The organism is Phreatobacter sp., assembly GCF_030691135.1.
Classification (GTDB): Bacteria; Pseudomonadota; Alphaproteobacteria; order Rhizobiales; family Phreatobacteraceae; genus Phreatobacter.
Map to the genome: position 1 here is coordinate 1 of NZ_JAUYFA010000085.1, position 54,001 is coordinate 54,001.

Annotated in this window: 57 protein-coding genes and 1 tRNA gene (1 of these 58 cut by a window edge); 33 read left to right on the forward strand and 25 right to left on the reverse strand. The window is 67.9% G+C overall.

Going from position 1 to position 54,001, the window contains the following annotated elements; genetic code table 11:
• A partial coding sequence (gene infC, locus Q8O26_RS15235) for a translation initiation factor IF-3 (RefSeq protein WP_305577442.1) occupies positions 1-206 on the reverse strand: 206 nt, incomplete at its 3' end.
• Between the two features lie 233 nt (positions 207-439).
• Between infC and Q8O26_RS15240 the strand changes: the two genes are divergently transcribed.
• The 4 genes from Q8O26_RS15240 (at position 440) to Q8O26_RS15260 (ending at position 4,766) form a co-directional block, all read left to right on the forward strand.
• Positions 440-1,198: a carboxylesterase gene (locus tag Q8O26_RS15240; protein WP_305577055.1), complete on the forward strand. Its 759-nt coding sequence runs from the start codon at positions 440-442 to the stop codon at positions 1,196-1,198.
• Between the two features lie 48 nt (positions 1,199-1,246).
• Positions 1,247-1,846, forward strand: coding sequence for an XRE family transcriptional regulator (locus Q8O26_RS15245; RefSeq protein ID WP_305577058.1), 600 nt, complete (start codon positions 1,247-1,249; stop codon positions 1,844-1,846).
• Positions 1,843-2,874 (forward strand): N-acetyltransferase family protein, encoded by a 1,032-nt coding sequence (locus Q8O26_RS20770; protein ID WP_371134576.1) that lies wholly within the window; start codon positions 1,843-1,845, stop codon positions 2,872-2,874. Before Q8O26_RS15245 ends, Q8O26_RS20770 begins: the two co-directional genes overlap by 4 nt.
• Positions 2,875-2,951: 77 nt before the next feature.
• The gene (locus Q8O26_RS15260) at positions 2,952-4,766 is read left to right on the forward strand and encodes an N-acetylmuramoyl-L-alanine amidase (RefSeq protein ID WP_305577060.1); all 1,815 of its coding nucleotides are present in this window, start codon (positions 2,952-2,954) and stop codon (positions 4,764-4,766) included.
• 7 nt (positions 4,767-4,773) lie between these two features.
• Here the strand turns inward: Q8O26_RS15260 and Q8O26_RS15265 are convergent, their stop codons facing one another.
• The 5 genes from Q8O26_RS15265 to Q8O26_RS15285 form a co-directional block, all read right to left on the reverse strand.
• The gene (locus tag Q8O26_RS15265; RefSeq protein ID WP_305577062.1) at positions 4,774-5,514 is read right to left on the reverse strand and encodes a M48 family metallopeptidase; all 741 of its coding nucleotides are present in this window, start codon (positions 5,512-5,514) and stop codon (positions 4,774-4,776) included.
• A gap of 121 nt (positions 5,515-5,635) precedes the next feature.
• On the reverse strand, positions 5,636-6,985 hold the full coding sequence (locus Q8O26_RS15270; protein ID WP_305577064.1) for a polyhydroxyalkanoate depolymerase: 1,350 nt from the start codon (positions 6,983-6,985) through the stop codon (positions 5,636-5,638).
• Between the two features lie 242 nt (positions 6,986-7,227).
• On the reverse strand, positions 7,228-8,025 hold the full coding sequence (locus tag Q8O26_RS15275; protein WP_305577066.1) for an ABC transporter permease: 798 nt from the start codon (positions 8,023-8,025) through the stop codon (positions 7,228-7,230).
• On the reverse strand, positions 8,022-8,681 hold the full coding sequence (locus tag Q8O26_RS15280; protein ID WP_305577068.1) for a phosphoribosylanthranilate isomerase: 660 nt from the start codon (positions 8,679-8,681) through the stop codon (positions 8,022-8,024). Before Q8O26_RS15280 ends, Q8O26_RS15275 begins: the two co-directional genes overlap by 4 nt.
• Positions 8,678-9,427, reverse strand: a complete 750-nt coding sequence (locus Q8O26_RS15285; RefSeq protein WP_305577070.1) for an ABC transporter ATP-binding protein — start codon at positions 9,425-9,427, stop codon at positions 8,678-8,680. Before Q8O26_RS15285 ends, Q8O26_RS15280 begins: the two co-directional genes overlap by 4 nt.
• A gap of 147 nt (positions 9,428-9,574) precedes the next feature.
• Between Q8O26_RS15285 and Q8O26_RS15290 the strand changes: the two genes are divergently transcribed.
• Complete coding sequence (locus Q8O26_RS15290; protein WP_305577072.1) at positions 9,575-10,516, forward strand: ribokinase; 942 nt, start codon at positions 9,575-9,577, stop codon at positions 10,514-10,516.
• The gene (locus tag Q8O26_RS15295; protein WP_305577074.1) at positions 10,513-11,292 is read left to right on the forward strand and encodes an HpcH/HpaI aldolase/citrate lyase family protein; all 780 of its coding nucleotides are present in this window, start codon (positions 10,513-10,515) and stop codon (positions 11,290-11,292) included. Before Q8O26_RS15290 ends, Q8O26_RS15295 begins: the two co-directional genes overlap by 4 nt.
• Before the next feature lie 2 nt (positions 11,293-11,294).
• Here Q8O26_RS15295 and Q8O26_RS15300 read toward each other — a convergent pair whose 3' ends face one another.
• On the reverse strand, positions 11,295-11,837 hold the full coding sequence (locus tag Q8O26_RS15300; protein ID WP_371134577.1) for a gluconokinase: 543 nt from the start codon (positions 11,835-11,837) through the stop codon (positions 11,295-11,297).
• Entirely contained in the window at positions 11,834-12,808 is a 975-nt protein-coding gene (gene gnd / locus Q8O26_RS15305) for a phosphogluconate dehydrogenase (NAD(+)-dependent, decarboxylating) (RefSeq protein ID WP_305577076.1), read from the reverse strand. The genes Q8O26_RS15300 and gnd overlap by 4 nt, the downstream gene beginning before the upstream one ends.
• Positions 12,809-12,939: 131 nt before the next feature.
• Between gnd and Q8O26_RS15310 the strand changes: the two genes are divergently transcribed.
• Entirely contained in the window at positions 12,940-13,941 is a 1,002-nt protein-coding gene (locus Q8O26_RS15310) for an adenosine kinase (protein WP_305577078.1), read from the forward strand.
• Between the two features lie 13 nt (positions 13,942-13,954).
• Here Q8O26_RS15310 and hslU read toward each other — a convergent pair whose 3' ends face one another.
• The 3 genes from hslU to hslV form a co-directional block, all read right to left on the reverse strand.
• Positions 13,955-15,265: an ATP-dependent protease ATPase subunit HslU gene (hslU, locus tag Q8O26_RS15315; protein WP_305577080.1), complete on the reverse strand. Its 1,311-nt coding sequence runs from the start codon at positions 15,263-15,265 to the stop codon at positions 13,955-13,957.
• 71 nt (positions 15,266-15,336) lie between these two features.
• Positions 15,337-15,972, reverse strand: coding sequence for a DUF2585 domain-containing protein (locus Q8O26_RS15320; protein ID WP_371134587.1), 636 nt, complete (start codon positions 15,970-15,972; stop codon positions 15,337-15,339).
• Between the two features lie 93 nt (positions 15,973-16,065).
• On the reverse strand, positions 16,066-16,623 hold the full coding sequence (hslV, locus tag Q8O26_RS15325; RefSeq protein ID WP_305577084.1) for an ATP-dependent protease subunit HslV: 558 nt from the start codon (positions 16,621-16,623) through the stop codon (positions 16,066-16,068).
• Between the two features lie 134 nt (positions 16,624-16,757).
• On the opposite strand from hslV, the gene hisB reads away from it, so the two are divergent.
• The 6 genes from hisB to Q8O26_RS15355 all read left to right on the forward strand — a co-directional run bounded on the left by hisB (position 16,758) and on the right by Q8O26_RS15355 (position 20,851).
• Complete coding sequence (gene hisB, locus Q8O26_RS15330) at positions 16,758-17,345, forward strand: imidazoleglycerol-phosphate dehydratase HisB (protein WP_305577086.1); 588 nt, start codon at positions 16,758-16,760, stop codon at positions 17,343-17,345.
• Positions 17,345-17,848 (forward strand): DUF2628 domain-containing protein, encoded by a 504-nt coding sequence (locus tag Q8O26_RS15335; RefSeq protein WP_305577088.1) that lies wholly within the window; start codon positions 17,345-17,347, stop codon positions 17,846-17,848. The genes hisB and Q8O26_RS15335 overlap by 1 nt, the downstream gene beginning before the upstream one ends.
• Complete coding sequence (gene hisH / locus Q8O26_RS15340; RefSeq protein ID WP_305577090.1) at positions 17,845-18,495, forward strand: imidazole glycerol phosphate synthase subunit HisH; 651 nt, start codon at positions 17,845-17,847, stop codon at positions 18,493-18,495. The genes Q8O26_RS15335 and hisH overlap by 4 nt, the downstream gene beginning before the upstream one ends.
• 55 nt (positions 18,496-18,550) lie before the next feature.
• Positions 18,551-19,288, forward strand: coding sequence for a 1-(5-phosphoribosyl)-5-[(5-phosphoribosylamino)methylideneamino]imidazole-4-carboxamide isomerase (hisA, locus tag Q8O26_RS15345; protein WP_305577092.1), 738 nt, complete (start codon positions 18,551-18,553; stop codon positions 19,286-19,288).
• Positions 19,285-20,073 (forward strand): imidazole glycerol phosphate synthase subunit HisF, encoded by a 789-nt coding sequence (hisF, locus tag Q8O26_RS15350; protein ID WP_305577094.1) that lies wholly within the window; start codon positions 19,285-19,287, stop codon positions 20,071-20,073. Before hisA ends, hisF begins: the two co-directional genes overlap by 4 nt.
• A gap of 154 nt (positions 20,074-20,227) precedes the next feature.
• Entirely contained in the window at positions 20,228-20,851 is a 624-nt protein-coding gene (locus tag Q8O26_RS15355) for a LysE family translocator (RefSeq protein ID WP_305577095.1), read from the forward strand.
• On the opposite strand, the gene Q8O26_RS15360 is transcribed toward Q8O26_RS15355, so the two are convergent.
• From Q8O26_RS15360 to Q8O26_RS15370, 3 genes are all read right to left on the reverse strand, one after another.
• Complete coding sequence (locus tag Q8O26_RS15360; protein WP_305577097.1) at positions 20,848-21,618, reverse strand: M15 family metallopeptidase; 771 nt, start codon at positions 21,616-21,618, stop codon at positions 20,848-20,850. The two genes, Q8O26_RS15355 and Q8O26_RS15360, sit on opposite strands and share 4 nt — an antisense overlap.
• A gap of 5 nt (positions 21,619-21,623) precedes the next feature.
• Complete coding sequence (locus tag Q8O26_RS15365; protein ID WP_305577099.1) at positions 21,624-21,944, reverse strand: YARHG domain-containing protein; 321 nt, start codon at positions 21,942-21,944, stop codon at positions 21,624-21,626.
• Between the two features lie 86 nt (positions 21,945-22,030).
• Entirely contained in the window at positions 22,031-22,690 is a 660-nt protein-coding gene (locus tag Q8O26_RS15370; protein WP_305577101.1) for a response regulator transcription factor, read from the reverse strand.
• 189 nt (positions 22,691-22,879) lie between these two features.
• On the opposite strand from Q8O26_RS15370, the gene Q8O26_RS15375 reads away from it, so the two are divergent.
• On the forward strand, positions 22,880-24,307 hold the full coding sequence (locus Q8O26_RS15375; protein ID WP_305577103.1) for a short-chain fatty acyl-CoA regulator family protein: 1,428 nt from the start codon (positions 22,880-22,882) through the stop codon (positions 24,305-24,307).
• Between the two features lie 15 nt (positions 24,308-24,322).
• On the opposite strand, the gene glpK is transcribed toward Q8O26_RS15375, so the two are convergent.
• Complete coding sequence (glpK, locus tag Q8O26_RS15380) at positions 24,323-25,834, reverse strand: glycerol kinase GlpK (protein ID WP_305577105.1); 1,512 nt, start codon at positions 25,832-25,834, stop codon at positions 24,323-24,325.
• Positions 25,835-25,960: 126 nt separating this feature from the next.
• On the opposite strand from glpK, the gene glpD reads away from it, so the two are divergent.
• Together glpD and Q8O26_RS15390 are read left to right on the forward strand one after the other, a co-directional pair.
• Positions 25,961-27,460, forward strand: coding sequence for a glycerol-3-phosphate dehydrogenase (gene glpD / locus Q8O26_RS15385; protein WP_305577107.1), 1,500 nt, complete (start codon positions 25,961-25,963; stop codon positions 27,458-27,460).
• Positions 27,457-28,698 carry a TIGR03862 family flavoprotein gene (locus tag Q8O26_RS15390; RefSeq protein WP_305577109.1) on the forward strand — a complete coding sequence of 414 codons (1,242 nt, stop codon included), beginning with the start codon at positions 27,457-27,459 and terminating at the stop codon, positions 28,696-28,698. Before glpD ends, Q8O26_RS15390 begins: the two co-directional genes overlap by 4 nt.
• Position 28,699: 1 nt before the next feature.
• Here the strand turns inward: Q8O26_RS15390 and Q8O26_RS15395 are convergent, their stop codons facing one another.
• From Q8O26_RS15395 to Q8O26_RS15405, 3 genes are all read right to left on the reverse strand, one after another.
• Positions 28,700-29,308, reverse strand: coding sequence for a TadE/TadG family type IV pilus assembly protein (locus Q8O26_RS15395; RefSeq protein ID WP_305577111.1), 609 nt, complete (start codon positions 29,306-29,308; stop codon positions 28,700-28,702).
• Positions 29,309-29,319: 11 nt separating this feature from the next.
• A complete protein-coding gene (locus Q8O26_RS15400; RefSeq protein WP_305577113.1) occupies positions 29,320-29,913 on the reverse strand; it encodes a TadE/TadG family type IV pilus assembly protein in 594 nt (197 codons plus the stop codon).
• Positions 29,914-30,044: 131 nt separating this feature from the next.
• The gene (locus Q8O26_RS15405) at positions 30,045-30,599 is read right to left on the reverse strand and encodes a pilus assembly protein N-terminal domain-containing protein (protein WP_305577115.1); all 555 of its coding nucleotides are present in this window, start codon (positions 30,597-30,599) and stop codon (positions 30,045-30,047) included.
• Between the two features lie 532 nt (positions 30,600-31,131).
• Here Q8O26_RS15405 and Q8O26_RS15410 point away from each other — a divergent pair.
• A complete protein-coding gene (locus Q8O26_RS15410) occupies positions 31,132-31,296 on the forward strand; it encodes a Flp family type IVb pilin (RefSeq protein WP_305577117.1) in 165 nt (54 codons plus the stop codon).
• 394 nt (positions 31,297-31,690) lie between these two features.
• Positions 31,691-31,855, forward strand: a complete 165-nt coding sequence (locus tag Q8O26_RS15415) for a Flp family type IVb pilin (RefSeq protein ID WP_305577119.1) — start codon at positions 31,691-31,693, stop codon at positions 31,853-31,855.
• A gap of 103 nt (positions 31,856-31,958) precedes the next feature.
• Here the strand turns inward: Q8O26_RS15415 and Q8O26_RS15420 are convergent, their stop codons facing one another.
• Positions 31,959-32,090: a hypothetical protein gene (locus Q8O26_RS15420; protein WP_305577121.1), complete on the reverse strand. Its 132-nt coding sequence runs from the start codon at positions 32,088-32,090 to the stop codon at positions 31,959-31,961.
• 61 nt (positions 32,091-32,151) lie between these two features.
• Here Q8O26_RS15420 and Q8O26_RS15425 point away from each other — a divergent pair, with 61 nt between their 5' ends.
• From Q8O26_RS15425 to Q8O26_RS15460, 8 genes are all read left to right on the forward strand, one after another.
• Positions 32,152-32,658, forward strand: coding sequence for a prepilin peptidase (locus tag Q8O26_RS15425; RefSeq protein ID WP_305577122.1), 507 nt, complete (start codon positions 32,152-32,154; stop codon positions 32,656-32,658).
• Positions 32,659-32,796: 138 nt separating this feature from the next.
• Positions 32,797-33,642, forward strand: coding sequence for a Flp pilus assembly protein CpaB (gene cpaB / locus Q8O26_RS15430; protein WP_305577124.1), 846 nt, complete (start codon positions 32,797-32,799; stop codon positions 33,640-33,642).
• 44 nt (positions 33,643-33,686) lie between these two features.
• Positions 33,687-35,138, forward strand: a complete 1,452-nt coding sequence (locus Q8O26_RS15435; protein ID WP_305577125.1) for a type II and III secretion system protein family protein — start codon at positions 33,687-33,689, stop codon at positions 35,136-35,138.
• 28 nt (positions 35,139-35,166) lie between these two features.
• A complete protein-coding gene (locus Q8O26_RS15440; protein ID WP_305577127.1) occupies positions 35,167-35,607 on the forward strand; it encodes a CpaD family pilus assembly lipoprotein in 441 nt (146 codons plus the stop codon).
• The gene (locus Q8O26_RS15445; RefSeq protein ID WP_371134579.1) at positions 35,528-36,880 is read left to right on the forward strand and encodes a CpaE family protein; all 1,353 of its coding nucleotides are present in this window, start codon (positions 35,528-35,530) and stop codon (positions 36,878-36,880) included. Before Q8O26_RS15440 ends, Q8O26_RS15445 begins: the two co-directional genes overlap by 80 nt.
• A gap of 27 nt (positions 36,881-36,907) precedes the next feature.
• On the forward strand, positions 36,908-38,377 hold the full coding sequence (locus Q8O26_RS15450; RefSeq protein WP_305577130.1) for a CpaF family protein: 1,470 nt from the start codon (positions 36,908-36,910) through the stop codon (positions 38,375-38,377).
• 4 nt (positions 38,378-38,381) lie between these two features.
• The gene (locus tag Q8O26_RS15455; RefSeq protein ID WP_305577132.1) at positions 38,382-39,362 is read left to right on the forward strand and encodes a type II secretion system F family protein; all 981 of its coding nucleotides are present in this window, start codon (positions 38,382-38,384) and stop codon (positions 39,360-39,362) included.
• Positions 39,363-39,378: 16 nt separating this feature from the next.
• On the forward strand, positions 39,379-40,353 hold the full coding sequence (locus tag Q8O26_RS15460; RefSeq protein WP_305577134.1) for a type II secretion system F family protein: 975 nt from the start codon (positions 39,379-39,381) through the stop codon (positions 40,351-40,353).
• 4 nt (positions 40,354-40,357) lie between these two features.
• Here Q8O26_RS15460 and Q8O26_RS15465 read toward each other — a convergent pair whose 3' ends face one another.
• The 5 genes from Q8O26_RS15465 to Q8O26_RS15485 form a co-directional block, all read right to left on the reverse strand.
• On the reverse strand, positions 40,358-40,960 hold the full coding sequence (locus tag Q8O26_RS15465; RefSeq protein WP_305577136.1) for a hypothetical protein: 603 nt from the start codon (positions 40,958-40,960) through the stop codon (positions 40,358-40,360).
• Between the two features lie 64 nt (positions 40,961-41,024).
• On the reverse strand, positions 41,025-42,263 hold the full coding sequence (locus tag Q8O26_RS15470; RefSeq protein ID WP_305577138.1) for an MFS transporter: 1,239 nt from the start codon (positions 42,261-42,263) through the stop codon (positions 41,025-41,027).
• Positions 42,264-42,367: 104 nt separating this feature from the next.
• Positions 42,368-42,742 (reverse strand): DUF423 domain-containing protein, encoded by a 375-nt coding sequence (locus Q8O26_RS15475; RefSeq protein WP_305577140.1) that lies wholly within the window; start codon positions 42,740-42,742, stop codon positions 42,368-42,370.
• A gap of 89 nt (positions 42,743-42,831) precedes the next feature.
• A complete protein-coding gene (locus Q8O26_RS15480; protein ID WP_305577142.1) occupies positions 42,832-43,971 on the reverse strand; it encodes a DUF2336 domain-containing protein in 1,140 nt (379 codons plus the stop codon).
• A gap of 193 nt (positions 43,972-44,164) precedes the next feature.
• Entirely contained in the window at positions 44,165-44,749 is a 585-nt protein-coding gene (locus tag Q8O26_RS15485; protein WP_305577144.1) for a glycosyltransferase, read from the reverse strand.
• Between the two features lie 205 nt (positions 44,750-44,954).
• Between Q8O26_RS15485 and ppdK the strand changes: the two genes are divergently transcribed.
• From ppdK to Q8O26_RS15510, 5 genes are all read left to right on the forward strand, one after another.
• Complete coding sequence (gene ppdK / locus Q8O26_RS15490) at positions 44,955-47,633, forward strand: pyruvate, phosphate dikinase (RefSeq protein ID WP_305577146.1); 2,679 nt, start codon at positions 44,955-44,957, stop codon at positions 47,631-47,633.
• A gap of 86 nt (positions 47,634-47,719) precedes the next feature.
• The gene (locus Q8O26_RS15495; protein ID WP_305577148.1) at positions 47,720-48,007 is read left to right on the forward strand and encodes a hypothetical protein; all 288 of its coding nucleotides are present in this window, start codon (positions 47,720-47,722) and stop codon (positions 48,005-48,007) included.
• 5 nt (positions 48,008-48,012) lie between these two features.
• The gene (locus tag Q8O26_RS15500) at positions 48,013-48,942 is read left to right on the forward strand and encodes an ArgK/MeaB family GTPase (protein ID WP_305577150.1); all 930 of its coding nucleotides are present in this window, start codon (positions 48,013-48,015) and stop codon (positions 48,940-48,942) included.
• A gap of 149 nt (positions 48,943-49,091) precedes the next feature.
• On the forward strand, positions 49,092-50,543 hold the full coding sequence (locus Q8O26_RS15505; protein WP_305577152.1) for a cell wall hydrolase: 1,452 nt from the start codon (positions 49,092-49,094) through the stop codon (positions 50,541-50,543).
• Positions 50,544-50,692: 149 nt separating this feature from the next.
• Positions 50,693-51,934, forward strand: coding sequence for an MFS transporter (locus Q8O26_RS15510; protein WP_305577154.1), 1,242 nt, complete (start codon positions 50,693-50,695; stop codon positions 51,932-51,934).
• Positions 51,935-51,963: 29 nt separating this feature from the next.
• Here Q8O26_RS15510 and mepA read toward each other — a convergent pair whose 3' ends face one another.
• Complete coding sequence (gene mepA / locus Q8O26_RS15515) at positions 51,964-52,914, reverse strand: penicillin-insensitive murein endopeptidase (protein WP_305577155.1); 951 nt, start codon at positions 52,912-52,914, stop codon at positions 51,964-51,966.
• Between the two features lie 244 nt (positions 52,915-53,158).
• On the opposite strand from mepA, the gene Q8O26_RS15520 reads away from it, so the two are divergent.
• Complete coding sequence (locus Q8O26_RS15520) at positions 53,159-53,839, forward strand: L,D-transpeptidase (protein WP_305577157.1); 681 nt, start codon at positions 53,159-53,161, stop codon at positions 53,837-53,839.
• A gap of 148 nt (positions 53,840-53,987) precedes the next feature.
• Positions 53,988-54,001 (forward strand) — tRNA-Ser (locus tag Q8O26_RS15525); it runs 76 nt beyond the window's last position.

A 54,001-nucleotide genomic window follows, 5' to 3' on the forward strand; every position in this document is an offset into this window, starting at 1 on the left:
TTGCAGACGGGCGGCACGGCATTCGGGGCGACCTCGACAAGGTCGAGCCCGGCCTCCACGGCCATCAGGACGGCATCGCGAGTCTGGATCACGCCGCGGTTCTCGCCCTCGGCATCGATTAACTGGACTTCGCGGACACGGATCATGTCGTTGATGCGCGGCCCGTCACGCTCGACGGGGGCGGCGGCTCTCATGGGTCTGCGAATGGGGGCGTCTCCTTGACACGTTGCTGGGACCGGATCGCCGCTGGCCGCGCCCTTGCCGAGAGGGAAAGACGCACACCGACCTGCGGATCATCCGGAAGCTCGGGAAGATCGGTAGAAACGCCGCGAAAGTCAATGGTTGCCGGCATTTTGTGCGTCGGTCTTGCCCGCGGGTCGCGCGGGCGGGTAGTCAGGGGTCGCTCCCGGCTTCCCCGTTTCGGAGACCTGACACTGTGATGAACCTGCCCGAACCGGACTTCCTGACGGTTGGAACCGGCTCTGCCGCCCGCCGTATCGCCTGGCGCCGCGTTCCCGGACGGGGGCCGACCATCGTCTGGCTGGGCGGCTTCAAGTCCGACATGAAGGGCACCAAGGCCGAGGCGCTCGCCGCCTTTGCGGCGCGGACGGGCCGGGCCTTCCTGCGCTTCGACTATTCCGGTCACGGGGAATCGGAAGGCGATTTCGAAATGGGAACGATCTCCCGCTGGGCGGAGGAAGCCGCTGCCATGGTCGCATTCGCCGGGCCGCGGCCGGTCCTGGTCGGCTCCTCCATGGGCGGGTGGATCGCCCTCCTCGTCGCCCGGCTCATGGCGAGCCCGCCGACGGCGATGGTGCTGATCGCTCCGGCGCCCGATTTCACCGAGGTGCTGATGTGGCCGTCCTTTTCCGAAGAGGTCAGGCGGACGATCATGATCGAGGGCCGCTGGCTCCGCCCCTCCGCCTATGATGCGGGCGGCTACCCCATCACCAGGGCCCTGATCGAGGACGGGCGCCGCAACCTCGTTCTCGGCGGCCTGGTCGAGACCGGCTGCCCGGTCCACATCCTGCAGGGGATGGAAGACCCGGACGTGCCCTGGCGCCACGCCATGCTGCTCGCCGAAAAGATCGCCCGTGACGACGTGGTGGTGACGCTGGTCAAGGACGGTGACCACCGCCTGTCCCGCGACGCGGACATCGCGCGGCTCGAAGAGGCGGTCGCCGCCGTCGCACGATGAGTCCCGGCCGTCCTTGATTCCATTATCTGAGAATGGTACTCTCGGAACATGGACAGCGCCGCGGATCCGACCGACCAGCTTGACCAGATCGTCGCCCAGCGCGTCCGCGAGTTGCGGGCCGCCAAGGGCCTGACGCTGGACCAGCTCGCCGCCCTGTCCGGCGTTTCCCGTGCCATGATCTCGCGGATCGAGCGCGCCGAGGCCAGCGCCACGGCGGTCCTTCTGGTCAAGCTCGGCGCCGCCCTCGGCGTCACCCTCGGAGCGCTGTTCGAAAGGCCGCAGCCGCAGCCCGATCCTGTGCGCCGCGCCGCCGCCTCGGCAGTGCGCACCGACCCCGAAACCGGCTATACCCGCCGCAATGTCGCCCCTCCCAACGCCTCCGGCACCGACATCGTCGAGGTGATGCTGCCGCCGGGCAAGCGTGTCGCCTATGACAATATCGTCGTCATCCCGGTCGAGCAGTTCGTCTGGGTCTTCGCGGGGACGCTGACCCTGACCTATGCCGGCCTGACCACCGACCTCGGCCCCGGCGACTGCCGGGTGATGCGGCTCGACACGCCGCTGGTCTTCGAGAACCGCACGGCAGCGCCGGCGCGCTACTGCGTCGTGCTGGTGTCCCATGCCGCCCCGCCGGGACAGCGCCGATGATCACGATCGAAACGCTCGATGCGGCGGCGACCAGGCGCCACCTGCCCGATCTCGCGGCCGTCCTGGTCGACTGCGTCACCCATGGCGCCTCGGTCAGCTTCATGAAGCCCTTCGGCTTTGCCGACGGTGAGGCCTTCTTCGCGCGCGTCGTCGACAGCGTCGCCGCCGGCGACACCGTTCTCGTCGCCGCCTTTCTCGGTGACCGCGTCATCGGCACCGCCCAGCTCGGGCTCGACATGCCGCCGAACCAGCCCCATCGGGCGGAGGTGAAGAAAATGCTCGTCCATTCCGACGGGCGCCGGCAGGGCATCGCCGGCTCGATGCTGCGGCGCATCGAGGAGGAAGCACTCGGACACGGCCGCCACCTCCTCATCCTCGACACCGCGAGCGAGGAGGCCAAGCGTGTCTACGAGCGCGGTGGCTGGTCGCGTTTCGGCTTCGTGCCCGATTTCGCGCTGCTGCCCGACGGCGGCTTCTGCGACACCACCTACTATCTGAAGGACCTGTCGCCGCCGCGGGGGATGCCCGTCTCGACCGCGACCGTGCGCGACGCCACCGACGCCGACATGCCGGCCATCCTCGACATCGTCAATCACGCCATCGCCACCAGCACGGCGATCTGGTCGGACGAGCCGGTCGATCTGGCGAGCCGCCTGGCCTGGCTGCGCGACCGGCTGGGGACGGGCAGCCCCGTCCTTGTCGCCATGGATGACGGCGCCGTGGTCGGCTTCGGCTCCTACCTGCAGTTTCGCGCCTGGTCGGGCTATCGCAACGCCGTCGAGCACTCGGTCTATGTGCGCGACGACCGGCGCGGCTCCGGCGTCGGGTCGGCGCTGATCGCGGGCCTGCTCGCGCGCGCGAAGGCCGACGGCAAGCAGGTGATGATCGGCGGCATCGAGGGCCGGAATACCGCCTCCCTGCGGCTGCACCGCCGGGCCGGTTTCATCGAGGTCGGGCGGATGCCGGGCATCGGCGAGAAGTTCGGCCGGAAGCTCGACCTCGTCTTCGTGCAGAAGCAGATCGGCTGATCCATTGCCGCGGGATTTTTCCGGACCTAGACGTACCGCGTGACACGTCCGAATGTCACCCGTGGTAGTGAGGGCGCATGTCGCAACTCATAAAGGTTGTCGACTGGACGGGCGAGCGGCGAGGAACTGTCATTTTCGTCCATGGCTTGGGCGGCCATCCCTATGACACGTGGCGGCGCGGAACAGGGCCCGTCGCCAGCGACGATACCTTCTGGCCGAAATGGCTGGCGGAAGGCATTTCCGGGATCGAAGTCTACACGCTCGGATACGAAGCCACCCCAAGCGGCTGGTTCGGCGAGCCCATGGCGATTGAGCACCGGGTCAACAATATTGCCGAGCTTCTCTTCAACGAAGAGGGGCTAGCCCGTTCTCACATTACGTTCGTTTGCCACAGCCTCGGCGGCATCATCGTCAAGAAGCTGCTGCTCCATCTCGATCAGATGGAGGCTGTCGAACCTAGGGCAAAGGCCCTCCTCGACGGTGTCCGGCAGGTCGCTTTTCTAGCGACACCGCATCTGGGGTCGGACCATGCGAACCTGATCGACCGCCTGCGGCTTCTGCTCTGGCCCTCGCCGTTGACGACCGCTCTAGTGGCCAATGCGCCAGCCCTGCATCAAACCAACATCACCTACAGGGCCTTGGCCAAAGGCCGGGCTGGCTCGCTTCGGCACAAAGTCCTTTACGAGACGCGATCGACCGTGCTCGGTAAGATTGTGCGAGAGGGTTCGGCTGATCCCGGCCTCTCAGACAGCGCGCCAATAGCGACTGACTCCAACCACATCACCATTGCGAGGCCGAAAGATCGTGGCTCCGAGGTCTTCGGCTCCCTTCGCAGCTTCATAGCCAAGGCTCTGCCACCCGCAGAGAAGAGCGCGGCGGGCGACCTCGTTCTCCCCGGCCTTCCGGAGTTCGATGACGAGCGGACTATCGACTATCTCGGCATACTGACGCGGGTAACGATGCTCGCATTAATCGTCGCCACGTTGTGGTTTGCGGCAATCGGACTTCTTCAGCGGCACGATGGGGGCCCGAGACGCGACTTCGTCGAAGTGCTCGACGTTCTGACGCGGATCGAAAACGACGACGACCGGGTGAGAGTCGCGGAGGCAATGCTCAATCGTCAACTGGGCACCGGCGAGAGACAGCGGATCCGGCTCATGCGGTCAGGGCCGGTGCGATCTGTTCCGCTCGCACCAGAATTTCAAACACGCATAGCTCGCGCGACCAACCCTGCTGATCTGAGCAGGGTGCTGGCCGAGATCGATCTCAAGCCATGCGGGGGCTCGTTTGCCTTCAAGGTCGACGGCGCAACGCTGGTTTGCGCTGATGGTCGGCCTGTGCCACAGGTTCCCGTGCCCGGCGCCTTGCCTGAACTCCGGTCGGCCGAAGCGGTGATCTTCCACTACACCGCGAGCGGCAGCACCACGGGCGTGCTGAACTTCCTCGCCGGCGGGACTGCACCCAACAACGTTTCCTACCACATTCTCGTCGCGCGTAGCGGAGCCGTGGTTCAGCTCGTTCCCCTCGACCGCGAGGCGCGGCATGCCGGGCAGAGCTACTGGCAGACCCGCGGCCTCACCCAGCTCAACGCCTATTCGATCGGCGTAAGCTTCACCAACCAGGGCCGCCTGACCCAGCGCGACGACGGCACATATGTCAACGCCTATGGTGCGCAGGTCGGTCCGAAAGACGTGGTTCCGGTGCAACAGGCTGGGCAGACGTCATATTGGGACCGCTATACCGACGACCAGATGCGGACCGCCGAAGGGCTCGTGCACGCCTTCCGGGCCCGGAAGCCCAATATCGAGTTGCTTGGCCATTCCGAAGTCTCGCCACGGAGCCTCGACCCCGGCCCCGCGTTTCCTATAGATCGCCTGCGACAGATCCGCTGAGAAATCCTTAGTCTTCCGCCCCGTAGCGGTGCAGGTTCGCCCCGTTGGCGCGCAACCACGCCTTGGCCGCGTCCATGCCGGGACACAGGTCCCGGACGATCCGCCAGAACCGCGTCGAATGGTTCATCTCGCGCAGATGCGCCACTTCATGCGCCGCGAGATAGTCGAGCACGAAGGGCGGAGCCAGGATCAGCCGCCAGGAATAGTTGATGGCCCCCGAGGATGAGGCCGAGCCCCAGCGGCTCGCCTGATCGCGGATGCCGATGCGCGTCACCTTGACGCCGAGCCGCTCGGCATAATGGCGGGTCGCCACCTCGAGATCCTTGCGCGCCTCGCGCCTGAGAAAGTCCTGGACCCTGCGGGACAGGAAGGCCACATCGCCCGAAACGAGGATGGCGCCTTCCTCCACCGAAACCGTGCCGCGCCGGTCGGGACTGTGGACGACCTTGTGCGGCACGCCGCGCAGCGGCACCACGGCGCCGGCGACGAAGCCGAGCGCTTCGGGTATGCGGTTCAGCCGCGTGGCGATCCAGGCACCATGGCGCTCGGCGAAGCCGATGGCGTCGGCGAGCCTGGCCCGCGCCGGCATGGAGAGCACGGCGTCGCGGCTTGCGGCGCGCACGCGCAAGGTGAAGCGGCGCGCCTGCGGCAGGCGGCGTAGTTCCACCGCATAGGGCACACCCTCATGCGAGACGGTGATCGCCTGCGGATCGGGTTCGCGCTGGAACAGCCTGCGGATGATCGACATGGGGTCAGATTAACCGAGTCGCCCGTGCCGAGGCCAGCCGCGAAGTCGTGACCGGATTGCCCCTTTCGCTGCCCGCTGCCAGATCGGAGTGCGGCGGACCCAAACCGAGGGACGCCCGGGATCAGCTCCCTTTCGCCGCGTCAGCCGTGCGCCCGCCACGGATCATCTTGAGCACCGTCGGCTTGGTCGACGGCTTGTCCTTGGCGGGAGCTTTGGCGGGGGGCTTGGCGGCCTGGGCCTTGCGATAGGCGTGGGTGCGCATGAAGTCCATGACGCGGGGCGCGATGTCCGCCCGGAAGCGGGATCCGTTGAAGACCCCGTAATGGCCGACCGCCGCCTGCAGGTGGTGGTGGCGCATGTCCTCGGGGATCGAGGTGGCGAGGCCATGGGCCGCCAGCGTCTGCCCGCCGCCGGTGATGTCGTCCTTCTCGCCCTCGACCGTGAGCAGGGCGACGCGCTTGATCGCCTTCGGATCGACCCGCTCGTTGCGATGCATCATCGTGCCGCGCGGCAGGTGATGCTCGACGAAGACCCGCTCGATGGTCTGCAGGTAGAACTCGGCGGTGAGGTCCATCACCGCCAGATATTCATCATAGAAGCTGCGGTGCTTCTGCGCATTGTCGCCGTCGCCCTTGACGAGGTTGCGAAACATTTCGCGGTGGGCGTCGACATGGCGGTCGAGGTTCATCGACATGAAGCCGTTGATCTGCAGGAAGCCCGGATAGACCGGACGCAACATGCCGGGATGCGGGAACGGCACTGTGGTGATGACGTTGCGCCGGAACCACTCGGTGCCGCGCTCCTCGGCCAGTTTGTTGACCGCGGTGGGATTGGACCGCGTGTCGATCGGTCCGCCCATCAGGGTCAGCGTCGTCGGGACGAAGGGGTCGTCCTCGGCCTCCATGCGCGCCACCGCCATGAAGACCGGCACAGCCGGCTGGCAGACGGCCATGACGTGGGTGTCTGGGCCGAGGAAATGCAGCATCGAGACAATGTAGTCGACATAGTCGTCGAGATCGAAGCGCCCGTCCGCCAGCGGCACCCGGCGGGCGTCGAGCCAGTCGGTGATGAACACCTCGTGGTTCGGCAGGAAGGCCTCGACCGTGCCGCGCAGCAGCGTCGCGTAGTGGCCCGACATCGGCGCGACGATCAGCACCTTGGGATCGGGCCGGCGCCGCGCCGGAAGCGCCCGCTGGAAATGAACGAGGTCGCAGAAGGGCCGCTGCCACACGGCTTTTTCGGTCACGGCGACACGTTCGCCCCCGACCAGCGCTGTCGGCAATTCGAAGCCCGGCTTGCCGTAGCGCCGCGTCGCGCGCTCGAACATCTCGGCGCCGGCGGCCATCTGCTTGGCCATCGGCATGTGCGAGAAGGGATTGACCGGGCTGTTCAGGGCCAGCTTGGTGGCGTCCGCCATGGCCCGATAGGGCGACAGCATGGCATGGGTGGCTTCGTACCAGTGGTAAAGCACGCAAAGGCCTCCGGGGACGGGGAGGATTGGGCCAGGTCGCTTCAGTCCGGTCGGGCGACCTGTCGGGTCATGGCGTCGGGAGAAGCCTCACCGACCCGCAGAGATCCAATCTCGATTGCTGCACTGCGAAATTTGTAGCGGACTTGTTACAGCCCGCGCAACCTCAAGCGTGCAGGGCCAGGCGTTAACCCGCAATGAACGTGGTTTTCGAGTGACATCAGACGAAAGACGATGATCAGCCGTCACTCGCCGCTGGACAGGAGGGTACCGGCGTCGCGTGCCCGGTCCAGCAGCGCGGCGAAGGCGAAGGAGGCCGCGACGATCCACAGCACGTTGAGCGCGGCTGCGGCTGCCAGCAGGTCGAGGCGCAGCACGCCCTCCGACAGCACCGCCCGCATGCCCTCGAAGACATGGGTCGGCGGCAGCGCCAGGGCGAAGGGCTGCAGCCAGGCCGGCAGCACGCTCAAGGGATAATAGACGCAGCAGAGCGGCCAGAACACGAACATGATCGTCCAGGCGAGGCTCTCCGCCCCGAGGCCATGGCGCAGGATCAGGCCGCAGACGACGAGCCCGACCGCCCAGCCGGTCACCACCAGAAGCGCGAAGAAGGCGGCGAAGCCGATCCCGAGCCGGGCGAGGTCGAAGCCGAAGAAGGCGATGGCGAGGATCGTCGCCGGGATCATCCCGACCGCGAGGCGGGCGAGGCTCATCACCATCAGCGCCGCGACGAACTCGGCCGGCCGCAGCGGGCTCATCAGGAGATTGCCGAGATTGCGCGACCAGACCTCTTCAAGGAAAGAGATCGAGAAGCCGATCTGGCCGCGGAACAGCACCTCCCAGAGCAGCAGGCCCGACACCAGCGCCCCGCCGACGAACAGCGTGCTGTTGGTGGAGGCCATGGCATAGTTCTGCAGGAAGCCCCAGGTCAGGAGATTGAGCACCGGCCAGTAGACGAGTTCCAGGAGCCGCGGCCAGGACGAGGCGAGGAGATAGACATAGCGCAGGCAGAGCGCGCCGACGCGCTGGACGGAAAAGCTCATGCGGCCCTCACCGCCGCCATGAAGGCGGCGAGCTTGTCCGGGTCGAGATGGCCGTCCGTCCTGACCCCCGTGCACAGGTCGACCCCGAACGGGCCCACCTTGGCGATGGCTTCCGCCACATTGGCCGGCGTCAGCCCGCCGGCGAGGAAGACCGGCTTGCGTGTCGCCCGGACGAAGGCGCGGCTGACGTCCCAGTCATGGGTGCGGCCGGTCCCGCCGAGTTCGCGCATCGTCCCGCCCGGCTTGCCCGAATCCAGCAGGAAGGCGTGGACATAGGGCTCGTAGCGCGGGATCAGGTCGAGCGCCGAGGGGCCCTCGACATGGATGACCTGCACGCGCCTGACGGCCGGCAGGGTCACCGCGAGGACCGCGATCTCGCCGGGATCGATATGATCGACGATCTGGATCGTGCTGGCGCCGCAGTGCCGCACATGTTCGGCGATCTCGAGGCCGGTGAGCCGCGAGCTGAGGAGGAAGGTCGCGATGGGCGGCGGCACCTCGGCGGTGATCGCCCGGATGGTCGCATCGTCGACCATGCCCGATCCCGGCGGCGTTGCGGCGACCATGCCCAGCGCGTCGGCGCCGGCGGCGATCGCCATCTCGGCCTCGGCGAGCGAGGAAATGCAGCAGATCTTGATGCGGGTGCGGGCGCTCATGCGACGTTCTCCCGGCGGCCGCGCGCGACATCAAGGAAGACCTCCTCGAGGCTGCTGCGCCCGTAGCGGCGGATGAGTTCGGCGGGCGACGCGTCGTCCTCGATCCGGCCCTGTTTCAGCATGATCACGCGGTCGCAGAGCCGTTCGACCTCGCCCATATTGTGCGACGCGAGGAGGATCGCCGCGCCGCGACGGTCGCGGTAGCGCTCCAGATGGCCGCGGATCCAGTCGGCCGTGTCCGGGTCGAGCGAAGCGGTCGGCTCGTCCAGCAGCATGACCTCCGGTTCGTTGATGAGCGCCTTGGCGAGGGCCACCCGCGTCTTCTGCCCGGCCGACAGCTTGCCCGAAGGCCGGTCCAGCAGAGCGGTGAGGTCGAGTTCGCCGGCGAGGGTCGCGATGCGGCCGGACAGGTCCGGGACGCCATAGAGCATCCCGAAGATCTTGAGGTTCTGCCGCACCGTCAGCCGGTGCGGCATGTCCACATAGGGGCTCTCGAAATTCATCCGGTGCAACACGTCGTGGCGCCGCCGCACCATGTCCGTCCCGAGGACCGATACGGTGCCGGACGTCGGCAGGACGAGCCCCATGATCATGCCGATCGTCGTCGACTTGCCGGCACCATTGCCGCCGAGCAGCGCCGTCGTCGAGCCGCCGGCCACGGCAAAGCTCAGCCCGTCAACGGCCCTGACGGGTCCGTAGTTCTTGACGAGATTCTCGACCTCGATGGCGGCGGTGGCGGGGCTCATGACGGAGCACATGGGGCGGTTGCCCGTTCAGGGCAAATGAAAAGCGGTGATGGACGCCCCGCGTCGTGCAAGGCCGCCCTGCTCACACCGGCTTGACCCTGTCCCGGCCGCAGCGCAAGCCTTGGCTTTCTGCATTCCCCGCCTGTCATGATCATCGTCTTCGGTTCCATCAACATCGACCTGGTCGCTCGCGTCCCGGCCCTCCCGCGCGCGGGCGAGACCGTGGCGGGGCCCGACTATGCCGTGATCCCCGGCGGCAAGGGCGCCAACCAGGCGCTCGCGGCGCGGCGGGCCGGCGCCGCGGTCGCTATGGTCGGAGCGGTGGGCCGGGACGGCTTCGCCGCGCCCGCCCTCTCCCTGCTGGAAGCCGCCGGCGTCGAGTTGTCGGCCGTCGCCCCCGTCGATGCGGCGACCGGCGTCGCCTTCATCGCGGTCGACGCTGCGGGGGAAAACCAGATCGTCGTCGCCGCCGGGGCCAATGCCGCCGTCCGGGCGGCCGCCCTCGAACGCCTCGCGCCCGCTCCGCGCGACACGCTGCTGATGCAGTGGGAAGTGCCCGAGGCGGAAATCCTCGCCGCCGCCCGCTGGGCCCGCGCCCGCGATCTCAGGGTCATTCTCAACCGCGCGCCGGCAGGGCCCGTCCCCGCCGAACTGGCGGCGCTCCTTGACGTCGTCGTCGTCAACGCGCACGAGGTGCTGGCGCTCGGCGCCGGTTTCGGCCTCGCCGACGGCGGTGCGGATGGCGTCGCCGCTGCGATTTCCGAACGTCACGGCCTCGCCGTCGCCGTCACGCTCGGCGCAGAGGGCGCCATCTGCTGGGCCGACGGCATCCGCCACGAATCCCCCGCCTATCCCGTTGAGGTGGTCGACACGACCGCCGCCGGCGACACGTTCTGCGGCGCCCTCGCCGCCGCCCTCGACCGCGGCCGCGGGCTGGAAACCGCCCTCGAATTTGCCGCGGCCGCAGGTTCGCTCGCCTGCAGCCGGGCCGGCGCCCAGCCGAGCATTCCCGATCTCGCCGCCATCGATGCGGCAGCTGCCATCCTGGCGGAGCAGAGAAATCCACCAAACCGGAGGACGACCCCATGACCCGCAACCGCATCAAGCGCCGTGCCCTGGCGGGCGAGAGGCTTCTCGGCGCCTGGGTGTTCTCCGGCGCGCCGGCGGTCTGCGAGACCTATGCGCTTGCCGGCTACGACATCGTGTTGATCGACGCCGAGCACACGCCGATCGACATGGCGGAGACGCTGGCCTGCGTGCGCGCGGTCGAGGCCGGCGGCGGCGACGCCATGGTGCGCGTGCCGAGCCACGATTTCGGCATGTTCAAGCGGATGCTGGATGCCGGCATCCATTCGCTGATGGTGCCGATGATCGACACGGTGGAGCAGGCGCAGGGCATCATCGCCTCCTGCCTCTATCCGCCGCGTGGCCGCCGCGGCTATTCCGCCTCCGTCGCCCGCTCGGGGCTCTATGGCTTCGCCGAGGACTATATCGACACCGCCCACGAGGACACGTTCCTCGCCCTCCAGGTGGAGAGCGACCTCGCCTCGCAGAATGCGGCGGCGATGGCCGCGCTGCCGGGTGCCGACTGCCTGTTCATCGGCGCCAACGATCTCGCCGGCTCGCTCGGCAAGCTTGGACGGCTGACCGAGCCGGATGTGCTGGCGAGCATCGACCGGGCGGCGGAAGCGACGCTCAAGGCCGGCAAGGTGCTGGGAACGATCCCGATCCCCGGCCGCGACCCGCTCATGCTCGCCGAGCGTGGCTACGGCATCGTCATCGGCGAATGCGACATGGCCGCGGTGCGGGCCGGCGCCCTTGCCGATCTCGCCCGCAACAGGGGCAAGTTCCCCGGCCGGCGCTGACCTCAGGCGGCGAGGCGGGCGAGGATCGTCGCGACGATCGCCTCGGGATCGTCCGCGATGGGGACGGTCACGGCTTGCTCGTCGGGCGCGGGGGCTTCCAGCGTCGCGAACTGGCTCTCCAGCAGGCTCGGCGGCATGAAATGGTCGCGCCGCGCCCGCATGCGCCCGTCGATCAGGTCGAAGGAGCCGTCGAGATGGATGAAGCGCAGCCGCGCGCCTGCGGCCCTGAGACGGTCGCGATAGGCGCGCTTCAGCGCGGAGCAGGCGATGACCACATGGCCGTCGCCGTCCTCCAGCTCCGCGACATGGCGGCTGATGGCGTCGAGCCAGGGCCAGCGGTCGGCGTCGGTCAGCGGCGCGCCGGAGCGCATTTTCGCGACATTGGCGGGCGGATGGAAACTGTCGCCGTCGCGGAAGTCCCAGCCGAGCGCCCTCGCCAGACCGAGGCCGACGGTCGACTTGCCCGAACCGGACACGCCCATGACGATCAGCGCCGTCGCGCGTGGTGGATGCGCCGCTGCCGCGGCCTGAAGGCCGGTGTTCACTTCGGCTCCTGGTGGCCGCCGAAGCCCTTGCGCATGGCGGAGAGGACCTTTTCCGCGAAGGTGTGGTCCTGGCGCGAGCGGAAGCGCGTGTAGAGCGCCGAGGTCAGCACCTCGGCCGGCGTCGCCTGTTCGATCGCCGCCTCCACGGTCCAGCGTCCCTCGCCGGAATCGGCGACATGACCGGAGAACTGCGCCAGCGCCGGATCGGCGGCGAGCGCCTCGGCGGTCAGGTCGAGGAGCCAGGAGGTGACGACCGAGCCGCGCCGCCACACTTCCGCGATGTCCGCCACGTCGAGATCGAGGCGCTGCTCTTCCGGCAGGCGCGGCGAGGCGGCGTTGCGCAGGATGTCGAAGCCCTCCGCGAAGGCCTGCATCATGCCGTACTCGATGCCGTTGTGGATCATCTTGACGTAGTGGCCGGCGCCGCTCGGTCCGCAATGCAGATAGCCCGCATCGGCGGTGCTCTGCCGCCCGTCCCGGTGGCGGGTCGGCGCAATGTCGCCGCGGCCCGGGGCGAGCGTCGCAAAGATCGGGTCCAGCCGCTGCACGGCCTGCCGCTCGCCGCCGATCATCAGGCAATAGCCGCGGTCCAGACCCCAGACGCCCCCCGACGTGCCGATGTCGAGATAGGTGATCCCGCGAGCCGCCAGCGCCTTGGCGCGGCGGATATCGTCCTTCCAGAACGTGTTGCCGCCGTCGATCACCGTATCGCCGGGCGACAGGAGGTCGGCGAGTGCGGCGATGGCGTTCTCGGTGACGTCGCCGGCCGGCAGCATGACCCAGACAGCGCGCGGCGCCGTGAGGGCCCCACAGAGCGCGGCGAGCGAGCCGGCGCCCACGGCGCCTTCGGCTGAAAGCGCGTCGGTAGTCGCCGCATTGGCGTCGTGCACCACGCAGGCATGGCCCGCCCGCATCAGGCGGCGCGCGATGTTCGCGCCCATCCGCCCGAGCCCCACCACGCCGATCTGCATGCACGCCCTCCGCGCCCGTCTTTTTCTTCCCGTCGAAGCAACCGAACTTCGTCGAGAAGTCAATGGCACGCCGTTGCCGGATGGCGCCCCAGCGTGTAGAGGGCGCCAGAGTTTCGCCGCGAGAGCCCTTCATGTCCCAGACCCGCTACGACGTCGCCGGAATCGGCAATGCCATCGTCGATGTGCTCGCCCGCACCGAGGACGATGTCCTCGCCCGCCTCGGTGTCCCGAAAGGTGCCATGATGCTGATCGACGAGCCGCGGGCCGAGGCGATCTATGCCGCCATGGCCCAGACGATCGAGATGTCCGGCGGATCGGCCGCCAACACCATCGCCGGCATCGGCCTGCTCGGCCTGAATCCGGCCTTTCTCGGCAAGGTGCGCGACGACCATCTCGGCGCCTCCTTCCGCCACGGGATGAAGGCTGCCGGCATCCACTTTCCCACCGCCGATGCGACTGAGGGTCCGGCCACCGCCCGCTCCTTCATCCTGGTGACGCCCGACGGCGAGCGGACGATGAACACCTATCTCGGCGCGGCCCAGAACCTGGTTCCCGCCGACGTCGACGCCGAGACCATCGCCGCGTCCGGCATCACCTATCTCGAGGGCTATCTCTGGGATCCACCGGAGGCCAAGAAGGCCTTCCTGAAGGCGGCCGAGATCGCCCATGGCGCCGGCCGCAAGGTGGCCCTGACGCTGTCCGACGCCTTCTGCGTCGATCGCTACCGCGACGAGTTTCTCGGTCTCATCCGGGGCAAGACCGTCGATATCGTCTTCGCCAACGAGAGCGAGCTGAAGTCGCTCTACCAGACCGCCGATTTCGCCACGGCGCTCGACGCGCTGCGCGCCGATGCCGGTCTTGCCGTCGTCACCCGGTCCGAACAGGGCGCCGTCGCCGTCGAGGGCGCGACCCTCGTCTCCGCGCCGGCCTTCCCGGTCGACAAGGTGGTGGACACGACGGGCGCCGGCGACCTCTTCGCCGCGGGCTTCCTCGCCGGCCTGTCGCGCGGCCTGCCGCACGAGACCTCGCTGCGCCTTGGGGCCCTCTGCGCCGCCGAGATCATCAGCCACATGGGTGCCCGCCCCGAGGCCAATCTCAAGGCGCTCGCCGCCGAGAACGGCTTCGTCCTGTGAAGGTCGCGGCCGCCTAAAGGATGAAGCGGCTGAGATCGGCGTTCTTGGCGAGATCGCCTACCGTCTGGCGCACATAGGCGCCGTCGATCGTCACCGTCTCGCCGGCGCGGTCGGCGGCGGTGAACGAGATGTCGTCGAGCACCCGCTCGATGATCGTCTGCAGGCGCCTGGCGCCGATGTTCTCGAGCGAGGCGTTCACCTCCACCGCCAGGTCGGCGATGGCGTCGATGGCATCGTCGGTCAGGACGAGGTCGACGCCTTCCGTCTTCATCATGGCGATCGACTGGCGGGTGAGGCTCGCCTCGGTCTCGGTGAGGATCGAGCGCAGATCCTCCCGCGTCAGCGGCTTCAGCTCGACGCGGATCGGCAGGCGGCCCTGCAGTTCCGGCAGCAGGTCCGAGGGCTTGGCGACGTGGAAGGCGCCGGAGGCGATGAACAGGATGTGGTCGGACTTCACCGGCCCGTGCTTGGTCGCCACGGTCGTGCCCTCGATCAGCGGCAGGAGGTCGCGCTGCACGCCCTCGCGCGACACTTCGCCGCCGCGGTTTCCCTCGCGGGCGCAGATCTTGTCGATCTCGTCGAGGAAGACGATGCCGTTGTTCTCCACGAGATGGATCGCCTCCTGCACCAGATTGTCCTGGTCGACCAGCTTGTCGGCCTCTTCCTGGACCAGCGGATCGTAGGCTTCCTTCACGGTGGTGCGGCGCTGCTTGGTGCGACCGCCCATCATCTTGCCGAGCATGTCGTTGAGGTTGGCGATGCCGATCTGGCCGCCGGGCATGCCTGGAATGTCCATCATCGGCAGGCCCTGCGGATTGCCGGCCGCCACCTCGATGTCGATCTCCTTGTCGTCCATCTCGCCGTCGTGCAGCTTCTTGCGGAAGCTCTCGCGGGTGGCGGGGGAGGCGGTCTTGCCGACGAGGGCGTCGAGCACGCGCTCCTCGGCGCCGAGATGCGCCTTAGCCTGGACGTCCTTGCGCTTGTTCTCGCGCACCAGCCCGATGCCGACCTCCACGAGGTCGCGGACGATCTGCTCGACGTCGCGGCCGACATAGCCGACCTCGGTGAACTTGGTCGCCTCCACCTTGAGGAAGGGCGCATTGGCGAGCTTGGCCAGGCGGCGGGAGATTTCCGTCTTGCCGACGCCGGTCGGGCCGATCATCAGGATGTTTTTCGGCAGCACCTCCTCGCGCAGGCTCTCGTCGAGCTGCAGGCGGCGCCAGCGGTTGCGCAGGGCGATGGCCACGGCGCGCTTGGCGTCCTTCTGGCCGATGATGTGCCGATCGAGCTCGGAGACGATTTCGCGGGGAGAAAAGTCGGTCATCGGGACCTTGAACTGAGGGGCTTGGACGAGCGGAGAGATGGCGATTGTCGCCCGCCGATCAAGGACCGGCGCTAAACGCCGCCTTGCTGCCACAGCCGGATCGCCTCGATCGGATGAACCAGCATGAGGATGTTGAGGATGAGGTTGTCGCGGATCACTGCCGCGAGGCCCACTTCCAGCGCGATGGCGAGGCCGAGCGTCGCCCAGGCCGGCAGCAATGCGGCGATGCCGAAGCCGACGATCATGGCGAGCGAGTCGGCGATCGAATTGACGATGGTGTCGCCGTTGTAGCCGAGCGAGATGGTGGTCGCCCGGTAGCGCTCGATGATCATCGGCGTGTTCTCGGCGATCTCCCAGGCGCCCTCGACGACGACCGCCAGCACCAGCCGGGTCCAGAGGGAACTGCGCGGCAGCACCAGCCAGGCGAGGAAATAGAACAGGAAGCCGTGGACCACGTGGCTGAACGTGTACCAGTCGGCGAGATGCTGCGAGTTCTCCGAGCTCATGACGAGGCCGTGCCACAGCTTGATGCTGCCGCAGGCGCAGATCGGCAGGCGCCCCATGGCATAGAGCACGCCGGCCTGGATGGCGAGGAGCAGCAGGACCAGCGGCAGCGCCTGCCACCAGGGGAAGCCGCCGACCGGTCCGCTCGGGCGATAGGACGAGCCAGGGGACGCAGTGATCGGCTGGAAGGGAGAGGATGTCATGGTCATGGGGAAAGCCTAGCCGCCGGCGCGTCGCAAGTCATGAAGCGGACGGGGCCGAAATGCGGCACGTCCCGGACGTCCATGCGCTGTTCGTCAGCCGATGCTCTCCATGACGAGATTGCCGTTGGTATAGACGCAGATTTCCGAGGCGATCTTCATCGCCTTGCGGACGATGGCCTCCGCATCCAGGTCGGTGTCGGCCAGCGCCCGCGCGGCGGCGAGCGCATAGTTTCCGCCCGAGCCGATGGCGGCGATGCCATTCTCCGGCTCCAGCACGTCGCCGGTGCCGGTGAGGATCAGCGAAACGTCCTTGTCGGCGACGATCATCATCGCCTCGAGGCGCCGGAGGTAGCGGTCGGTGCGCCAGTCCTTGGCGAGTTCGACCGCGGCGCGGGTGAGCTGGCCGGGGAACTGCTCGAGCTTGGCTTCAAGCCGTTCGAACAGGGTAAAGGCGTCGGCCGTGGCGCCGGCGAAGCCGCTGATCACGTCGCCGCGGCCGAGTCGGCGCACCTTGCGGGCATTGGCCTTGATGACGGTCTGGCCGAGGCTGACCTGCCCGTCGCCGCCGATCACCACCTTGCTGCCCTTGCGGACGGTGCAGATGGTCGTGGCGTGCCAGCCGGGAAAGGAATTGTCGCTGCTGGAATTCATGGAACCTCCGGAAAGGCGAGATGTAGGCCGATTGGCGAAGGACGCAAGGCGGGCTTCGGCGCCCGCCGGGAGCCCTCCGCCTTTCAAACCGCCGCCGCCGCTGTTAGAAGTCCGGCCAGCCGCCGGAGAAAGCCATGCGCAAGGGCCAGATCACCCGCACCACCAGGGAAACGGACATCACCGTCTCCGTCGATCTCGACGGCTCGGGCCGTGCCGAGGTCGCCACCGGCGTCGGTTTCTTCGACCACATGCTCGACCAGATCGCGCGTCATGGGATGATCGACATCTCCATCCGCGCAAAGGGCGACCTGCATATCGACGACCACCACACGGTGGAGGATGTCGGCATCGCCTTGGGACAGGCGGTCCGGCAGGCGCTCGGCGACATGAAGGGCATCACCCGCTATGCCGACGTCCATCTGCCCATGGACGAGACGCTGACCCGCGTCGCCGTCGACGTCTCGGGCCGGCCTTTCCTGGTCTTCCGCACAGAGTTCCTGCGTCACAAGATCGGCACCTTCGACACCGAACTGGTGCGCGAGTTCTTCCAGGCCTTCGCCATGAATGCCGGCATCACGCTGCATGTCGAGACGCTCTACGGCGACAATGCCCACCATGTCGCCGAGAGCTGCTTCAAGGGTCTCGCGCGCGCCTTGCGCGCAGCCGTCACGATCGATGCCCGGCGGGCGAACGAGATCCCCTCCACCAAGGGAGTGCTCTGATGGCGCGCCAGACGAGCTACACCGTCCACCTGCCCCCGTCGGGGCAGAACGGCGACGACGCCGTCCAGTTCGTGCCGGATTCCTTCTCGCCTCTCGCCTTCCTGTTTCCCTGGGCCTGGTTTCCGCTGCAACGCATGTGGCTGGTGACCCTCGCCTATCTCGTCCTGCTGGGACTGACGCTGCTGGCGCTGTCCTTTGCCGGCCTGTCGCCGCTGCTGCGGACGATGATCACGACCGCCCTCAGCCTGCTAATCGGGCTCGAGGCGACCAATCTGAAGCGCTGGACGCTGCGTCGCCGCGGCTGGCGCGAGGTGGCGGTCATCGTCGCCCGGTCGCAGGATGAAGCCGAGCGGCGCTATTTCGCCGAGCGCGGAATCGTGCCGACCGCCCGCATGGAACCGCTCTTCACGGCATCTCAGCCCGCCGTCGCCATGCCCATGGGTCAGCAACCTGTCCTCGGCCTCTTTCCGGAGGCCGATCCGAGCGCGCGGGGCAGGCGGTGAGCGTCGCCATCGTCGACTATGGCTCGGGCAATCTGCATTCGGCTCAGAAGGCCTTCGAGCGCATGGCCCGCGAGCGCGGCCTCAACGTGCCGGTTCTGGTGACCGCCGACCCCGACACCGTGCGCAAGGCCGACCGCATCGTCCTGCCCGGCGTCGGCGCCTTCGCCGACTGCAAGGCGGGCCTCATCGGCGTTCCCGGCATGGTCGAGGCCTTGACCGAAGCGGTGCGCGGCCGCGGCCGGCCCTTTCTCGGCATCTGCGTCGGCATGCAGCTCATGGCCGGCCGCGGGCTGGAGAAGGAAATCTCGGCGGGTCTCGGCTGGGTGCCGGGCGACATCGACCTGATCCGCCCGTCCGATCCTTCCCTGAAGATCCCGCATATGGGCTGGAACACGCTGAACGTGACGCGGGACCACCCGGTCCTCGCCGGCATTCCCACCGGCCCGGATGGTCTGCACGCCTATTTCGTCCATTCCTATCACCTCACCGCAACGGCGGGCGACGTCATCCTCGCCGATGCCGATTACGGCACCAGGGTCACGGCCATGATCGCCCGTGACACCATGGTCGGCACGCAGTTCCACCCCGAGAAGAGCCAGACCCTGGGTCTTGCGCTCATCGGCAACTTCCTGGAGTGGCGGCCGTGAGCGGGCCTGCCCGGCCGGCGCGACCTGTCCTTCACCTCTCTGCCGAGACCGCATCATGAGGCTCTTCCCCGCCATCGACCTGAAGGACGGGCGCTGCGTGCGCCTGCGCCAGGGCGACATGAACCAGGCCACCGTCTATGCCGACGATCCCGCGGCCCAGGCCAGGGCCTTCGAGTCGCAGGGCTTCGATTATCTCCATGTCGTCGATCTCGACGGCGCCTTCGCCGGCAAACCGGTCAATGCGGCGGCGGTGGAGGCCATCCGTGCCGCGACCGCGTTTCCCGTCCAGCTCGGCGGCGGCATTCGCGACATGAAGACGGTCGAGGGCTGGCTGGCCAAGGGCGTATCCCGCGTCATCATCGGCACGGCTGCGGTGCGCGATCCGGACTTCGTCAGGACTGCCGCGAAGGCCTTTCCCGGACAGGTGGCCGTCGGCATCGATGCCCGCGACGGCTGGGTCGCTGTCGAGGGCTGGGCCGAGACGTCGACGCTCGCCGCCCACGATCTCGCCCGCCGCTTCGAGGATGCCGGTGTTGCCGCCATCGTCTACACGAACATTGCCCGTGACGGCATGCTGACCGGCATCGACTGGGACGGCACCATCGCGCTCGCCGATGCCGTCGCCATCCCCGTCATCGCCTCAGGCGGCCTTGCCTCCCTCGACGACGTGCGCCAGTTGCTCACGCCGCGCGCGTGCAAGCTCGAGGGCGCCATCACCGGCAAGGCTCTCTATGACGGTCGGCTCGATCCCGCCGAGGCGATGGCCCTCATCCGCGGAGCGCGCGCCGCATGACATTCAAGGTCCGCATCATCCCCTGTCTCGATGTCAAGGACGGCCGCGTGGTCAAGGGCGTGCAGTTCGTCGACCTCATCGATGCCGGCGATCCTGTCGAGGCCGCCAAGGCCTATGACGCGGCTGGCGCCGACGAACTCACCTTTCTGGACATCACCGCGAGCTCCGACGACCGCCGCACCATGTTCGACGTGGTGACGCGTACGGCGGAAGCCTGTTTCATGCCGCTGACGGTCGGTGGCGGGGTGCGCACCGTCGAGGACATCCGTGCGCTGCTCGTCTCCGGCGCCGACAAGGTGTCGATCAACACCGCGGCGGTGAACGACCGCGCCTTTGTCGGCCGCGCCGCCGACAAGTTCGGCAACCAGTGCATCGTCGTGGCCATCGACGCCAAGCGGGTATCGGCGGCGGGCGAAGCGGACCGCTGGGAGATCTTCACCCATGGTGGCCGCAAGCCGACCGGTATCGACGCGGTGGCCTATGCCCGGGAGGTGGTGGCGCTGGGGGCGGGCGAGATCCTCCTCACCTCCATGGACCGCGACGGGACCAAGTCCGGCTTCGACCTCGCGCTCACCCGCGCCGTCGCCGATGCGGTGCCGGTGCCGGTCATCGCCTCGGGCGGCGTCGGCACGCTCGATCATTTCGTCGACGGCGTCGCGCAGGGCGGCGCCACCGGCGTTCTCGCCGCTTCGGTCTTCCATTTCGGCACCTTCACCATCGGCGAGGTGAAGCGCCACATGCAGGCGGCCGGCCTGCCGATCCGCATGGACGGGATCACGGGCTGAGGAGCTTGTAGTCGGCCGCTTGCTGCGTCATGCCCGGGTCGTCCCGGGCATCCACGACTTCTCCTTTGCTCGTTGTGATCAAGTCGTGGATGGCCGGGACAAGCCCGGCCATGACGGATAGGGTGTGTCACACGATGACCGACCATCCGGAATCATGTCTCCCGCTGACACCCTTCTCGTCCTCGCCAGCCTCTGGCTCGTCGCCGTCCTGACTCCCGGCCCGAACATGATCCTGTTCATGGCGGTGGGCCTGTCCTCGCCGACTGCGTCCATCATTGCCTTGGCGGCCGCCATCGTGCTCGGCACGTTCCTGTGGGGGCTCGCCGGGCTCTTCGGCCTGTTCTGGCTGTTCGAGCTCTTTCCCGCCGCCGCCATGGCGGTGAAGGTCGCCGGCGGGCTCTACCTCGCCTGGATGGGCTTCGGGCTGATCCGCCGCAACCTCGCACCGGCGCCCGAAACCGCGCGCGAGCCGGCGGCGATGCTGACGCCCCGGCGGGCCTTCCTCACCGGCCTCGCCACCGCCCTCGGCAATCCGAAGAGCCTCGTCTTCGTCTCCTCGCTCTTCGCGGTCACACGCCTCGCCGAGCAGCCGCTGGCGATCGGACTCGCCGGTGTCGGCGTGATGATCGCCATGTCGACGCTCTACTATGTCGTTCTCGGCGTGGCGCTTCGGACCCTGCCCTTCGCGCGCCGGCCGGGGGCGACCGGGCGAGTCCTCGCCATGGGGACGGGGCTGGTCATGATGGCCTATGGCGGCAAGATGGCCTGGGAGCGCTAGGCCCCGCCGATCAGTTCCGGCCGATATTCGAAATGCATGGTGTCGTAATGATACCATTTGCCGCCCCAGATGAATCGCTGGGCCTCGAAGACCTCGGCGATCTCGAAGGGGATGCGGTTGCGATAGGGGATGTCGCCCCGCTCGCGCGCCCACGACCAGTAGTCGGACCGGGCGACGTTGATGTCGATGGCCGCGGCATAGGCATGCATGCTCAGGAGCCCGGTATCGGCCACCGTCCGGCAGTTGAACGTGCCGGAAGAGGGCACGAGATAGGCCTTCAGCCGGTCGGGCAGGCGCTCAAGCTCGGCGATGACGCGCTCCAGCCGCGTCGCGACATCGTTCTCGGTCGTCACCGGCAGGGGTTGGGGCCGCGTCTGCGGCATCCAGGTGACGGTGCGGTGGCGTCTGTCTGCGCCGCCCCGCCGGCAGTCGCCATACATCTTGACGAAGAAGGCGGTGCTCCTGATCCGGCCCGGGCTGTGGTTCCGACCGGGTGGTCCCGCCGGAGGGCCGGCCGGATAGGCCTGCCGCATCTGGTCGGTGAGGGTCGCGTCGCGCAGCATGACCTCGAAAGGGCGCTCCGGCCGGCCGGCCCCGGTCTCCATGCGCGTGCCGTCCGTCCAGACGACGACCTGACCGTCGAGCCGGGCGAGGTGGTGGGGATAGGCGGCGACGAGGCGGCCTAGGCGCTCCGCCCCTTCCGCCGGCCGTGTGACAAAGAGCGGCGCCGCGAGGGCGCAGAGGATGGTGCGCCGCGAGACAGCCACGGCGGTCAGCCGGAGCAGCCGTTGAACCGCTCGGCCCGGACGATGGCCTGGATGATGCGCCGCTGGGTGTTCGACAGCGGCACGTCGCCCTGCCGGTCATAGACGCAGCCGGCATTGCCGAAGGTGCGGACGGCACGCGGCGTGTTGAAGCAGTAGCCTGCGTCCTTGTAGATCTGGTTGCGCTCCATCCAGAGGTCGCGGCATGACCAGCCGCCATAGTCCTGGGCGGCGAGGCCGGCGGTGGACGCGGCGAGGATGACCGCGGCGGCGGCGATCTTTGAAGCGGCGATCTTGGTAGCGGAGACCCTGGATGATATCGCGGGCATGGCGTTCCCTGGTGGTTCGAACGGGCGAACGCCGCCACCCTAGGGCAGCGACGTGCGGCAATCTATCAGGGATGCTGCGGAGCGCTTCAGCGCGCCGCGTGGGTGGCGCGGGACAGATGGGTGGCGGCACCGTCCGGGACGCTCCGTACCGGCATCCGCGCACTGGCCTCATGGGCGGTGATGAAGGTGGCGATCGCCTGCGTCCGGCGCTCGACACCGAGCTTCCGCAGGATCGAGGAGACGTGGGACTTCACCGTCCCCTCGGAAATGCCGAGGTCATAGGCGATCTGCTTGTTGAGCCGACCACGGCTCATCAGGTCGAGCACCTTGAACTGCTGGCCGGAAAGAGCGTCGAGCTTGCGCGACGACGACAGGTCGCCCTCGGGATCGACGGCGGTTACGACCGGCCACCACGAGCGGGAGGACAGGACGCTCGCCAGTGCGGCGCGCAGGTGGTCGGCGGGCAGATCGAGCGGAATCGCCGCCACGGCGCCGCGGGCGCGGGCCTCCTGGACGGGCCGCCGGTCGGCGTGATCGATGAGAACGGCGATGCGCGTACCCTCGGCGAGGTCGAGGCCGTCGAGATCGGCGAGGGTGGCGATGACGAGGCTCGCCTTGCCCGGATCGGTCGCCAGGGCACCGGGGTGGCTGGCACGGACCAGCGCCTCGACAGTCTCCGCGACGATGGGGAAGGCGTGGCGCACAGCGAAATTCAGGGTTTCGCGGACAGGGCTTTCGGCAGTCATGTTCGGTTCCTCCAAGTGCCTGATGGCGCGTCGGTTGTTCCGATCTTGCTTGGGGTGGACGCTAGCACCGCGGTTGCCTGAGTCAAAATGCGAAACGTCATGCTGCGAAATTGCAAAATTTTTGCATCTACACCTAATGGCCAATGTGGTTTAGGCTAAGCCGAAAGAACAGTCCTCCGGGGTGGGCTCATGTCGCGGAAAGTCTTCGTCGGTCCGGCCCTGCGCAGATTGCGCGAGGAGACCCGCCTCACGCAAACCGCCTTCTCCCAGCGCCTCGGCCTGTCTGTCAGCTATCTCAACCAGATCGAGAACAATCAGCGGCCGGTGACGGCGAGCGTTCTCGTCGCGCTCGGCCAGACCTTCGGCGTCGACCTCGCGACCTTTGCCACTGATGACACCGACCGTCTCGTCACCGACCTGCGCGAGGCCGCCGCCGACCCGCTCCTCGCCGATACGGCCCCCAGCCTGCAGGATCTCAAGCGCGTCGCCTCCGACAGTCCCGCTTTCGCGCGTGCCTTCCTGAGGATGCACCAGACGGCCCGGCGGCTCGGCGAGCGCCTCCAGGCGGCCGGCGACACGCCGATCCTGCCGCCGTCAGGGGTGGAGACCGCCGGTGCCCTGCTGCCCTACGAGGAGGTGCGGGACTATTTCCACTACGTCGACAATTACGTCGACGATCTCGACCGGGCCGCCGAGGATCTGGCGGAGCGACTGGGGCTTGCCGCCGCCAGCGACCGCTTGCAGGTGCTCGCCGGCTATCTCGCTGCCCGTCATGGGCTCAATGTCGACGCCAACGCGAGTCTCGGCGACGATACCCTCGAGCGCTATGAGGCCGGCCCCAATGTCGTCGCCCTCGACGGCTCGCTCGATTCTTCCACCCGCGCCTTCCTGCTCGCCAACCGCATCGCCCGGCTGGAACAGGCGGACACCATGTCCGCGATCGTCTCCGCTTCGGGTTTCCGGTCGCGCGCCGCGGCCGACATCGGACGGGTCGCCCTCGCCAATTATTTCGCCGGCGCGCTGTTGTTGCCCTATCGCCGCTTCCTCGCGGCCGCCAAGGAGACGCGCCACGATCTCGACTGGCTCGGCCGCATGTTCGGGGCGAGCCTCGAACAGGTCTGCCACCGTCTGTCGACGCTGCAGCGTGCCGGCCAGCGCGGCATCCCCTTCTATTTCGTCAAGGTCGATCGCGCCGGCAATGTCATCAAGCGCCATTCCGCGACACGCTTCCAGTTCGCGCGGTTCGGCGGCGCCTGCCCGCTATGGAACGTTCACGAGGCCTTCGAACAGGCGGGGCGCACCTTCGTCCAGGTCGCCGAGATGCCCGACGGCACGCGCTATCTCTCGCTCGCCCGCGCCGTCACCAAGGGCGCCGCCCACTGGCGGGCGCCGGTCAGGCGCTATGCCTTCGGTCTCGGCTGCGAGATCTCCTATGCCGGCGAGATCGTCTATTCCGAGGGCCTCGACCTCAAGGCCGACGCCAATGTCGCGAAGATCGGCGTCTCCTGCCGCATCTGCGAGCGCGCCAACTGCCACCAGCGGGCGGTCCCGCCCATCGACCGCGAGATCCGCGTGCCGACCGATCGGCGCAAGGTGGTGCCCTTCGATCTCAGCTGAGGCGGGCGGCGTCCGTCACCGCCGCGTCAGCGTGCGCTCCACCGCGTCCTTCCAGCGAGCGAGTTTGTCCTCGCGGACCGTCGCATCCATGGCGGGCGTGAAGCGCCGCTCCAGCGCCCAACTGCGGGCGAAGTCGGCTGGCGGCGGACAGACGCTCCGCGACAGGCCGGCGAGATAGGCCGCGCCGAGCGCAGTGGTCTCCAGCACCTTCGGCCGGTCGACCGGCGCATCGAGAAGATCGGCGAGGCGCTGCATGGTCCAGTCGGAGGCGACCATGCCGCCGTCGACGCGCAGGACCGTGCCCGATGCGCCCGCTCCCGGCCAGTCCGCCTTCATGGCGCCGAGCAGGTCGGCGGTCTGGAAACAGACGCTCTCCAGGGCCGCCCGCGCCATCTCCTTCGGCCCGGTTGCCCGCGTCAGTCCGAAGATCGCGCCACGGCAATCGGCATCCCAATAGGGTGCGCCGAGACCGACGAAAGCCGGCACCAGGATCACCTCCTGGTTCGGATCGGAGGCGGCGGCGAGCGCCCCGGTCTCGCCGGCCATCCTGACGATGCCCAGACCGTCGCGCAGCCATTGCACCGCCGCTCCCGCGACGAAGATGGAGCCCTCAAGCGCATAGGTGCGCCGGCCATCGATCTGATAGGCGATGGTGGTGAGCAGCTTGTTGCGGGAGGCGACGGCTTCCATGCCGGTGTTGAGCAGGGCGAAACAGCCGGTGCCGTAGGTGGACTTCATCATGCCCGGCGCGAAACAGGCCTGGCCGACCGTCGCCGCCTGCTGGTCGCCGGCCATGCCGCCGATGGCGATGGCGCCGCCGAACAGGCCCGGCTCCGTCGTGCCGAAGGCGGCGGCGCAGTCCATCACCGTCGGCAGGAGGCCCATCGGTACGTCCAGAAGCCGGCAAAGATCGGCGTCCCAGACACCGCGGTGGATGTCGAAGAGCATGGTGCGCGCGGCGTTGGTCGCATCCGTCGCGTGAACCTTGCCGCCGGTGAGGCGCCAGAGCAGGAAGGAATCGATGGTTCCGAAGGCGAGCTCGCCGCGTTCCGCCCGCGCCCGCGCGCCGGGGACATGGTCGAGGATCCAGGCGAGCTTGGTCCCGGAAAAATAGGGGTCGATGACGAGGCCGGAGCGGGCCTGCACCAGCGCCTCGTGGCCTTCGTTGCGCAGGCGGGCGCAGGCCGCCGAGGTACGCCTGTCCTGCCAGACGACGGCGCGATGGATCGGCTCGCCCGTCGCCCGGTCCCAGACCACGACGGTCTCCCGCTGGTTGGTGATGCCGATGCCGGCGACATCCGCGGCGGTCACGCCCGCCTTCGCCAGGGCCTCGCGCGCCGTCTCAACCACGCCCGACCAGATCTCTTCCGGATCGTGCTCGACCCAGCCCGAGGCCGGGAAGTGCTGGGTGAACTCCCGCTGGGCGACGGCGACCACCTCCAGCCGCTCGCTGAAGACGATGGTACGGGAGGACGTGGTGCCCTGGTCGATCGCGACGATCACGGGCGGGTGCCGATCGGAGGGCATGTGCGTTTCCTCATGCAAGGCGCGGCTCGGCCGCTGCCGGATTGCGTCCACTGTGCCACCGTGCAGCCTTGCGGCGGAAGCCAAAAGCCGTCAGACGGAGGGCTGACGCGGCACTTGGGGAATAGCATGTCCGGGACGACGGTCGACCTTCTGGTGGTCGGCGGAGGCATCAACGGAGCCGGGATCGCGCGCGATGCGGCCGGCCGCGGCGTCTCCGTCATGCTGGTCGAGCAGGATGATCTCGCCAGCGCCACCTCGTCCTGGTCCACCAAGCTGATCCATGGCGGCCTGCGCTATCTCGAGCATTACGAGTTTCGCCTGGTGCGCGAGGCCCTGATCGAGCGCGAGGTGCTCTGGGGCATAGCGCCGCATATCATCCGGCCGCTGCGCTTCGTCCTGCCGCACCATGAGGGTCTGCGCCCGGCCTGGCTGCTGCGCCTCGGCCTGTTCCTCTACGACCATCTCGGCGGCCGCAAGCGTCTGTGGGCGACGCGCACGCTGGATCTGTCGACGGACGCCGCCGGCAAGCCCCTGAAGGCCGGGTACGGCAAGGCCTTCGAATACTCCGATTGCCGCGTCGACGATTCACGCCTTGTCGTCCTCAACGCCCGCGACGCCGCCGACCGTGGCGCGGTGATCCGCACCCGCACCCGGGCGGTGGACGCGACGCGCGCAGACGGCCTCTGGCACATCACGCTCGAAGACCGGATCAGCGGCTCCACCGAAACGGTCTCGGCCAGGGCACTCGTCAATGCCGCCGGGCCCTGGGTCGAGGCTTTCCTGACCGGGGTCGCGAAGACGCAGCCGCCGGCGCGGGTCCGCCTGGTCCAGGGCTCGCACATCGTCGTGCCGCGGCTCTTCGACCACGACCGGGCCTATATTTTTCAGAACGCCGACGCCCGCATCATCTTCGCCATCCCCTACGAGCGCGACTTCACCCTGATCGGCACGACCGACCAGGACTATGCCGGCGACCCCGCGGCGGTCACCGCCAGCGCGGCCGAGATCACCTATCTCTGTGCGGCGGCCAGCGAATATTTCCGCGATCCCGTGACGCCTGCCGACGTCGTCTGGAGCTATTCCGGCGTCCGCCCGCTCTATGACGACGGCGCGTCCGCCGCCCAGGAGGCGACGCGCGACTATATCCTGCACAAGGACGGCGGCGGCGCCGTGCCGCCGCTCCTCTCCATCTTCGGCGGCAAGATCACGACCTATCGCCGGCTCGCGATCAGCGCCCTCGACGAACTCGTCGCCGACCTGCCGGCGCTCGGCGAGGGCATCGGCTGGACGGCAACGGCCGTGCTGCCTGGCGGCGACATCGACCGCGATGCGCCTGTCAGTCTCGCCGAGAGCCTCCGGCGCAGCCATCCCTTCCTCGACCCGCAGGTCGCCGCCCGCCTCGCCGGGGCCTATGGCACCCGCGCCGCTGCCATCCTCGCGGGCGCCGGGCGGATGGCCGATCTCGGCCGCGATTTCGGCGCCGGTCTCACCGAGGCCGAGATCGCCTATCTCCAGCGCGAGGAATGGGCCCTGACCGCCGACGACGTGCTGTGGCGCCGCTCCAAGCTCGGGCTGCATCTCGATGCCGCGCAGCGGGCGGCCGTGGCGGCCCATTGCGGCGGATGACCCGGGCGCCTGCCGTCGTCGTCGTCGGAGCGGGACCCGCCGGGCTCTTCGCCGCCGAACGTCTGGCGACTGCAGGTGCGGCGGTGACCGTCTATGACCGGATGCCGTCGCCCGCCCGCAAGCTGCTGCTCGCCGGCCGCGGCGGCCTCAACCTCACCCATTCGGAGCCGCGAGCCGCATTTCGCGCGCGCTATGAGGCCTTGCCACCGCTGCTGTCCGCGGCGCTCGAAGCCTTTCCGCCGGCGGCCCTGCGCGCCTGGGCCGCCGGGCTCGGGGAGCCGACCTTCGTCGGCACGTCCGGCCGCGTCTTCCCCGAAGCCTTCAAGGCCTCGCCGCTCGTGCGCGCCTGGCTCGCCCGCCTCGCCGGTCTCGGCGTCAGCCTGGTGATGCGGCATCGCCTCGTCGAGATTGCAGCGGCGGGCGCCCTCACGTTCGAGGGGCCGGAAGGCCGGACCGTCGTGCCCTGCGATGCAGCCCTCCTGGCGCTCGGCGGCGCCAGCTGGCCGCGCATGGGCTCGGACGGCGGCTGGACGCCGCTGCTCGAGGCGCGCGGCGTCGCGCTTAACTCCCTGCGCCCGTCCAATATGGGCGTGGAAATGGACTGGACGGAGGCCTTCGCTGCGCGCTTCGCCGGCCAACCGCTGAAGTCTGTCGCCTTCCGCATCGACGACCGCACCGCGCGCGGCGAGGCGACGATCACGGCGCAGGGGCTCGAAGGCGGCGCGATCTATGCTCTGTCGGCTCCCATCCGCGAGAGCCTCGCGACGCATGGCGCGGCGCGGCTGCACCTCGACCTCAAGCCCGACCTCGACGGCGCTGCGATCGCCCGGCGGCTCGCCGGTGCGCGGCCGAAGGATTCGCTCTCCGCCGTCCTGAAGAAGACGCTGGCGCTCACACCCCAGGCCATCGCCCTGCTGCGCGAAGCCGCTGGCGGCCCGTTGCCGCGCGATCCGGCTGGGCTCGCCGCCCTGGTCAAGGATGTCGTTTTGCCGGTGCCGGGCGTGCGCCCGCTCGACCGGGCGATATCGACAGCCGGCGGGGTTCGCTTCGACGCGCTGGGGGAGGGGTTCGAGCTTGCGCGCCTGCCCGGCATTTTCGTCGCCGGCGAGATGCTCGACTGGGAGGGGCCGACCGGCGGTTACCTGCTGCAGGCGACCTTCGCGACCGCCGCCGCGGCTGCCGCGGCGATGGCGGTCCGGCTTGGACTGCGGCCGCCGTCGCCGGCGGCCCGCTGGTAGATCACACGCAGCCGGCACCCTGGCTCGGCGTCCGGCTCACCGACTCGCCGATGCGCGGACGAGTATAGAGCCGGTCGGACAGCACGATCGAGCCGGAGATGAGATAGGCCACGGTCGGCGTATAGGTATATTTCACCTCGGCGAGGACGAGGAAACCGGTGGTGCCGATCAGCGGCTTCAACTCGGTCGGAACGGTCATCGTCTGACCGCAGGTGTAGCGCGAGGCATTGCGTGCATCGCTCCATACGGCCCGCGACACGCCGAGAATATCGGTCTGGATGCCGGTCACGACGATCTGCGCATTGGCGACGGCGAAGGGTGCGATGATATCGGCCGTCGCATCCATGATGTTGCCCATGTCCGTGTTCGATATCACGGTCGCTTGCGACGACAGATCGGAGAGGGCACGGGAGGCGAGCGAGACCTTCCGGTCGGCCTGCAGGCCCTGGGTAGTCTCCACGGTGGCGAGGAACAAAGTGACCATTAACGGCAGGACGAGGGCGAACTCGACGGCGGAAACGCCCCGGCTGTCGCAGCGCAGGGTCCTGAAAGCGCGGACGGCGCGCCGGGTCATGGCACGGGCTTGGCGAAGGGACGTCGCGGAACTCATGTCGGCTCCTGTCAGAACGGCTCGTTGCGGAAGGCGGCCGTCGCCATCAGCAGGCGCTTGCCGTTGGCGAGGCCGCCGACGGTCAGACCGAAGGTCGGCATCAGCACGGGCCATTCGTAGACGGCCCGCACCACGACGATGTCGCCGCCTGTGCCCTGAACATAGGTCATGCCGGCATAGTTCACCGCGCCCCCGCTGACGGGCTGGCTCGTGCTGGCACTGCTGAAATTCGTGTATGTGCGGACATCGACCGCGATCCCTGCGCAGTTCATCAGCGCATTGGTCTTGTTGCAGATCTCGTTCTTGAAGGCAGCCTGATTGAAGTTCTGGGTCTGGGCCTGGCCGGTCATGATGAGACGCGAGGCGCTGGCCGTGGCGGTTTCCAGCACCTGGCCGGCGAAGAACACCATCGCCAGCTCGATGATGGCGAAGAGCAAGAACAGGAACGGGCCGGCGACGAGGGCGAATTCCACCGCGGCGACACCGTCCTTGTCACGCCGGAAACGGCGCACGATGCGCGGCCTCGTCATCGCCGCGCGCAGCAGCCCGCGGAAGCCGGAGTAGCGCGACCCGACGCGCCGAGAGCTCTCCCACGCAGCAGACATGCCCAAGCCTCCAATGGTCCCGGACGCCGAAAAGGCGTGTCCCGAAGCTTGTCTTAGCGGAAACCTGTTGACGAACCCTTGCCCGGACCAGGGGACTTTGTCGCGAAGGTGCGATCATTCGCCCGCCGGCGTCACCGGGGTGCGGCTACGCCCCCGGCCGAGGCCGCGCCGTCACGGGTCCGCGCATTGCCGAGCGCCGTCTCGAAGAACGCCTTGGAATCCCCGACCGCGATGGTCCGCTCGCAGGTGGGTGAACAGGAGTAGGTCTCGCGGTCGACGCCGCGGTAGACCTGAACGACCGAGTCGTGCTGCACCCGCACGCGGATCTGTATGGTCAGCAGCGGCTCGCCGCGCCCGTCGAGGGCGATGAGATTGGTCGAGCCGACGCTCTTGCCGGTCAGAACCATCAAGCCACCGCGCTGCACGGATGCGTCGGCGATCAACGGGTTGCCGATGACCAGGGTCGAGACATTGGCTGGCAGGCGCATCACCCGCGCCTGGTCCATGGTCACCGTCATGCCCTGGGCGACGACGCCGGCGAGATCGGCCGAGATGGCTCCGGCGAGCGGCGTCTCGGTCGCCTGCGCCGCGCCCACCGGCAGCAGCACCAGCATGACGGCTGCCGCCATCACGGCGCGGCGGGCGCGAAAGGAGATCGTGTCGGTGAGCCTGACCATTGTTTTCATCGAAGCTCTCGTTCGGGAGGCAGTCCAACGTGTTCCTGCAGAAAAACAGGAAATGGTGAACGAATTGCCAATAGGCCGGACGCCGGACTGTCGCAGTGCATCCTGCCCCTGCGGTGCCGGGTCTGCCCAAATGTGCCACGACCTGTTTCTTGTCGTATCCACGGCTGCTGTTGTGATTCACTGGCGGCAAAAAAGCAATAGAAGTCGGCTGTCAAGGAGTCGCAAGAGCTGTAAAAACAAGCTACTTATGTCATTTATCAAGAAAATCATTCAATTCGCGCGGAAAATAAAGTAATAATTCTATGTAAATCTTGTATTTATTGCGGTTAGTTGCCCGCATATTTATTTTATATTCCGATTAAATGACTGTTTAACCACATCAAATACGTTAGGGAAATTCAGATTTTGACGATTTGGATTTAACGATGCGGCAACGGGTGGTCGCTAACGTGAGGCCAGTTCGAACGGATCATATCAACTTGACCGGCGAACAGCGCTCTTTCGGCGCATCGTGGACATCCAGGAGTCAGCCATGAAGAACCTCTTCGCTCGTTTCGCCCGTGACAACTCGGGCGCCACCGCCATCGAATACGGCCTGATCGCCGCCGGCATCGCGGCCGTCGTCATCACCGCCGTCTACAACCTCGGCAGCAAGGTCAACGAAACTTTCGTCGGCATCAACAACAACCTGAAGTAATAGGCTTAGTCCATACTTCTGGCGGCCTGAACGCCGGCCCTGCACAGTCGTGTGCCGGGCCGGCGTTGTTTTTTAAGATCTGCCTCGTGGCAGCGTCGAAGCATAGCTTGGTATGTCGGCGGGCAGAATGTAAAAATCGTGCGGCGACAAAAGCCAATAAATACACTTTTAACTAAAATAAAAAGAGGCGTACATATCCAAAAATAATAAAACTCACCATTTAAATACGATTTTAACCGAGTTTTGTGCGCAATTTGATTTAAGGCTTTCGAGGTTGTGACTTAACGAAGGGGCAAGAGCTTCTCGATAGGGTCCAGTCAGTTCGAACCGTTCATCGCAACTTGACCGGCGAACAGCGCTCTTTCGGCGCGTCGTGGACATCTAGGAGTCAGCCATGCAGAACCTCTTCGCTCGTTTCGCCCGTGACAACTCGGGCGCAACCGCCATCGAATACGGCCTGATCGCCGCCGGCATCGCTGCCGTCGTCATCACCGCCGTCTACAACCTCGGCAGCAAGGTGAACACCACCTTCGTCGGCATCAACAACAACCTGAAGTGATCGCAGCGTCTCTTCGCCAATACGATGGCCCGCCCCCGGCGGGCCATCGGTTTTTCCGAAAGCCCGATCCATGCACGTCCTGACGGGACACGCCGCCCCGCGCCTACCAGACCATGGTACCGCCCTCGACAGGGCCGCCATCGGCGCCCTGCGTCAGGAGGCGCGCCGCGACATCCGCTGGGTTGTCGCCGTCCTGCTCGTCGCCATCACAACCGGCCTGATAGGCCTTGTCCATTCACTGTCCTGAAACCGGACCCGCCCTATCGTCGGTCCGACACCTGACCGGAAGGGATGCCATGTTCGACTTCGCCATTCTTCTTATTTTCCCGGCGATGATGGCCTTCGCTGCGGCCAGTGACCTCTTCACCATGACGATCTCGAACCGCGTGTCGCTGATCCTGGTGGCGGGGTTCCTGGTGCTGGCCTTCCTCACCGGCATGAGCTGGCCGGTGATCGGCATGCATCTGGCTGCGGGGTTCCTCGTGCTCAGCGTATGTTTCGTCTGCTTTGCCCTCGGCTGGATGGGCGGCGGCGACGCCAAGCTCGCAGCCTCCACAGCGCTCTGGCTCGGCTGGGCCCAGCTCCTCGACTATGCGGTCTATGCCTCGCTCTTCGGCGGTCTCCTGACCATCGGGCTTCTTGCCCTGCGCGGGGCGCCGCTCCATCCGCCCTTCCTGCTGCGCGAGGGCTGGTATGCCCGGATGACCGATGCCAAGACCGGCATCCCCTACGGCATCGCCCTGGCGGCCGCGGGCCTCGCGCTCTACCCCTCCAGCTTCTGGATGACTGCCGCCCTGCGCTGATTTTCGCCGACGTCAGGGCAGGTCATCGTTCGTTAAGTCAACTTGATCACCGGCAGTTAACCATAAGTTGACCTTTCCCTGATGGAATCCGGGTCGAGACGAGGCGAGTTGCGCCTTGTCGGGCCGAGGGTTCGTGGGATGCGTTTGAAGCCTGCACAGATCGTTGTCATCGCCGTGGCGCTCGGAGCGGGCGGTCTCGCGGCCATGATGATGGGGAGCCGCCAGACCGCGGCCCCGGCGCCGCAGCAGGCGGCCGCGCCCGTGCCGCAGATTCCGACTGTCGAGGTTCTGGTCGCCAATGCCGACCTGCCGCTCGGCAAGATCATTCTCCCCAACGACGTCGCATGGCGCCGCTGGCCCGAAGAGGCCGGCACCGGCAGCTTTGTCGTCAGGCGCAGGGGCGACACGGGCGCCGCAGCCATGGACGAGGTGATCGGCTCCATCGTTCGGACGACTTTCGTCCCTGGTGAGCCCATCCGGCCGAACCGGCTGGTGAAGGGTAACCGCGGCTTCATGTCGGCGATCCTCACCCCCGGCATGCGCGCCATCGCAGCGCCGATCGACGATCCCTCGCGCGGTGCCGGCGCCTTCATCCTGCCGAACGACCGTGTCGACGTCATCCTCGCCCGCCGCAACAGCAGCGCCGCCGCTACGGCTGAAGGTCTGACCCACACCACCGCCACCGTCCTGCGCAACGTCCGGGTTCTCGCGGTCGATCAGACCGTCGAGGAGCGGGGTGGCGAGAAGACGATCGTCGGACGCACGGCGACGCTCGAACTCACCCCGCCCCAGGCCGAGACGCTCGCCCTCGCCCGCGAACTGGGTACCCTGTCCCTGTCGCTGCGCAGCCTTGCCGACTCCGCCGTTTCCAACCTTGCCGGCGAGGGTGCCGGCACCGGCGATGCGCTGTTCGGCCAGGAGGGCCGCATCGCCATCGTCCGCCACGGCGTGCGCTCCGTCGTCGGCAGCCAGGGGCCGGAATGATGATGCAGTGCCGCCCCACATCCCCCGTTCTGAAAGAGGCCCCCATGTTCGCCCGGATGCACTGCACCATGATGTCCGGACGTCACCTGGCTTTCGCCCTGGCCTCCTTCGCCGCCCTGGCGCTGGCGGTTCCTCCCGCGGTGGCACAGCAGAGCACCGTCGAGCGCCAGCAGCGCCCGGTCGCCGGCAACACCATCACGCTCGGCGTCGGCAAGTCGCTGCCCGTCGAACTGCCGCGCGACGCCCGTGACGTCATCGTCGCCAACCCGGCCATCGCCAATGCGGTGGTGCGCTCGGCCCGCCGTGCCTTCCTGATCGGCGTCGCGGTCGGGCAGACCAACGTCTTTTTCCTCGATGCCGAGGGGCGGCAGATCGCCTCCTACGACATCGAGGTCGGCCGCGACCTCGTCGGCCTGCGCCAGACCCTGCGTTCCGCCCTGCCCCATGCCGGTATCGAGGTCCGCTCGGTCGCCGATGCCGTCGTCGTGTCGGGCCAGGTCATGTCGCCGCTCGAGGCGCAACAGGCTATCGACATCGCCACCAAGCTGGTCGGCGACGAGAAGAAGGTGGTCAACGCCATCTCGATCCGCGGCCGTGACCAGGTTCACCTCAAGGTCACCGTATCCGAGGTGCAGCGCACTGCAATCAAGCAGCTTGGTGTCAACCTCGCCGCCTTCGACCCGACATCGACCCTTACGGGTGCTTCCGGCAACCTCGGCAATGCCGGCGGATTCGTCTACGGCCTGCTCACCGCCGGCCGATACAACGCCACCGGCACGGCGCCGTCCAACACGGCCGTCATCGGCACCCGGGTCGGCAACAACGTCTTCAACAGCACGATCCAGGCCTTCGAGGAGCACGGCCTCGTGCGGACCCTCGCCGAGCCGACCCTCACTGCCATTTCCGGCGAACAGGCGAAGTTCCTCGCCGGCGGCGAGTTCCCGGTTCCGACCGGTCGCGACCTCACCGGCAACGTGACCATCGAGTTCAAGCCCTTCGGTATAGGCCTCGCCTTCACGCCGGTCGTCCTGTCGGAGGGCCGGATCAGCCTGCGCGTCGGCGTCGAGGTCAGCGAGATCGACAACCAGCTCACGGTGCAGCTCGCCAACGTCACCGTCCGCGGTCTGCGCACCCGCCGCGCGGACACCACGATCGAGCTGCCGTCCGGTGGCACGATGGTGATGGCCGGCCTGTTGCAGGAACAGACACGTCAGAACATCTCCGGCACGCCGGGCCTTCTCAACATGCCGGTTCTCGGGGCGCTGTTCCGCTCCCGCGACTACCAGCGCGGCCAGACCGAGCTCGTCGTCATGGTCACGCCCTACATCGTGCGGCCGACCTCGGCCAACCAGCTCGCGCGTCCCGACGACAATCTCCAGGACGCGTCCGATCCGGCCGGCATTCTGATCGGCCGCCTCAACCGCATCTACGGCTCCGGCCAGCCGGCGGCCACGCGTGGACGCTTCAACGGACCGGTGGGGTTCATCCGTGACTGACCGCGCGCACATCAACAGGGGTAGGACCATGTCGTTCGGCAATACTGCGAAGCTGACCCTGGTCGGTCTTGCGCTCGCACTCGGCGGCTGCAAATCGGTCGCCACGATGCACGATCACTATCCGCACGACTACCGGATGCGCCATCCGATCGTCGTCGGCCCTCAGGGCGCCTATGTCACGTCGCAGTGCGGCCAGTGGCCGGAGGATCTCGGCGTCGGTCCGGGCAATGTCAGCGCCCTTAACCGGCCGAACTGGAACCAGGGCTGCGCCACCCAGCACAATCTCGCGGCCATCGTTGCCAATCCCAACGACCTGTTGCACCCACGCGCCGAGAGCCAGTCGGATGCGGCACGCCGGCAGACCGTCATCGGTCGCTTCCGCCGCGGCGATGCACCCGGTCCCCATACCGTTCACAGTCCCATGCAGCCGCTCACCGACATCAAGAGCGCCGTCCGGGGCGGAGGCTGAGCCCGTGACAGACGACGTCAACCAGATTGCCGACGGCGGCGGCGAGCAGATCGCCGCAGTTCCCCGCATCTCGCTGCAGGCCTTCTGCGAGACGCCGGAACTCGCTTCCGTCATCGCCGATGCGGCCGAGGACCGGCGCATGGACAAGGCCCATGTGCGCGTCCAGATGGGCGGCGCCCCCGGCGCCGTCGAGGCCTATCGCTCGGCGCCCACCCCCAACGTCGTCATCCTCGAGACGCTCGGCCGCAAGGGCGAGATCCTCGGTTATCTCGACGAACTCGCCGAGGTCTGCGACGCCACGACCAAGGTCATCGTCATCGGCCAGGTCAACGACATCGTTCTCTACCGCGAGCTGATGGCCCGCGGCGTCAGCGAATACATCATCGGCGCCCCGGGCGTCATCGACGTCATCCGCACCGTGTCCCGCCTCTATGCGATCGAGGGCGCCAAGCCCGTCGGGCGCACTATCGCCGTGATCGGCGCGAAGGGTGGCGTCGGCGCCTCGACCATCGCCCACAACCTCGCCTGGGCCATCTCACGCGATATCGGCATCGACACCTGCATCGCCGACATGGACCTCGCCTTCGGCACCGGCGGCCTCGACTTCAACCAGGACCCGCCGCAGGGCATCGCCGATGCCATCTTCTCGCCGGACCGGGTCGACACCGCCTTCATCGACCGCCTGCTGTCGCGCTGCTCGGACAATCTGTCCCTGCTGGCGGCGCCGGCGACCCTCGAGCGGGTCAGCGATCTCGGACCCGAGGCCTTCGATCCCCTCTTCGACATCCTCAAGGCGACGGTTCCCTCCATCGTGATGGACCTGCCGCATACCTGGACGGGCTGGACCCGGCGCTGCCTCATCACCGCCGACGACATCCTCGTCGTCGCTGCGCCGGATCTCGCCAACCTGCGCAATGCCAAGAACCTGATGGACCTCCTTCGCGCATCGCGGCCAAACGACACGCCGCCGCGCTATATCCTCAACCAGGCCGGTCTCGCCAAGCGCCCCGAGATCAAGCCGGCCGATTTCGCCAAGGCTCTCGAGGCCGAACCCATCGCCGTGATCGCCTTCGAGCCGCAGCTGTTCGGAACCGCCGCCAACAACGGGCAGATGGTTGCGGAAATGGAGCCCAGCCACCGGGTCGCCCAGCAGTTCACCGATCTCGCCCTGGCGTTGACGGGTCGTCACGACACCAGGCGGGCGCGCCCTGGGCTTCTCGGCCCCCTGTCGCCCCTCCTCGAGAAGCTCTCGCAGTTCCGCAAGAAGGCCTGAGGGTCGATCGCAATCATCTGAGGCAGCATGTTCGGCAAGCGCGGCAATTCCGGATCTGGCATCGGGCGGCAACCCCCTCCGGGCGTTGGCACGCTTGAACGCGCGCCGTCGCCGGCAGTGGCGCGCGCGCCGGAGCCCCCGCGCGGCGTGGCCATGCCCTCGCCGCCCCTCTCGCCGGCCTCGGCCCCGGCCGAGGATCGCCAGCGATCCTCCTCGTTCTACGAGACCAAGAGCCAGGTCTTCGGCGCCCTGATCGAGGCGATCGATCTGTCCCAGCTCGCCAAGCTCGACGCCCAGTCGGCGCGCGAGGAAATCCGCGACATCGTCAACGAGATCATTACGATCAAGAACATCGTGATGTCGATCGCCGAGCAGGAGGACCTGCTCGAGGACATCTGCAACGACGTCCTCGGCTACGGCCCGCTCGAACCGCTTCTCGCCCGTGACGACATCGCCGACATCATGGTGAACGGTCCAAACACGGTCTATATCGAAGTCTCCGGCAAGATCTCCAAGACGGGTGTGCGCTTCCGCGACGGCGCCCAGCTCATGAACATCTGCCAGCGCATCGTCAGCCAGGTCGGCCGCCGCGTCGATGAATCCTCGCCGATCTGCGACGCCCGCCTTCCCGACGGCTCCCGTGTCAACGTCATCGCACCACCGCTGGCGATCGACGGCGCCGTCCTCACCATCCGTAAGTTCAAGAAGGACAAGCTGACCCTCGAGCAGCTCGTCAAATACGGCTCGATCACGCCGGAGGGCGCCGAAATCCTGAGGATCATCGGCCGCGTGCGTTGCAACGTCGTCGTCTCCGGCGGCACCGGCTCCGGCAAGACGACGCTCCTCAACTGCCTGACACGCTACATCGATTCCGACGAGCGCATCATCACCTGCGAGGACGCGGCCGAACTGCAGCTGCAGCAGCCCCACGTCGTCCGCCTCGAAACGCGTCCGCCGAACCTTGAGGGCGAAGGCCGCGTCACGATGACCGACCTCGTCAAGAACTGCCTGCGTATGCGCCCCGAACGAATCATCGTCGGCGAGGTCCGCGGCCCCGAGGTCTTCGACCTCCTACAGGCGATGAACACCGGCCACGACGGCTCGATGGGCACCATCCACGCCAACTCGCCGCGCGAGTGCCTTTCCCGTATGGAATCGATGATCGCCATGGGCGGCTTTTCGCTGGCGGCCAAGACCGTCCGCGAGATCATCGTCGGCTCGGTCGACATCATCGTGCAGGCCGCCCGCCTGCGCGACGGCTCGCGCCGCATCACCCACATCACTGAAGTGCTGGGCCTGGAGGGTGATACGCCCATCACCCAGGACCTCTTCGTCTACGAGATGGTCGGCGAGGACGAGGACGGCAAGATCATCGGCCGCCACCGCTCGACGGGGATCGGCCGGCCGAAATTCTGGGACCGTGCCCGCTACTACAACGAGGACAAGCGCCTGGCTGCCGCACTGGATGCGGCGGACGTCGGCGAGCCGATGAGGTGAGCCCATGCCGGAACTCGATACTCTCGCCATCATCGGCCTCGCCATCGTCTGTGCCGGCGGCCTCGCCTATGCGTTGATCTATCCGCTTCTCTCCGGTGAGGTGAAGGCCGACCAGCGCCTCGAAGCGGTGGCGCAGGTCACCCCGCGGCCGGTGCGCAACAAGGTCGAGGACGCTTCGGCCAAGCGCGTCAGCATCGAGGACACGCTCAAGGAGATCGAGCGCAAGCAGAAGAAGACGTCGAAGCCGCCGCTCCAGGTCCGCATCGCCCAGGCCGGCCTCACATGGACGCTGCGCCAGTTCTACATCATCTCGGGCGTGCTCGCCCTCGGAGCGGGCCTCGGTACCCTGGTGATGGGCCTGCCCCCGGTGGCGATCCTGGCGGCGGTCGTGGTTTTCGGCGTCGGGGTTCCGCAATGGATCCTGAACAGTCTGAAGAAGCGCCGCATGGCGGCCTTCCTCAACGAACTGGCCAATGCAGTCGACGTCATCGTCCGCGGCGTGAAGGCCGGTCTGCCGCTCGGCGACTGCATCCGCATCGTCGCGACGGAGGCCCAGGAGCCGGTCCGCACCGAGTTCCGGCATATCGTCGAACAGACCACGCTCGGCATCCCCCTGCACGAGGCGGTGATGAAGCTCTTCGACCGCATGCCCGTCGCCGAGGCCAATTTCTTCTGCATCGTCGTGTCGATCCAGCAGAAGGCCGGCGGCAACCTGTCCGAAACCCTCGGCAACCTCGCCAAGGTGCTGCGTGACCGCAAGAAAATGAAGGCGAAGATCGTGGCGCTCTCCCAGGAAGCGAAATCATCGGCCGCGATCATTGCCTGCCTGCCGCCAGCGGTGATGTTTTTCGTCTACCTGTCGACGCCGCAATACATCTCGCTGCTGTGGACCACCGACATGGGCCGCCTGCTGATGGCCGCCTGCCTGTTCTGGATGTTCACGGGCGTCATGGTCATGCGCAAGATGATCAATTTCGATTTCTGATGGGGCGACGGACACCATGCTGAAGCTCATCATCGAGAAGCTCCACGATCCCGATTTCATGATCCAGGCGCTGATCGCCATCGCGGTCTGCGCTACGGTCCTCACCTTCGCCATGCCGCTTCTGGCGGGCGACAATCTCGGCCGCCGCATGAAGGCGGTATCAGTGGAGCGCAACAAGATCCGCGAGCGCGAGCGCGCGAGGCTTGCCAACGGCGACCGCGTCTCGGTGCGGCGCACGCCGAAGGCCTGGGTGAAGTTCATCGTCGACCGCCTGCAGCTCGGCAAGCATCTGGCGCAGGAAGAGGCTCGCGACAAGCTCGTCCAGGCCGGCTATCGCGGCCAGGCGCCCTATATCGTCTTCCTCCTGTTCCGCCTGATCGTGCCGATCGTGACGATGCTCGCAGCGCTCGTTTATCTCTTCGCCGTCAATGACCTCGGTCAGCCCGCCATCGTGCGGATCCTGCTCACGCTCTTTGCGGCTTACATTGGCCTGCAACTGCCGATGCTCTACCTCAAGAACAAGATCGATCACCGTAAGACCTCGATCCGCCGTGCCTTTCCCGATTCCCTCGACCTCCTGCTCATCTGCGTCGAGAGCGGCATGTCGATCGAGATGGCGTTCAAGCGCGTCAGTGTCGAGGTGGGGACCCAGTCCATCGCGCTGGCGGAGGAGCTCACCCTCACCACGGCCGAGTTGAGCTACCTGCAGGACCGGCGCATGGCTTATGAGAACCTCGCCAAGCGCACCGACCTCGACGGTGTCAGGGCCGTCACCATGGCGCTCATCCAGGCCGAGCGCTACGGCACACCGCTGGCCAATACGCTGCGGGTGATGGCGCAGGAAAACCGCGACATGCGCATGTCGGACGCCGAGAAGAAGGCGGCATCGCTGCCGCCCAAACTCACCGTTCCGATGATCGTCTTCTTCCTGCCCTGTCTCTTCGTCGTCATCATGGGCCCGGCGGCGATCCGCCTGACCGGCGCCAACTGACGGTTCAATTGCGGTCGGCGCCGATCGGCATGGTGTCGAGAGGCGCGACCTCGTCTGACGCCGCTGTACGCTCGCCGCGATCGGCGGCTTCGACGGTCGCGGTTGCCAGCCGGCGATAGAGGTTGCGGGTGCGGCGCACCGGCCACCAGTCGTAGAAGAGGATTTGCGCCGGGCGCCAGTTGGCCACCCAGCCGAAGACGGAGATGCCGTCGCGCAGCCCCTCGCGCCAGCCCCCCGGAAGAGCCGAATTGTCGATGGCACGCGACAGCACGGTGCAGAAGGCGAGCACACACAGGCCGATGGCGAGCGAGATGAGGCCGGTGCGGATGAGCTGGCGCAGATTCTGGTGCTCGCTGTTCGCCATCCGGCTGAAATGAACCCTGACGACCTCCTCAAGCTTGGCGGCCTGAACCGCAGGGGCCGGCTTGCCGCGGATGCTCAGGGCGATCACGAAGGCGTCGTGTCGCGGCGCGTACCAGGACTGGGATGCGATGTACTGGGCGGCGGTGCTGTTCAGGCTGAACGCGTGGAACGGCGAAGGATCGAAGGTGGCGAACAGCTGTTCGACGTCCCTGACGTCGAGGGCGATGCGGGTCTGGTTTCTCATGCAAGCCCCTTCGGGAAAGGCGGACACCGCAGGGTGCCGCGTCGGCAGGCGGGCGTCGAGAGCCTCAGGCCCGCGCCAGCCTTTCACGCCGCAGCAGGAGCCATCCAACGATCGCGAGGTTCACCAGGTTCCACAGGATGCCGTTGATAAACGCGGCCTGATAGGACTGGGTGATGTCGAAGATGACGCCCGAGATCCAGCCGCCGAAGGCCATGCCGAGCAACGTCGCCATCAGCGCGATGCCGACGCGGGTGCCCGCTTCGCCCGGAGCGAAATACTCCCGCACGATGATGGCGTAGCTCGGCACGATGCCACCCTGGAACAGGCCGAACAGGATCGAGAAGATGTAGAGCGGTGTCAGACCGTCCGAGGTCAGGAACAGGACGAGCGCGAGCCCCTGCAGCGTGGAGCCGAGCAGCAGCGTCGCCAGCCCGCCGATACGGTCGGCCACGAAGCCGGAAGCGACGCGGCTGATGATGCCGAAGGCGAGCATGAGCGAGAGCATTTCCGAGCCCCGCGCCACGCCGTAGCCGAGATCGGCGCAATAGGCGACGATATGGACCTGCGGCATCGACATCGCCACGCAGCAGGAGACGCCCGCGACGGCAAGCAGGACCATCAGCATGTTGGGCGAGAGCCCGAGGGCGGCGGGGCTCGCCGAGCGTGCGAGGCTGACCGACCCGGTCTCCGCGGTCGGCGGCCTGCGGCGGAGCAGCAGCGCCAGCGGCACCATCAGCACCACGACGGTGACCGCGATGATGAGATGGGTCGTTCGCCAGCCGACGCTGTCCAGCGAGAAGCGCACGATCTGCGGCCAGATGGCACCGGCGAGATAATTGCCCGAGGCCGCGATGGCCACCGCGATGCCGCGCCGCCTGTCGAACCAGAACGACACATGGGCGAGGAGCGGGCCGAACACGGCCGCCGATCCGAGCCCGATCAGCAGGCCATGGACCAGGGCGAAGACAATGATCGAGGGCGCGACGGCAGCGAGCGCATAGCCCGCGCCGAGGAGGAAGCTGCCGCCGATGACCGGCGCCATGATACCGAAACGATCCGAGATGCGGCCCATCACCACCCCGCCGCCGGCAAAGCCCAGCATCGCGAACGTGTAGGGAAGGGCGGCTTCGCCCCGGCCGATCCCGAAATCGGCCTGCACGGCCGGCATCACCACGACGACCGACCACATGCCGACGCCGCCGATCGTGCCGAGCGCCAGCGCGATCGCGAGCCTGATCCAGGCTGCCCGTCCATCGATGTCGGACGCCGGAGACCGGTAGCGGTCGTGGGAGAGCTGCTGCACGGGGGCCTGCCTGCCGGAGGGAGGACGAGGCTAGCATTGCCGATCTGCACGAAACAGCGGCAGCGGCGCGTGGCTTCCGTGCAGTTGGCGCGCCGGCCCCCGGTTCAGCCCGAGCGCCGGCCGCCCAGCGCTCCGGCCAGAGCCACCCCGACCCAGGCGGCCATCATCGCCATGCCGCCGATGGGGGCCGCCATGGGAAAGAGGCCTGTGCCTGCAAAGACGCGCATGGCGATGTCGCCGCTGAAGAGCACGGTCCCCGCCACCAGGGCCCATGCGGCGATGCGCGCGACCAGATCGTTGAGGAGATCCGCCTTCCGGCCGATCGCGACCGCAATGATCAAGGGGGCGTGCAGCGACAGCATGGTCGCTGCGACGGCGAGACTGGTGCCGGCATAGGCGTGGCTGGCCAGGGCTGCGAAAGCCACGCCGGTGGCACCCATCAGCCCGGCGACGAGGATCATAAGGCGTGTGGCTGGCATGACGTTCCTGCGCGCGGCCTGCCTGACGGCGCGTCCTGACCTCCGACATGGTGACCGCCGCTCCGCCCGTCAATGCGGCGTCGTGCGTGTCAGGCGAGGTGAACGGGGATCGACAGGCGCTGGGCTGGCTGGTTGCGGAGTTGCGACCGCTTCGGTGCATGGCCGCGGAGCAGGGCCAGTTCCGCATCGATCTCCTTCTCGGTCAGCATCCGGTAGCGGCGCAGGAGGCCACGCGGATCCGGCGCCGGTTTGCGCCAGCGGCGGCAGAACGATCCGACGAGGGAGGCGTAGACGTTCTCGTCGAGGGCGACGGCGCGGGCCATGGCCTCGAAGGGTTCGATACGCCCGCGCGCGAGGGCGGTGATCAGCGCCTCCCGCTTGATGTCGAGGGTGACGCCGAGCATTTCCACCGCGGGGATGACCTGATCGGTCGCCGCCAGGAGCGTCAGTGCCTCTGCGAGCGACTTCGTGCCGTCCTTGACGTTCTGGCGCAGTTCATCCGCGCCTTCAACGCAGTCCCCATGCAGGCGGATGCGCCTGACCTTGGCGATGATCGCCTCGGAGGCGAGCTTCTGTGCTTCCTGCACGGCATCGCGATCGAGCCGTTCGAACAGGACTGTCTTGAGGTTGTCGGGCACAACCAGCGCCAGGCGCAGGGCATCCTCGGGGCCGAGTTCGGGCCGGCTGCACAATTGGCCCTGGAGCTGGGGGTCGTGCGAGGCTCGGGTCACGAGCCGTCCGTAGGCCTTCGACGACAATGTGACGTTTGCGTTGCCGGCCAGTGTGCGGACGGTGCGCGCGTCGCCGACCTCGGCCAGCGCCTCGGCCGCCTCGCCGGTCAGATCCTCGCGCTCCGCCATGATCCGCATGTCGACGAAGCGTCGCTGCTTCCCGAGGTTGAGGATGGTGGCGGGCTCGGGGGTGACCTGTCCGATGGAAATCTCTGCGACGAGTTCGTCGTCCTTTTCGATCGCTGCGAAGGTGCGCGGCAGGTCGAGATCGAGGGCGCCGAAACTGCGGGCGAAGAAAACGCGCCGTTCGATCGGCATCGGCGGCAGCAGGTGCGCCACGATCCGGTCCAGCCGCTCCTGCGCCTTGGCGGAGGGGCGCGGCCGGTCGGGGCCGAACTGGCCGAGGATGCCCATCACCAGCGCCTGCTGCGCCATCGGCGGCAACTGATCCACCGCGGCGAGGACCTGTTCGACGGGATTTTCGAGCGAGGGAATCATGGGCGCGCTGTAACCGACCTAAGAGGTAGGAGAATGCCTCCACTTCGATAACGTTACGTAAATGGTCAGCGGTTGAATCGTCGCAGCGAATAGAGCCGTCTCGATGGCACGGCGGTTCGAATCACCGGCGCGCCCGGTGAGCCATTCTGAACCGGCCGGCCGCGCCTGGCGGGCTCATCGTCCCACTGCCGAACTACTGTGCGACCGGCGTCGCCCGGCTGCGCAGCGTGATCACCCGGCTGCGCCCCAGCCGGCGGGTCAGGGCTGTTTCGCTGTCCATGCCGGCCCTGTGGCCGCCGAGCGCCCGGTAGTGGGTACGCGACAGCAGCAGCCCCTGATGTGGATCGGCTCCGCCGCCGAACAGGAATTTCAATCGCGCCTGCGCCAGATGTGCCTTCGCCGCCAGTCCGTAATCGTCGACGCCAAGGGAGAAGGCCGCGGCACGGCGATCGATCTCCTGGCGCCGGGTCACCAGATCCAGAAAGCCGTGGACTTCGCGGATCCATCCCTCGTCGAGCACGACACCGGGACGCATGAACATCAGCCAGGGCGCCTTGGCCGTCCCCGTCGCGGCGGCGAGCCTGGCGCCACGGTCGACCGGACCGACCAGGAACCGGCAGCCCGCGACATCGGCCACCGCCTCGGTCCCGTCCTGTGACCCGCCATCGGCGATCACCGCCTCGATGACGATCCCGTCCGCCGCTCCCGAGACGAGAGAGGCGAGTGTCGGCACCAGCCGGCGTTCGTCGTTGAGGGTCGGAATGATGACGCTGATCACGGGGAACAATCCTCTTGCAATGCAGTATAATCGTGCCGCACTGCATTCATCCAGCCTTCATCGCAGCGTCATGAAAGCGCCCTGCGGACCGGGAGAATGGGGCCGCGGTTGAAATGAAACCGCGAAAGCGCCTAAAGAAACGCGCCGCAGCAATCGGCTCCCCTCCGGTGTCGGTGCAGCGCATGACAAGTCCGGGAATTCGACCATGACGCAATGGGTCTTCACCTTCGGCGACGGCAAGGCCGAGGGACAGTCGAGCATGCGCGACCTGCTGGGTGGCAAGGGCGCCAATCTCGCGGAAATGTCCAATATGGGCCTGCCCGTGCCCCCCGGCTTCACGATCACCACGGAAGCCTGCATCTGGTACTACGCCAACGGTCGCTCCTATCCGGCGGAACTGAAGGCGCAGGTAGAGACCGGCCTCGCCCAGATCGGCACGCTCACCGGCAAGGTGTTCGGCGATGCCGCCAACCCGCTCCTCGTCTCCGTGCGGTCGGGGGCCCGCGCCTCCATGCCGGGCATGATGGACACGATCCTCAACCTCGGCCTCAACGACGTGACCGTTGCCGCCCTCGGCCAGGGCTCGGGCGACGAGCGCTTCGCCTATGACAGCTACCGCCGCTTCATCCAGATGTATTCCAATGTCGTCCTCGACGTCGACCACCACAATTTCGAGGACATCCTGGAGATCTACAAGGAGCGCAAGGGCCTGACCCTCGACACCGACCTCTCGGCCGCGGACTGGAAGCACCTCGTGGGTGAATACAAGCGGCGCGTCGAGGAGGAGACCGGCAGCCCCTTCCCGCAGGACCCCCGCGAACAGCTCTGGGGCGCCATGGGCGCCGTCTTCTCGTCCTGGATGAACCAGCGCGCCATCACCTATCGCCGCCTCCATGCCATCCCTGAGAGCTGGGGCACGGCGGTGAACGTCCAGGCCATGGTCTTCGGCAATATGGGCGAAACCTCCGCCACCGGCGTCGCCTTCACCCGCAACCCCTCCACCGGTGCCAAGGAGCTCTACGGCGAGTTCCTCATCAATGCCCAGGGCGAGGACGTCGTCGCCGGTATCCGCACGCCGCAGAACATCACCGAGATCGCCCGCATCAATGCCGGCTCCGACAAGCCGTCCATGGAGACAGCCCTGCCGGAAGTCTACCAGCAGTTCATCGCGGTGGCGGCGACGCTGGAAAAGCACTACCGCGACATGCAGGACCTCGAATTCACCGTCGAGCGCGGCAAGCTCTGGATGCTGCAGACCCGCAACGGCAAGCGCACCGCCAAGGCGAGCCTCAGGATCGCCGTTGAACTGGCGAACGAGGGCCTGCTGACGCGCGAGGAGGCGGTCTCGCGGGTCGAGCCCAGTTCCCTCGACCAGCTGCTGCACCCGACCATCGACCCGAAGGCCGAGCGTCGCGTGCTCGCCACCGGCCTGCCGGCCTCGCCCGGCGCCGCCCAGGGCGAGATCGTCTTCAATTCCGATGAGGCCGAGGCGATGAAGGCCGGCGGCCACAAGGTGATCCTCGTGCGCGTCGAGACGAGCCCCGAGGACATCCACGGCATGCATGCCGCCGAGGGCATCCTGACGACGCGCGGCGGCATGACAAGCCACGCGGCGGTGGTCGCCCGCGGCATGGGCAAGCCCTGCGTCTCCGGCGCCGGTACGCTGCGCGTCGACTATCAGGCGCAGACCATGTCGATTGCCGGCAAGGTGCTGCGCAAGGGCGACGTCATCACCATCGACGGATCGACCGGGCAGGTGCTGCTCGGCGAGGTGCCCATGCTCCAGCCCGAGCTCTCCGGCGAATTCAGCACCCTCATGGGCTGGGCCGACGGGTTCCGCCGCCTCAAGGTGCGCACCAATGCCGAGACCCCGGCCGACGCCCGCGCCGCGGTGGAATTCGGCGCCGAGGGCATCGGCCTCTGCCGCACGGAGCACATGTTCTTCGACGAGGAGCGGATCGTCGCCATGCGCGAGATGATCCTCGCCAACGATGAGGATGGCCGCCGCGCCGCGCTCGCCAAGCTCCTGCCGATGCAGCGCTCCGACTTCGTCGAGCTGTTCGAGATCATGGCCGGCCTGCCCGTCACTATCCGCCTGCTCGATCCGCCGTTGCACGAGTTCCTGCCCCATACCGATGCCGAGATCGCCGAGGTCGCTGCCGCCATGGGCGCCGATCCGAAGAAGCTGAAGGCCCGCGCCGAGGAACTGCACGAGGTCAACCCGATGCTCGGCTTCCGCGGCTGCCGTCTTGCCGTCGCCTATCCCGAGATCGCCGAGATGCAGGCGCGCGCCATCTTCGAGGCCGCGGTTATCGCCGGACGGAAGAGCGGCAAGCCCGTGGTTCCCGAGGTCATGGTTCCGCTGGTCTCCATCAAGGCCGAACTCGACCTCGTCAAGGCGCGCATCGTCGCCATGGCCGAGGCCGTCATGAAGGAGACCGGCGCCAGCCTCGACTATATCGTCGGGACCATGATCGAACTGCCGCGCGCCGCCCTGCAGGCCGGCAAGATCGCCGAAAGCGCGGAGTTCTTCTCCTTCGGCACCAACGACCTCACGCAGACGACCTACGGAATTTCCCGCGACGACGCGGCGAGCTTCCTCAACCCCTATATCAACAAGGGGATCATCTCGATCGATCCCTTCGTCTCCCTCGACCAGGAGGGCGTCGGCGAACTCGTCCAGATCGCCGCCGACCGCGGCCGCAAGACCCGCCCTGACATCAAGCTCGGCATCTGCGGCGAGCACGGCGGTGACCCGCCCTCCATCCATTTCTGCGAGCGGGTCGGCCTCGACTATGTCTCCTGCTCGCCCTTCCGCGTGCCGATCGCCCGCCTCGCGGCGGCGCAGGCGGCCCTCGGCAAGGCGGCGGCGGGGCAGGCCTGAGGCGGCCCGTCACCTTCGTCGCGGTTGGCGGGACGCAGCCCTTGTGCGAGGCTGCGCCATCCCTGCCGATGCCTCGCCGAGACCCGATGACCGATGCAACCCGCCCTAACCTGCCGCTGCCCGGCATTGTCTTCGTCGCAGTCATGCTGGTCACGGGCGTCGTTCTGGCCCTGGTCTTCAAGGCCCATCCCGCCCTGATCGAGGCCATCCCCGGCCTGATGTGGCTGCTCGGTGTGGCGCTGGTCTTCGATATCGGCGTCAATGTCCTCGCCATGCAGGGCCGGGTCGAAGGCGCACTGCCGATGACGTGGCGGGCGGGCGGGTTCATCGCCGGCGGCCTCGTCCATGTCGCCACGACGGCTCTCCTGGGGTGAGTGCGATGGTTCCCGCCTCGGTCGAGGCCATGCGGGCCGGCGGCAAACGCGCGCTGGCCGCGGCCCTCGCGGCCATCGAGACGGCCGCCGGCACGGTCGAACTCGCGCGCTTCCTCGACGAAGCCTGCCGGGCGGCGCGCGGTGCGACCCTCGGCCTCACCGGCCCGCCCGGCGTCGGCAAGTCGACGCTGACCAACGCCCTCGTGGCGGCGTGGCGCCGGGCCGGTGACACCGTCGGCGTTATCGCCGTCGATCCCTCCTCGCGCCGCACCGGCGGGGCTCTCCTCGGCGACCGCGCCCGCATCTCCACCGACCCGTCGGACCGTGGCGTCTTCGTTCGCTCCATGGCGGCGCGCGACCGGCTCGGCGGCCTGTCCGACCAGACTGTGGCGGCAATGGTCGTCATGCGCGCCGTCTTCGACCGGGTTCTGGTCGAGAGCGTCGGCATTGGTCAGTCGGAGGCCGACGTCGCGATGGTGGCCGACACGGTCGTGCTCTGCATCCAGCCGGGCTCCGGCGACAGCCTGCAGTTCATGAAGGCCGGCGTCATGGAACTGCCCGACGTGATCGTCGTCACCAAGGCCGACATGGGCGCGCCCGCGCAGCGCGCCAAGGCCGATGTCGAGGGGGCCCTGACCCTTGCCGCCCGCGAGTCCGGTGGCTGGACCGCACCGGTGGTGCTGGCGTCCTCGGCGACGGGAGAGGGGCTGGGCGCCCTCGCCGAGGCGCTCGCCGCCCATCGCACCTGGCTGGACGCCGGCCGCCTGGCAGCCCGCCGCGCCGCCCAGGAACGGCTCTGGGTCGAGGAGGCGCTGCGCACGCGCTTCGGCACCGCCGGCCTCGCCCTCGCCGCCGGCCAGGATGCCCCTCCTGGCACCGGCGCCTTCGATCGCGAGCACATCCTCGCCGGCCGCCTGAAGGACCGCCTCGCCTGAAACGGCGCGCCATTAACCCGCTCTCAACGTTACTTCGGCGATAAGGTTAGTGGTCGATGACCGCGCTGTGCGGTTACGGCGTGTTCCGTTGGCGTGTGCTCGGTGGCACCGCCCTGTGGCGTTTGTTGCGTTGCGTGGAGTGCGTGCCTATGCGTGCGTTGCGTTGGGCTTCGTCGCCCTCGGTGAAGGCGGCCGTGCTGGTTCCGGGCATGGCGGCGTCCTTCCTCCTCCTCTCCTCCCAGCCCGTCGCCTATCAGGATCTCGTCAGCCACATGGCGCTCCGCGCCGGCGTCGACCAGACCTGGCGCCGCCATGTCGCGAGCCTCGTGCGTCCCTCGACGACGGTCGCGGGCTTCGTCTTCAGCCGCCCCATCCTCCGGGAACCCGAAGCGCCGCACCTCGTCATGGCGAGCCTGTCCATGGCGCCGACAGACGACCTGCGACGTGCCGGGCCGCGTCCTGGGCCTGCGCTCGGCGCCGGCATGGACCGTGCCGTCATCTATCCCTTGCCCAACCGCGAGGCGAAGGGTGACCTTTTGCTCGAGCGCCCGAAGCTGCGGCTGAGCATCGGATCGCTGGAGAACGATCCCTCCATGCTCGCCCCGCCGGCCGACCTTTCGGAGACCGCCCGCTTCATGCCCGCCGCCCCGGGCGAGGGCGCCGACACCGAACATTCGCCGCTCGCCATCGGCGGCCTGCAACTGGCTGCGGTTGCGCCCTCCATCATCCTCGATGACCGCGCACCGGCCGCGCGGTTCGGACTGGTCGTGCCGCCCTTGGAACTGGTCGAGGAGGAGGCTCTCGAGGGCCGCCGGTTCGCCGCCACCCTCGACGAGGACAAGGCCGGCATCGCCATCGGCGGCGAGGGGCCGATTGCCCGTGCCGGCGCCGGTTTCGGTGCTCCCTCCATGCCGCTCGAGAGCGCGCCCTTCCGCGTCACCGCGACCCACGAGGCAGTGGCCGGCTTCGATCCCGTCCTCGGCCCCTTCGCCACCGACAGCCGCGGCGACCGTCCGGATTCGCTGCTCGCCCGCCTGCTGGCCCGGCCCGTCGCGCCGAGCCTCCAGGCCCCCGTCGAGGACCGCGTCCCGACGCGCGGCGGCACCGTTACCCATCCCGCCCTCGCCCTCGCGCTGACCGGCCCTGCCCATGCCCGCGCCGAGCGCTGCCTGGCGGAAGCCATCTACTGGGAAGCGCGCAGCGAGCCCGAGCGCGGGCAGATGGCCGTCGCCCAGGTGGTCCTGAACCGCTCGGTCTCCGGCTTCTATCCCCGCGACGTCTGCGGTGTCGTCTACCAGAACGCCCACCGCTATCTCGCCTGCCAGTTCACCTTCGCCTGCGAGGGCCGCAGCAGCCTGGTGCCGACCGAGGCGGTGCCCTGGACCCGCGCCACCACGATCGCCAGGGACATGATGGCGGGCCGGATCTGGCTGCCGGAAGTCGGCCACGCCACGCACTACCACGCCACCTATGTGCGGCCCTGGTGGGCGCGCTCGATGAACCGGCTGCAGCAGATCGGCATCCACGTCTTCTACCGGCCGCGCAACTGGGGATCGGGGCCGCAGGTGCAGCTGGTCCGGACGACACCCGGCGAAAGCTGACCCGGCGTCGGGCCTGATCGGGCCGCCGCTGACACCCGGCGTCATCGGGTTATGGTATGGGAGCCATCACGGCTTTTGGCTTCCGGATGCGACGCATCGAAACTAGAGTGCCGGACGTGTAGCTGCACGACGCAGGCCGGAGCTCCCTGATGACCGCAACGACCTCGCCCGATCGTCCGGACACCTGGCGCACTCCTTTCGTCATCATCCTGTGCGGCTGCGTGATCGGCCTCCTGTCCTTCGGGCCGCGGTCCGTCGTCGGCATGTTCCTCATGCCGGTCTCCACCGAGAACGGCTGGACGCGCGACGTCCTCTCGCTGACCATCGCCATCCAGAACCTGATGTGGGGCGTCGGCCAGCCCTTCGCCGGCGCCATCGCCGACCGGTTCGGCACGCTCAAGGTCTTCTGGGCGGGCTCGATCATGTACGGGCTCGGCCTCGCCTGCATGGTGCTGCCGCTGCCGCCTCTGGCCATGCACGTCCTGTCGGGCACGCTCGTCGGCCTCGGCCTCGCCGGCGTCTCGTTCAATCTCGTTCTCGCCTGTTTCGCCAAGCTGCTTCCCGAGAGCCGCCGCGCCTCCGCCATGGGCATGGGCACCGCCGCCTCGTCCTTCGGCCAGTTCGTCTTCGCGCCGCTGACGCCCTTCCTGATGGATCTCGTCGGCTGGAAGGTGGCCCTGCTGATTTTTTCCTGCGTGCCGGTCCTGATCATCCCCCTGTCATTCGCGCTGGCGACCCGCCCGTCGTCGGGCGTCGGCCAGGGAACAGGCGCCGAGATGAGCATCGCGGCGACATTGAAGCAGGCCTTCGCCCATCCGAGCTACGTCTATCTCGTCATCGGCTTCTTCACCTGCGGCTTCCAGCTCGCCTTCATCACCACGCACTACCCGACCTATCTGAAGGACCTGAACATCGAGGCCTGGGTCGCGGGCGTCGCTCTGGCGCTGATCGGCCTGTTCAACATCGTCGGCTCGCTCGGTGCCGGCTGGCTGTCCTCGCGGATGTCGAAGCGCTGGCTGCTCGTCTGGATCTACTTCTCCCGCGGCGCGGCGGTGATCCTGCTCCTCGTCTTCCCGCCCAGCACCGCCCTCGCCCTCGTCTTCGCCGCCCTGATGGGCCTGCTCTGGCTCTCCACCGTGCCGCCGACCTCCGGTCTCGTCGCGCTGATGTTCGGCACCCGTTACATGGCGATGCTCTACGGCTTCGTCTTCTTCTCCCACCAGGTCGGCGGCTTTCTCGGCGCCTGGCTCGGCGGCGTCATGTACGTGCGCACCGGCTCCTACGAGATCATGTGGTATCTCAGCATCCTGTTCTGCATCGGCTCTGGCCTGATCAACATTCCGATCAAGGAGCGCCCCGTGGTGCAGCCGGCGGTTGCGCCGGCGGAGTAAGGCCCTGCCCAGCCCGACCGCTCCGGGTTCTACCGCGCCACCAGCACCTCGCGGCAGGCATCGGGCAATCCGGCCATGGTCACCGGCGGCGGCGGGCGCCAGTCCGGGTTCGGCCGCGGGTTCAGCACCGCCTCGGTGAACCACCCGTCGAGTTCGGCGCCGCAGCCGTCCTGTGGCGGCGGCGGGTCCTGCGGGCGGCAGCCCGGACTTCCCGACGGGCAGCGGATGCGGATGTGCATGTGAAAATTGTGGCCCGGGACCGGCCTCACCCGCGACAGCCACGAGCGATCGGTTCCCGCCTCCCGGCAGAGCGCCTTCTTGATGGCGGCATTGACCAGCACCCGTTCCACCACCGGGTCCTGGGCGGCGGCCTTGATCACATTGAGATGGTCGGCCGTCCAGACCGACGGATCGATGTCGCGCCGGTCGGCGCGCACCATGTTCACGGCCGAGGTCGCCTCCCGCTCCTCGGCGGTCAGCCGCCGGCGCGGCATCGGCGTCAGCCAGATGTCGGCATCGAGGCCGATCTGGTGCGAGGCATGGCCGGTGAGCATCGGGCCGCCGCGGGGCTGCGAGATGTCACCGACGAGGATCCCCGGCCAGCGCGAGATCTGCGGCACCTTCCGGGCGAAGCGCTCCAGGAAGGTCATCATGTCCGGGTGACCCCACATCCGGTTGCGCGACAGGCGCATGACCTGCCAGGTCTCGCCGTTGACGGGCAGCGCCACAGCGCCGGCGACGCAGCCGCGGGAGTAGAAGCCCAGGGCGCGCGCCTGCATCGGCGCACCGGTCGTCGCGCGGCCGAACAGTTCCTTCGCCGGCAGGTTCGGGTCGTTCGGATTGGCCAGCGGCGGCAGCGGACGTGGATTGACCGTGCCGGGCGTCTGGGCCGCGGCCGGCGTGGCGAGGCCTCCCGCGACTGCGGCGAAGGCCGTGAGGAAGGCCGCGCCGAAGGCGGCGGTGCGGAGGGGGCGGATCATGGTCGCGTCTCGTTCCCGGGAATCTCGATCGCTCACCCTAGTCAGGATTTCATTAACCATTCCTGTCCGCCGCGGCGGTGCAGTGCCGCAGATCAGCGGCCTCTCCGAGAGGAAGCGCGGCAACCGGCGCGCCTGATCTTAAGGTTTATGCCGTTGCGGCCTTTACACGGCACGGCATTTTGGGAATCACTGGTGGACGGCCCGCAAGGGAAGCTCTGTTCGTATCGCGTCGGAGGGGAAGTCCATGCGTGCATTCCGTAGCGTGGCCGCTTTTCTCATCGGCCTCTTTCTCTGGACGTTCGAGGCCTCTGCCGCGATTGTCGTCAGGGTCGACAAGACCAGCCAGACCATGCGCGTCATCGTCGACGGCGAACATCGCCATACCTGGGCTGTCTCGACAGGGCGCGCCGGCTACAACACGCCGAACGGTTCCTATCGGCCGCAGCGGCTGGAGCGGAGCTGGCACTCGCGCAAATACGGCATGGCGCCCATGCCCCATTCCATCTTTTTCCGCGGTGGCTATGCCATCCATGGAACGACCATGGTGAGCCGCCTCGGCCGCGTCGACAGCCACGGCTGTATCCGTCTCGCCCCCGGCAACGCCCGCACCCTGTTCGAGATGGTCGCCCGCCAGCGCGGCGCGACGCGCATCGTCATCGAGGGCACGTCCCCCCGGCAGACGCCGCCCGCCCTAGTTGCGAGCCGCGCCACGCGCCAGGCCGCAGCCGTGCCGCGCACCGCCCAGATGCGCCTCGCCCAGCCCGGCCGCCAGGTCGCCGCCGTGCCCGCCGGGACTCGGACCGCGCAAGGCGCGCCGCGGACCGCCGGCGCGCGCGTCGCGACCGCCGTGACGGTACCGAGGGCGGTGACGTCCGCGCCGCGCGGCGACAACCGCTATTTCGCCGAGTGGTTCCTGCGCCGATAGGTGCCGCAGGCGCCGGTTCCGGCCGAAGCAACGGACAGCGCCACACCGTTGCACCCACGGCGCAAGGCCGGCCCGTCACCGATCGCGGGAGGAAAGGTCTGTCGCGCCTTGCAATTCCCCACCGGCGCCTTTATGCAGCGCCTCTCGTGGACAGGTGGCCGA

What these genes read in the sequence shown, in the direction of transcription:
- Q8O26_RS15240 (WP_305577055.1), top strand. Translation starts at nt 440, where the DNA reads ATGAACCTGCCCGAACCGGACTTCCTGACGGTTGGAACCGGCTCTGCC.
- Q8O26_RS15245 (WP_305577058.1), top strand. Translation starts at nt 1,247, where the DNA reads ATGGACAGCGCCGCGGATCCGACCGACCAGCTTGACCAGATCGTCGCC.
- Q8O26_RS20770 (WP_371134576.1), top strand. Translation starts at nt 1,843, where the DNA reads ATGATCACGATCGAAACGCTCGATGCGGCGGCGACCAGGCGCCACCTG.
- Q8O26_RS15260 (WP_305577060.1), top strand. Translation starts at nt 2,952, where the DNA reads ATGTCGCAACTCATAAAGGTTGTCGACTGGACGGGCGAGCGGCGAGGA.
- Q8O26_RS15265 (WP_305577062.1), bottom strand. Translation starts at nt 5,514, where the DNA reads ATGTCGATCATCCGCAGGCTGTTCCAGCGCGAACCCGATCCGCAGGCG.
- Q8O26_RS15275 (WP_305577066.1), bottom strand. Translation starts at nt 8,025, where the DNA reads ATGAGCTTTTCCGTCCAGCGCGTCGGCGCGCTCTGCCTGCGCTATGTC.
- Q8O26_RS15280 (WP_305577068.1), bottom strand. Translation starts at nt 8,681, where the DNA reads ATGAGCGCCCGCACCCGCATCAAGATCTGCTGCATTTCCTCGCTCGCC.
- Q8O26_RS15285 (WP_305577070.1), bottom strand. Translation starts at nt 9,427, where the DNA reads ATGAGCCCCGCCACCGCCGCCATCGAGGTCGAGAATCTCGTCAAGAAC.
- Q8O26_RS15290 (WP_305577072.1), top strand. Translation starts at nt 9,575, where the DNA reads ATGATCATCGTCTTCGGTTCCATCAACATCGACCTGGTCGCTCGCGTC.
- Q8O26_RS15295 (WP_305577074.1), top strand. Translation starts at nt 10,513, where the DNA reads ATGACCCGCAACCGCATCAAGCGCCGTGCCCTGGCGGGCGAGAGGCTT.
- gnd (WP_305577076.1), bottom strand. Translation starts at nt 12,808, where the DNA reads ATGCAGATCGGCGTGGTGGGGCTCGGGCGGATGGGCGCGAACATCGCG.
- Q8O26_RS15310 (WP_305577078.1), top strand. Translation starts at nt 12,940, where the DNA reads ATGTCCCAGACCCGCTACGACGTCGCCGGAATCGGCAATGCCATCGTC.
- hslU (WP_305577080.1), bottom strand. Translation starts at nt 15,265, where the DNA reads ATGACCGACTTTTCTCCCCGCGAAATCGTCTCCGAGCTCGATCGGCAC.
- Q8O26_RS15320 (WP_371134587.1), bottom strand. Translation starts at nt 15,972, where the DNA reads ATGACATCCTCTCCCTTCCAGCCGATCACTGCGTCCCCTGGCTCGTCC.
- hslV (WP_305577084.1), bottom strand. Translation starts at nt 16,623, where the DNA reads ATGAATTCCAGCAGCGACAATTCCTTTCCCGGCTGGCACGCCACGACC.
- hisB (WP_305577086.1), top strand. Translation starts at nt 16,758, where the DNA reads ATGCGCAAGGGCCAGATCACCCGCACCACCAGGGAAACGGACATCACC.
- Q8O26_RS15335 (WP_305577088.1), top strand. Translation starts at nt 17,345, where the DNA reads ATGGCGCGCCAGACGAGCTACACCGTCCACCTGCCCCCGTCGGGGCAG.
- hisA (WP_305577092.1), top strand. Translation starts at nt 18,551, where the DNA reads ATGAGGCTCTTCCCCGCCATCGACCTGAAGGACGGGCGCTGCGTGCGC.
- hisF (WP_305577094.1), top strand. Translation starts at nt 19,285, where the DNA reads ATGACATTCAAGGTCCGCATCATCCCCTGTCTCGATGTCAAGGACGGC.
- Q8O26_RS15355 (WP_305577095.1), top strand. Translation starts at nt 20,228, where the DNA reads ATGTCTCCCGCTGACACCCTTCTCGTCCTCGCCAGCCTCTGGCTCGTC.
- Q8O26_RS15365 (WP_305577099.1), bottom strand. Translation starts at nt 21,944, where the DNA reads ATGCCCGCGATATCATCCAGGGTCTCCGCTACCAAGATCGCCGCTTCA.
- Q8O26_RS15370 (WP_305577101.1), bottom strand. Translation starts at nt 22,690, where the DNA reads ATGACTGCCGAAAGCCCTGTCCGCGAAACCCTGAATTTCGCTGTGCGC.
- Q8O26_RS15375 (WP_305577103.1), top strand. Translation starts at nt 22,880, where the DNA reads ATGTCGCGGAAAGTCTTCGTCGGTCCGGCCCTGCGCAGATTGCGCGAG.
- glpK (WP_305577105.1), bottom strand. Translation starts at nt 25,834, where the DNA reads ATGCCCTCCGATCGGCACCCGCCCGTGATCGTCGCGATCGACCAGGGC.
- glpD (WP_305577107.1), top strand. Translation starts at nt 25,961, where the DNA reads ATGTCCGGGACGACGGTCGACCTTCTGGTGGTCGGCGGAGGCATCAAC.
- Q8O26_RS15390 (WP_305577109.1), top strand. Translation starts at nt 27,457, where the DNA reads ATGACCCGGGCGCCTGCCGTCGTCGTCGTCGGAGCGGGACCCGCCGGG.
- Q8O26_RS15395 (WP_305577111.1), bottom strand. Translation starts at nt 29,308, where the DNA reads ATGAGTTCCGCGACGTCCCTTCGCCAAGCCCGTGCCATGACCCGGCGC.
- Q8O26_RS15400 (WP_305577113.1), bottom strand. Translation starts at nt 29,913, where the DNA reads ATGTCTGCTGCGTGGGAGAGCTCTCGGCGCGTCGGGTCGCGCTACTCC.
- Q8O26_RS15405 (WP_305577115.1), bottom strand. Translation starts at nt 30,599, where the DNA reads ATGAAAACAATGGTCAGGCTCACCGACACGATCTCCTTTCGCGCCCGC.
- Q8O26_RS15410 (WP_305577117.1), top strand. Translation starts at nt 31,132, where the DNA reads ATGAAGAACCTCTTCGCTCGTTTCGCCCGTGACAACTCGGGCGCCACC.
- Q8O26_RS15415 (WP_305577119.1), top strand. Translation starts at nt 31,691, where the DNA reads ATGCAGAACCTCTTCGCTCGTTTCGCCCGTGACAACTCGGGCGCAACC.
- Q8O26_RS15420 (WP_305577121.1), bottom strand. Translation starts at nt 32,090, where the DNA reads ATGGACAAGGCCTATCAGGCCGGTTGTGATGGCGACGAGCAGGACGGC.
- Q8O26_RS15425 (WP_305577122.1), top strand. Translation starts at nt 32,152, where the DNA reads ATGTTCGACTTCGCCATTCTTCTTATTTTCCCGGCGATGATGGCCTTC.
- cpaB (WP_305577124.1), top strand. Translation starts at nt 32,797, where the DNA reads ATGCGTTTGAAGCCTGCACAGATCGTTGTCATCGCCGTGGCGCTCGGA.
- Q8O26_RS15435 (WP_305577125.1), top strand. Translation starts at nt 33,687, where the DNA reads ATGTTCGCCCGGATGCACTGCACCATGATGTCCGGACGTCACCTGGCT.
- Q8O26_RS15440 (WP_305577127.1), top strand. Translation starts at nt 35,167, where the DNA reads ATGTCGTTCGGCAATACTGCGAAGCTGACCCTGGTCGGTCTTGCGCTC.
- Q8O26_RS15445 (WP_371134579.1), top strand. Translation starts at nt 35,528, where the DNA reads ATGCACCCGGTCCCCATACCGTTCACAGTCCCATGCAGCCGCTCACCG.
- Q8O26_RS15450 (WP_305577130.1), top strand. Translation starts at nt 36,908, where the DNA reads ATGTTCGGCAAGCGCGGCAATTCCGGATCTGGCATCGGGCGGCAACCC.
- Q8O26_RS15455 (WP_305577132.1), top strand. Translation starts at nt 38,382, where the DNA reads ATGCCGGAACTCGATACTCTCGCCATCATCGGCCTCGCCATCGTCTGT.
- Q8O26_RS15460 (WP_305577134.1), top strand. Translation starts at nt 39,379, where the DNA reads ATGCTGAAGCTCATCATCGAGAAGCTCCACGATCCCGATTTCATGATC.
- Q8O26_RS15465 (WP_305577136.1), bottom strand. Translation starts at nt 40,960, where the DNA reads ATGAGAAACCAGACCCGCATCGCCCTCGACGTCAGGGACGTCGAACAG.
- Q8O26_RS15475 (WP_305577140.1), bottom strand. Translation starts at nt 42,742, where the DNA reads ATGCCAGCCACACGCCTTATGATCCTCGTCGCCGGGCTGATGGGTGCC.
- Q8O26_RS15480 (WP_305577142.1), bottom strand. Translation starts at nt 43,971, where the DNA reads ATGATTCCCTCGCTCGAAAATCCCGTCGAACAGGTCCTCGCCGCGGTG.
- ppdK (WP_305577146.1), top strand. Translation starts at nt 44,955, where the DNA reads ATGACGCAATGGGTCTTCACCTTCGGCGACGGCAAGGCCGAGGGACAG.
- Q8O26_RS15495 (WP_305577148.1), top strand. Translation starts at nt 47,720, where the DNA reads ATGACCGATGCAACCCGCCCTAACCTGCCGCTGCCCGGCATTGTCTTC.
- Q8O26_RS15500 (WP_305577150.1), top strand. Translation starts at nt 48,013, where the DNA reads ATGGTTCCCGCCTCGGTCGAGGCCATGCGGGCCGGCGGCAAACGCGCG.
- Q8O26_RS15505 (WP_305577152.1), top strand. Translation starts at nt 49,092, where the DNA reads ATGCGTGCGTTGCGTTGGGCTTCGTCGCCCTCGGTGAAGGCGGCCGTG.
- Q8O26_RS15510 (WP_305577154.1), top strand. Translation starts at nt 50,693, where the DNA reads ATGACCGCAACGACCTCGCCCGATCGTCCGGACACCTGGCGCACTCCT.
- mepA (WP_305577155.1), bottom strand. Translation starts at nt 52,914, where the DNA reads ATGATCCGCCCCCTCCGCACCGCCGCCTTCGGCGCGGCCTTCCTCACG.
- Q8O26_RS15520 (WP_305577157.1), top strand. Translation starts at nt 53,159, where the DNA reads ATGCGTGCATTCCGTAGCGTGGCCGCTTTTCTCATCGGCCTCTTTCTC.